Genomic DNA, 57,671 nt, shown 5'->3' on the forward strand with positions numbered 1-57,671 from the left:
CCGGTGGGAAACCGAATAGAATGAGGCCTCGGTTTATGCGTAAGTGCGCTGCACCTCTCTCTCTGCGCAATTTATTTAGCACCTTGCTCGTCTGGGGTCTGCTGCTATTTGTTGTTCCATTTCATGCTCAAAGCCGCGAAAACTTTACGCCGGAGGAGCTACGCGCTGCGTATCTCACGAGTGTGACACAATATGTGACCTGGCCGAATGAAAGTGCTCGAAACACCTTGGTTATTGGAGTCTTGGGTACGTCCGAAGTCTATGAAGAGTTAGCTCGCGCTCCTCTGAGCGAGGTCCGTGACATGCGCTTGGAAGTCCGCTCATTATCGCGCGCTTCACAACTGACCGGCATCGATCTTGTCTACGTGGCCCCGAACGCAAGTAATCAACTAAATGCAGTGTTCAACACAGCACGAATTCGACCCCTTCTGGTGATCACCGAGCACAATCAAGTCCGTGAAGACATGATGATTAACTTGATTGCACCATCACCAAGCCGCCTCGCATTCCAAGTCAACCCCGATCGCATTAACGAATCAGGACTCCGAGCCTCCAATGATCTCCTGGTATTGCGCGGCAGCGAATTAGAGTCAGCGGTCCAACTGCGCCGGACACAAATTGCACTCGCAGAAACGCAACGTGAACGAAATGCCCTGTCGGCCGAACTTGAGAATCTGCGCCAACAAAACAATCAGCTGCTCAATCGCATCGATATTCTGGAGCAAACGGTCCGGGAGCGCGATTCGGTCCTGCGCGCACAACAGGGCACGCTCGAAGACAAACAACAGGTCATGGAATCACAGCAATCCGCCTTACAAGAACTCCTTGCCGAACTGGATGAGCAGCGTCAATTGCTGTTAGAACGAGAAACCCAGCTGCAAGAAATTCAACGGACCCTCTCTCAAAGTGAACGGGCGCTGCTTGAGCAACAACAACAGCTGCGCCAAAAAGAGTTTCAACTTCGGCAAAAGCAAGTGGAGAGTGATGAACTTGCGGAGCGCATTGCAACCAACCGAACGGTGTTAGCGGCGCAACAACAACAACTACGTGATCAACGTGCGGCCTTGGTCGAGCAACAAGAACTCCTAGAATCTCGGGAGCGCACCATTGACCGTCAGCGGGTCTACCTTTGGACCATTGGCGTCGTCTTCCTGTTTGTCTTGGTGTTCCTCCTGACCACTGTGATTTTGTTCTTCCGCAGTCGTCGTCAAGCAGACCAGCTTCGACAAACCCTTGAGGAACTGCATGAAGCCCAGGATAAACTGGTCGAGTCAGAAAAAATGGCAGCCCTCGGGAACCTAGTGGCTGGTGTAGCCCATGAGGTCAATACGCCCCTTGGAGTCGCGATCACCGCGACATCCATGGTGCATGACCGGTTACATGTTCTGGACGAGAACCTTGAACAAGGCAAACTCTCCCGTGAGAGCCTCAAGGGCTTTATCGAACGGGCAAGTGAGTCGCTCTCCTTAACGCAAAAGAATCTGACCCGAGTGGGTGCACTGATCACCAACTTTAAGCAGATCGCCGTCGATCAAATGGTCGCGGAGCAGCGAGAAATCGACTTAAAAGTCTATCTCGAGGAGGTCATGTCGACGCTCTCTATTGAACTTCGACGGGCAGGGATCGAATATGACATCGCGATCCCAGATGAAATAAAGATGACCACCATTCCCGGAGCCATGGCGCAAATCATTACCAATTTAGTGACGAATGCGATTCGTCATGCGTTTACCGAACCGGGCGGCCACCTCAAACTACAAGCGGAGAGTATCGCAGGCCATCAGGTCCGCCTTACTTTCACGGACAACGGGGCCGGGATGGAAGCAGATATCTTAAACCGCATCTTCGACCCATTCTTTACGACAAAACGCAACGCCGGCGGCACGGGGCTTGGGATGCCGATTGTATACAACCTCGTACGACAGAAGTTAAAAGGGGATATTTCAGTCACCTCGACGCCTGGTAAAGGGACAACCTTTACTCTGCTGTTGCCGAAACAGCTGTAGAGCGGCAACGATCGGGAAAGAAACGAAACCCAACACAAAGCGCTTGCAATTTATGGGAGCGCTGTTAAAATCCATACAACTTTTAGGTAGAACCTAGTTTATTAAGGCTCAGATGATGATTTATCTATACAACTTTAACACTGCACCGAATCGCACCTCCGTGCGAGGCGTGTCTGTTGTGCATCATCATCACCATCCCCACTGAGCGGCCTTAGTACGCAGGGAGGTCGCCGTGTTCACCGGTACCTTCCAAAAGCAATCGAAAAAAGCCCCGGAAGCGTACCTTACCGGGGCTTTTTTTATGGTTCATCGCACATCAATCAGATGAACCCAACATTTTGAATCGATAGGATTCGCATAACCAACAGGAATGAACCCAATGCGCAGTGAACGTTTAACCATCGCCGTCCAAAAATCCGGCCGACTCAGCAAGGAGTCGATCAAGCTTCTCGAGGCCTGCGGGGTCAAGTTTAATTTACACGAAGCGCGCTTGATGGCCCACAGCACGAGCCACCCGATCGATTTATTGCGGGTGCGCGATGATGACATTCCGGGATTGGTCATGGATGGCGTCGTCGATTTAGGTTTGGTTGGCGAAAACGTGCTCGAAGAAGAGCAAATTGAACGAACACTGAAGCAACAACCGAACACCTATCAATCCCTCCGTCGCTTGGATTTTGGTTTCTGCCGCTTGAGTGTTGCGGTTCCCAAAGAGGAGACCTACCAGGGGCTCGCAAGTTTGGATGGCAAAAAGATTGCCACCACGTATCCGCGGCTTCTTGAACGCTTTTTGCAGGAGCAAGGCGTAAAAGCCCGAACGGTCATGTTAACCGGCTCCGTCGAAGTCGCCCCCCGCGCGGGGCTTGCCGATGCAATTTGCGATCTCGTGTCGACCGGTGCGACGCTCGAGGCCAATGGACTCGTTGAACAGGAAGTCATCTTCCGCTCGCAAGTTCAGCTGATTCAACGGGGCGAATCGCTCTCCGATGAGAAACAAGCACTGGTGTCAAAGCTGCTCACGCGGCTTGATGGTGTGCAACTGGCCAAAGAAAGTAAGTACATCATGCTGCACGCACCAAAAGACCGCTTGACGGAAGTAGAAGCAATTCTGCCGGGAGCAGAACGTCCAACAATTCTGCCGCTCAGTCACACCGACGAGCAAGTGGCTGTCCACGTGGTGAGTACCGAAAATCTGTTCTGGGAAACCATGGAGAAGCTCAAAGCCTTGGGCTGCAGTTCAATCCTCGTGATGCCAATCGAAAAGATGATGGGGTAACCACATGCAAGCGATTATTCGTTGGTCTGAAATGACGCCAGAAGCGCAGCAGCAAGCGCTCGAACGTCCAGTTCAAGCGGTCAGTGGAACACTGAAGACCCAGGTGGCGAGCATTATTGACGCCATTGCTGAGCAGGGAGACCAAGCCTTCCTCGAGCTCACCGCACGGTTTGATGGCGTTACCCTCACGCGCCCTGAGCTGCCGATGGCACGTGTGCAAGCGCTGGCCGAGCAGACACCGGACGCGGTAAAGCGTGCAATTGATATCGCGTACACGAATATTCGCACGTTTCATACGGCTCAGCAGCCGCAGAATATCCAAGTGACCACCATGCCAGGCGTCATCTGCGAACAGCGTTTTGCACCATTGCAATCGGTCGGTCTATATATTCCCGGAGGCAGCGCGAGTCTTCCCAGCACCGTGCTGATGCTGGGCGTTCCGGCACAACTTGCGAACTGCCCCACCCGGGTTTTGATCAGCCCGCCCAATGCGGAGGGTGAGCTAACCCCAGCCATCTGCTACGCAGCCCTTCGCTGTGGTATCTTAGCGGTCTATCTCGGTGGTGGCGCCCAAGCAATTGCTGCGCTTGCGCTCGGGACCGAAACCATCCCCGCGGTCGATAAAATCTTTGGTCCCGGTAACGCCTACGTCACTGAAGCGAAACAGCAAGTCAGCCAACGGGTCGGGGGCCCTGCCATCGATTTGCCCGCGGGTCCCTCAGAGCTTCTGGTGATCGCAGATGACACCGCGGATCCTGCGTTTGTGGCCGCTGACTTACTGTCGCAAGCGGAACACGGACCAGACTCACAGGTCATTTGCGTCAGTCCATCACAGGCGCTGCTTGAGGGAGTACAACAAGCCCTTGCAATCCAGCTAGCCGCACTTCCTCGGCAGACCATTGCGACCCAAGCCATGGCCGCCAGTAGTTTGATTTTGACCGATTCGATGCAAACAGCGGTCAACATCAGTGAAGCTTACGCGCCCGAGCACTTGAGCGTACAGGTTTCCGAACCTGAACCTTGGCTTGCGCAACTCACCCGAGCCGGTTCCATTTTTGTTGGACACTACACGCCAGAATCCGGCGGTGATTATGCGACGGGAACCAATCACGTGCTGCCAACGTATGGTTTCGCGCGCAACTACAGCAGTCTCGGATTGCTTGATTTCTATCGTCGCTATACGTTGCAAACGGTTACACCCGCAGGATTACAAGATCTCGGTCAGGCCATTATTGATCTTGCTGCGGAAGAATCGCTCGATGCCCACTTGCGCGCGGTATCACTCCGTCTTGAAAGCGAACGCTTTCAGCAGGATCTTGCATTGAATTCGGCCGCCAACGGGCAAAAGGAGCCTTCATGAGCGTCACGTCATCTTCTAAAAATTCGTTTATCCAAAATCTACTGCGGCCGCACCTACGTGATTTTACCCCCTATGCGTCGGCGCGCCGCACCATGTCCGGCGGCAATCTCTGGCTAAACGCCAATGAATCGCCCTATGGGCGGCCGTACCGTGTTGAAACCGAAGAGCTGAATCGCTATCCAGATTTTCAGAATCGTGCGCTCAACCAAGCCTACGCGGAATATGCAGGACTGCACAGGGATCAAGTCATAAGCCACCGAGGCAGTGATGAGAGTATCGAATTGGTGATTCGCACGTTTTGTGAACCGGGCCGCGATAAAATTCTGATTTGCCCACCGACTTATGGCATGTATGGAATTTCCGCTGCGATCAATCACAATGAGACCGTCGCCATTCCTTTACGAGCAGACGATTGGCAATTAGATTTACCCGCGATTGAGGCCGCGCTCGCGCAGTCAGACAACCCCATCAAAGTGGTGTTTTTGTGCAATCCTTCCAATCCGCTAGGCAATGCACTGCGCGAGGAAGATATGTTAAGCGTGATCGAACGCTGTCGCGGCAAAGCCTTGGTCGTGGTAGACGAGGCTTACATTGAGTTTGTTGCAGATCCAGCGCGAACCAGTATGGTTCGTTATTTGGAGCAATTTGAGAACTTACTGGTCATGCGCACGCTGTCAAAAGCATTTGGCCTTGCGGGCATCCGAGTGGGTTTCAGTTTGGCATCACCAAATATGGTACAAGCGCTGCTCCCCGTGTTAGCCCCTTACCCACTTCCTGACGTAAGTGTGCAAATTGCCCGACAGGCCTTGACCCTTGATCAACTCATCGCAACACGACAAAACACCTTTGAAGTGGTCTCCGAACGAACGCGTCTAATGAATTCACTTCAAGAGTTACCTTGGGTGCAGAAGGTCTACCCAAGCGTGACAAACTTTATTTTACTTCAGGTCACGGATGCAAACGCCCTTATGGCGCACTGTCAAGCAGAGGGCGTTTTGATTCGGAATCAATCGTCTCAACTGGGCCTTACCCACTGCGTGCGGATCACCGTCGGCAGCCCTGAAGAAAACGAACGCTTACTTGAGGTCCTCGCGGCCTTTCGTGACAACGCCTAACCCGGAGGTTTTTATGGCACAGCAAAAAATTCTTTTTATTGACCGGGATGGCACGCTCGTGGAAGAGCCACCCATTGATAAACAACTCGACTCCCTCGAAAAGCTCGTCTACGAGCCCTACGTCGTCAATGCCCTGCAAGCGTTGCAAGCGGCTGGCTACCGATTGGTTATGGTGTCCAATCAAGATGGTTTAGGCACGGATAGCTTTCCACAAGCCGATTTTGATGCCCCGCAAGAAGCCATCCTCAACTTACTCAAAGCTCATGACGTTGTGTTCGATGAAATCCTGATTTGCCCACACTTCGAGGAAGATAACTGCAGTTGTCGCAAGCCAAAGCTTGGTTTGGTTCAGCACTTCTTGCAAGAGGGTCGTGTCGATTTTACGCGCTCGGCGGTGATTGGCGATCGCGACACCGACCTGCAACTTGCTGCCAGCATGGGAATTCAAGGCATTCGCTATGATCGCAAAGAGAATAACTGGAAAGCGATTGTCGCGGCGCTCACCCAAGCCCCTCGAGTTGCCGAAGTGACACGCACCACCAAAGAAACCGATATTCACATCAAAGTAAATCTCGATGCACCCGGCCCCATTGCAATTCATACCGGTCTCGGCTTCTTCGATCACATGCTCGAGCAGATCGCCACCCACGGTGGGTTTTCTCTCGAGGTCGGGGTGACCGGCGACTTGCACATTGATGACCACCACACCGTCGAAGATACAGCGTTGGCGCTTGGCGAAGCCTTACACAAAGCGCTCGGCGACAAGCGCGGCATTGGCCGATTTGGCTTCGTCCTGCCCATGGATGAATGTCGAGCAGAATGTGTTTTGGATATTTCCGGACGGCCATTCCTTGTGTTCGATGCCGATTTTACTGCACAACAAGTCGGCCAGCTCGGTACCCAAATGGTGCCGCACTTTTTCCGCAGCCTATGCGACACCATGAAGATCTCCTTGCACTTGAGCACCACCGAGGGCAATGCACACCACCAAGTGGAAAGTCTATTTAAAGTATTTGGTCGTGGACTGCGCCAAGCCATCCGCAAACAAGGCTCTGAAATGCCTTCAAGTAAGGGTGTGTTGGCATGAGTCTGGTGATTGTAAACACGCGAGTGGCGAACCTTGCCTCCGTTGATTTTGCTTTTCAACGATTCGGGGTGCACGCCACCATCAGTGCCGATCCTGCAATCATTCGGGCCGCTGAGCGCGTGGTATTGCCCGGTGTAGGTACAGCTGGAGCGGCGATGCGTTCGTTACAATCCCTCGAGTTGGTGAATGTATTGCGCGAACTCGAGCAACCCGTGTTGGGGATCTGTTTGGGGATGCAAATGCTGGCCGAGTCCTCTCATGAGTCACAAGGCGCACAGGACAAACCGACACCCTGCCTGGGCGTCATTCCAACTCAGATTGAGCGATTACACGACGATGGTCGACACCCCCTACCCCATATGGGTTGGAATCAAACGCAGGTGAGTGAACATCCGCTGTTCCGTGGACTGAATAATCCATGGTTTTACTATGTCCATTCATTCGCAGCACCCGTGAATGATTCAGCCATAGCCGCCTGTGACTACACGCAGCCATTTGCAGCTGCCATCGCCCACAAGAATTTTATGGGCGTCCAGTTTCACCCCGAGCGTTCAGGTCACGATGGCGCTCAGGTACTCAAAAATTTCTTGGAGATCTCATGTTAATTCCTGCGCTTGATCTAATTGATGGCCAAGTGGTCCGCCTCTATCAAGGTGATTTCAAGCAACAAACCACCTACGATGCGGATCCAGTGGCCGTCGCATGCCGCTACCGCGATGCCGGCGCCGAAGTTCTGCACTTGGTTGATCTCGATGGTGCCCGCGATGTAACAAAACGTCAGCTACCGTTGCTCAAGGCCATCACCGAAGCGACCGGTCTGCCGATTCAAACCGGTGGTGGCATTCGAACTCGTGAGGACTTAGTGGATTTATTTGACGCCGGTGTGCAGCGGGCCGTTATTGGCTCAAAAGCCGTGCAAGATCCCGAGACTGTCTACGCGTGGTTAAACGAATTTGGCCCCGAGGCGATTGTCCTCGCCCTCGACATCATGATTGATGCAGAAGGTCAGCGCTGGCTTGCCACCCACGGATGGCAAGAAAAGAGCAGCGTCACGCTCGATGCGCTCATGACCGGCTACCGTCAGCGAGGTCTGAAACACGTGTTGTGCACCGACATCAGCAAAGATGGTACCTTGCAAGGCCCAAATGTCGCGCTCTATCGAGACCTCAAACAAGCCTATCCCGAAATCATCTGGCAAGCCTCCGGTGGCGTAGCTGCGCTTCACGACCTCACCGAGCTGGCCGCGGTGCAATGCGACAGCGTCATCCTTGGAAAAGCATTACTGACCGGACAATTTACGTTGCAGGAGGCGTTACAATGCTGGCAAAACGCATAATCCCCTGCCTTGATGTTCGCGACGGTCAAGTCGTCAAAGGCGTGCAGTTTCGCAATCACGAAGTGGTTGGTGATATCGTGCCATTGGCCACGCGCTATGCTGCTGAGGGTGCGGACGAACTGGTGTTTTACGACATCACTGCGAGCTCAGACAACCGCGTCGTAGATAAATCGTGGGTCAGCCGGGTCGCAAAAGTGATTAACATTCCGTTCGCCGTCGCGGGAGGCATTCAAAGCATTGAGCAAGCACGGGAGATCCTCGCCATGGGTGCGGATAAAATCTCCGTGAACTCCCCGGCCTTGCGGCGCCCGGATTTGATCAATGAATTGGTCGATGAGTTTGGCCAACAATGTGTCGTGATTGGTGTCGATAGCTTCTACAATCAGGAAACACAGACCTATGAGGTCTATCAGTTCACGGGAGATGAAACCCGAACGTTAAAAACTCAGTGGCAAACCGCCGATTGGGTTCAGGAAGTCATCGCCCGCGGAGCCGGTGAAATTGTTCTGAATTGTATGAATCAAGATGGCGTACGAAATGGCTACGACCTGACCCAGCTCAAAGCAATTCGCCAACAGTGTACCGTTCCTCTTATTGCCTCGGGTGGTGCCGGTGCAATTGAGCACTTTATTGATGTGTTTCAACAGGCAGATGTCGATGGCGCGCTCGCCGCATCGGTATTCCACAAGGGCATCATTGAGATGGCTGATTTAAAAACTGCATTGCGCGCGGCGCAGGTCTGCATTCGGCCCTAATCACCCAGCGCCACGGATTTATAAAGGAAACAACCATGAAAATTACGGCATCCAATCTCGATCAGCTCGCATGGGAAAAAATGGACGGACTACTGCCCTGCATGGTTCAAGATGCCAGTAGCGGGCGGCTCCTTATGCAAGGGTATGTGAATCAAGACGCCTTGCAAACTACGCTAAAAAGCGGTCATGTCACGTTCTTTTCCCGCAGCAAGCAACGTTTATGGACCAAGGGCGAAAGCTCAGGCAATACGCTTTCCTTGGTTTCACTGACCGCCGATTGTGATCGAGATGCAGTCCTTGCCCTCGCACATCCTCATGGTCCCACATGTCACTTGGGAACCGAATCATGCTGGGTTCCAGAAACACAACCGGTGGCGAGCGAACTGATTGAACTCGAGCGCACCATTGCCGAACGCAAAATAGCCCTTGCGGCAGGCACGCCAGGAAAAAGTTACACTGCATCGCTCTTGCAAAGTGGTATTCGCCGTTGCGCGCAAAAGGTCGGGGAAGAAGGCGTTGAAGTTGCCCTCGCTGCCGTTGCACAAGATGATGACGCTTTACTCAACGAGAGTGCCGACTTGCTCTACCACCTCTTGGTGGTCCTGCAGGCCCGCAATCTAAGCCTCAGCGACGTCGTCGAGGTCCTCAGAAGCCGCCGCGCCAACCCGTAGCAAACGCAGACTCCCTAACGCGGCGTTGGGTGCCTATTCCGGCACCGGCATTTTGGCCCGGGGTGGGTAATGATCGTAGCCAACGCATTGCGTTGGGCATAAGGCTTACGGCATTTATCAATTTCGGACCCAACGCGATGCGTTGGCTACCCTTGGACCCAGCGGCGGTGGATGATGCGTAAGCGTATGGTGAGGAGCACCGCGGCGACGCTGAGCCCGGAAATAAAGCCAATCCAGAAGCCCGCCGCCCCCATGCGTGGGACAATCCAATCGGTTAAGCCCAAGACGATGCCGATACTCAAGCCAAATGGCCAATAAGCGATGAAGGTTACAATCATCGAGGCGCGGGTATCTTTGTAGCCGCGCAATGCCCCGATCGAAATGGCCTGAAAAGTATCGGATACGGTGAAGATTGCCGCGAGTCCCAGAAGCGTTGCTGCAAGCTGAATGATCTCGGCATTCTCGGTGTATAAACTGGCAAGCCAGCGTCCACCAAGCCACATCCCAAGCCCATTGACGACTGCGAAGCTCACACCCAGCAGCAACGCAACCTTGAATGCATTCATGGCGTCATCTGCTTGCTTTGCGCCCAGCGCAAAACCAACTCGTAGTGTCACCGCCATACTCAAGCTAAGGGGTACCATATACACCAATGATGAAACATTGAGTGCAATTTGGTGGCCAGACACCATGATGGCCCCGAGGGGTGCGATCAAAATAGCGACGGCAGCAAATAAACTGGTCTCAAAAAATAGCGCCATGGAAATGGGAAAACCAAGGCGGACAAAGTGCCAAATATCATCCCAGGCCGGTGGATGCCAGCGTGAAAATATCTTCATTGGCCGGTATCGTTTTGAATACATGACGTATACCAATAAGCTCAGCGCCATCCCCCACAATACAATAGCCGAAGCAACCCCTGCACCCGCGCCACCTAACGCAGGCATACCGAGTTTTCCGTAGATAAATACATAGTTGGCGGGGATATTAATGAGCAGGCCGATCACGCCGATGACGAGCGATGGCATAGTGTGTGAGAGCCCCTCACAGAAATTGCGCAGCACCACATACAATACAAACGCCGGCAATCCCCACATAATATATTGCAGGTAATCTAAGGTCATGGTGCGAAACGCGGGTTCCACATCCATCATGGCAAGAAAATAAGGGGCAAAAAAGAGCAGCGCACCCGTGAGTAAAGCAGCAATAATGCAGGTGTACAGGCTTTGCTGAACATGGCGCCCTACCTCAGTCCGGTCACCTGCACCATCACAGTGAGAAATAACCGGTGCAAGCGCGAGACCCATCCCGAAAATGAGAAGCGTCAACGGAATCCAAATCGAACCGCCGACAGCGACCGCCGCCAAATCGGTTGCGCCGACACGGCCAGCCATGACCGTATCCACGACACCCATCAACATTTGGGTGAGCTGTGCGATCAAAATCGGACCGGTAAGCAACGCAAGCTTTTTCGTTTCAGGCCACAAGTGGCGCATAGATCACTCCGATCGTTCTCAATCGAGACCAGCAAGCAAGGTGTGTAAAGCCTGCACAAGATGTGGGTTGACGCGTTCAGGATGGGTAAGAGGGCCCATATGACCCGCATCCACAGTAATCCTATGACATACAGGTACATGTGCTGCCAAAATATCGGCAACCGTTCGACTCGAGAGCGGTGACTGATTCCCGTGTAAGAGCCACACTGGACAGGCTATTTCAGCATAATCCTCGGCCCGTGCAGGTTCATCGAATAACGCATGAAAATCTGCGGAAACCTTGCGCTGTTGTGTGATCATAGCACGCTGCAAGCGCGGTGGGAGCGCGGCAAAGTAGCCGGGTTGATTCCAGTAATCGACGAACGCCGCACAAGCTTGCGACAAAGAGGATGTATCCATTGTTTTCGCGATGGCGACAATCTCAGACCGCGCAGGATGCGCCGCGGGAAGCACATGGAAGGCGACTGGCTCATAGACAATCACACCGACCACGCGGTCACCGAGCTCTCGTGCTAACCGCAAGGCCAGCGCGCCACCGTATGAGTGCCCAATGAGCACCAGCGGTGTGTCATCGGCAAACGTCCCTGTTGCCTGTAAAGCAGCAATTTCATCATCAAATCGAAAGTCCGCTGCAAGCTTATCCAGCACTGGGCCTTGGCCATATCCAATCAAGTCGAGCCCCTCAAGTGGGCTGTCAGGCCAATGATGATGAATATCCTGTTGCAGTGCTCGCCATTGACCACTGTGACTTTGCGAACTATGGAACGCAAGAATTCTCACATGTTGCATGGAAATACCAATGTCTCTCAATAACGTTAAAGCTGACTGCCCAACACATAACCCAACAGGTAGGCGGCACTAATCAAAAGCATCGTAAACGTACCAAGCACACCAATGGTCCGATAAATCGTCGGCCCCACAGAGCGTGTCAGTCCAATCGCGTGATTGATTCGGGCAACAAATAGCAATCCACCCAGACCATACATCAACATTGGATGCGCCCCAGTGAACTCAATTAAAGCCAGTAATACGAGCGCCAAAGGAACATACTCAATAAAGTTGCCATGAATACGCACCGCGACTTCTAATTCCTCGCTTTTCCCCGTGCCAATACCCACTCGATGGCGCCAGCGCAGGCGAATAATACGAACCGATAGGACCAATAACAGCAACGTCAGCAGCGCTGCAAATAAACTCGTGACTGGAAGTAACATAATCGCCTCTTATTCTTGTGATGTGATTCCCTTTAACTGCATGTGCGCAGATCGCATCAGTATACGAGAAAACGTGCAAAAAAAGTGAATTCCATTAAAGAAAAGGGCCGCCCAAAGGCAGCCCTTCAAACAAACATAACCAAGATTAACCAAGATTAACCAAGAAGGCTCTTCAGTTCCGCGGAAACTTGTTCCACTTTCCGAGTGCCGTCAACTTTGTGATATTTCACAACGCCTTGTTCGGCTAAGTTCTGATAATAGGAAACAAGCGGCTTGGTTTGGTCGTGATAAATCGCCAAACGCTTCCGAACAGTCGCTTCTTTATCATCGTCCCGAATGACGAGATCTTCGCCCGTCACATCATCTTTGCCATCTTGCTTCGGTGGATTGTGTTCAATGTGATACACCCGTCCTGAACCGGGGTGAACGCGGCGACCAGCCATACGCTTTACAATGACATCATCCGCCACATCAAACTCAAGCACATAGTCTACATCAATGCCGGCTTCTTGCATGGCATCGGCTTGTGGAATCGTGCGTGGAAATCCATCCAGTAAAAAACCATTTTCACAGTCGCTTTGCGAGATGCGCTCCTGAACCAAGCCAATCATAATGTCATCTGACACTAGCTGCCCTGCGTCCATGACTTCCTTCGCTTTTTTCCCCAATTCCGTGCCTGCTTTAATGGCAGCACGCAGCATGTCGCCGGTGGAAATCTGCGGAATGCTGTATCGATTCATCAAAAATTGGGCTTGCGTGCCCTTCCCTGCGCCTGGCGCCCCCAGCAGGATGATCCGCATGGTTTTTCCCCTAAATTTTTATCGTCATGAGCCACAAAATTTTATGCGCCCAACTTTACCTTTCAAAGCTCAAAATAACAAGGCCGACCATCGTCGACCTTGCGCTTTCTCGTGGAACTGTGAGAGCCTGTTAGGCTGGCTATTTCAGCGTGAGTAATAGTTTGTTGAGACGGCGAATAAACTGCGCCGGATCCTTCAAACTTCCTCGTTCTGCCAAGGTTGCCTGGTCCAATAAAACCTCCGCCCATTCCGCGAACTGCCCTTCATCTTGCTCATCCGCGATCCGTTGCACCAACGCATGCTCAGGGTTCAGCTCAAAGATATACTTGGTTTCCGGCACTTTCTGCCCAGCCGCTTCCATCAGCTTAGCCATCTGCGTCGACATATCATGATCATCCGTCACAATACACGCGGGGGAGTCAGTCAGGCGATGGGTCACCCGCACCTTCTTCACTTTGTCACCCAATACCTTACTGAAGCGCTCACAGGTCGATTGAAAATCTTTTTCCAGCTTTTCTTGCGCTTCTTTATCTGCCTCATCATCCAATTTGCCGAGATCAAGATCACCACGGGTCACCGACTGGAATTTCTTCTCCTTGTAATCTTCGATATGGCTCATAAACCATTCATCGATACGATCGGAGAGCAATAAGACTTCAACGCCCTTCTTGCGGAATACTTCCAATGCAGGATTGTTCTTCGCGGCATCATGGCTGTCCGCCACGATGTAATAGATGGTCTCCTGACCTTCCTTCATCCGCGCGAGGTAATCATCTAACGAAACTCGTTGCTCCGCTTTGTCATCATGGGTCGACGCAAAGCGCAATAACTCACAAATCTTCTCAATGTTAGCCTGATCTTCAGCTGGGCCTTCCTTCAACACATTGCCGAAGTTGTCCCAGAAGGTGTGATATTTTTCCGCGTCGTCTTGCGCAAGACGGCTTAATGCCTGCAGCACCTTCTTCGTACTCGCACTGCGCATCGCGCGCGTCACTTTGTTATCTTGCAAAATCTCACGGGACACATTGAGAGGCAAATCATTCGAGTCCACCAAGCCGCGCACAAAGCGCAGATAGGTCGGCATAAACTGTTCTGCATCATCCATAATGAACACGCGCTGAACATACAACTTAATGCCTTTTTGATTCTCTCGGTTCCACAAATCCCAGGGCGCGCGCTTTGGAATAAACAGCAAGCTCGTATATTCGTGCTTTCCCTCTACCTTATTGTGGCTCCACAACAACGGCTCATCAAAATCATGTGCCACCGACTTATAGAACTCTTTATACTCATCGTCACTGATATCGCTCTTATCGCGCAACCACAGCGCTTTCCCAGCATTCACCGTTTCCCAGTGAGCAGGCTTCGCCGGGATTTTTTCACCGTCCGGCCCATCACGCTCGGCTTCCTCGTCCTTCCACATTTGCACTGGAATGCTCAGGTGGTCAGAGTAAGTTTTCACGATAGAGCGCAAGCGCCACGCATCAGCAAATTCTTCAGCATCATCACGCAGGAACAAAGTAATCTCCGTCCCGCGATCCGCTTTCTCAATTGGCGTCAGGGTAAATTCACCATCCCCAGCCGATTCCCACTGAACCCCTTGGTCTGCTGGCACGCCCGCAGCACGGGTACGCACCACTACTTTATCGGCCACAATAAATGCTGAGTAGAAACCGACACCGAACTGACCAATCAGCTGTGAATCCTTTGCTTGATCACCCGAAAGCTGACTAAAAAACTCTTTTGTTCCCGACTTTGCAATCGTACCCAAGTTACTCATGACTTCGTCGCGGGTCATGCCAATACCGTTGTCCGCAATCGTCAGCGTCTTCGCATCACCATCGACACTCAATTGAACGCGTAGATCGCCGTCGCCTTCAAACAACGCATTATCCTGCAACGCCTTAAAGCGCAGCTTATCGGCCGCATCCGAGGCATTTGAAATCAGTTCACGAAGGAAAATCTCCTTGTTGGAATACAACGAGTGAATCATCAAATGCAGAAGTTGTTTGACCTCTGTCTGGAATCCATGTTTTTCAGCATGCTGACTCTCAGCCATGGTGAGTAATCTCCCTCAAAGTTAGGTACACACGGGGCCAACCCCCTATCACCCAACAAACATGGGGCCAACCCAGACCCATTTCAACACTTTATCTTCGATTTTTCCGATACCATGGCCGCGTGATGACCGTAGCCAACGCACCGCGTTGGGCATGCGGGTGAAAGCGATGATCGTAGCCAACGCACCGCGTTGGGCATGAGGGGTGAAAGCGATGATCGTAGCCAACGCACCGCGTTGGGGAGAAGGCATGGTTCCTTTCCCCAACGCGCCGTTACCAAATAACCGTTCGTTACGATGTATAACCGAGGATCGCGCGCAGGCCCGGGGCGTGGACATCCACGAGGCGCTTCTGTGTTTCTGGGAGCTCCTTGGGGAATTCAAAATCTAAACCGCGCAAATTGTCACGATAAGTGCCTGATTGCTCGCGATCTGCGCCAACCCGAACCCGTTCACGCCAATCTTCCGGTAGCTTATCGTGCCCTAAAATACTCAATAGATCGCTGAAGTACGCTTCTGCTTCAGGGGTGTCAAGATGCTTCACATGATGAAGTACATCCTCAAACCGAACCAGTTTCGCCCCCGTCCCCAACCACGCAAGCGCGTTATGCGTATAAATTTCCTGCAAGGTCGGTGCTTTTTGATACATCCCGAAAATCATCAGATTGAGAATTTCTTCCATGCTGACCCGGCCGCTTTTGATCACATCCATATTGCCTTCAAAATTATCCGACAACAAAAAGCGAGCGCGTGCAATCACCCAATCATAGGGGTCTCGCACCAAAACAAGCTTGTGCGTTTCATGCAATAAAAAGGCTGAGATATCCGAAAACAATAAGTGTCCCCAACTCAGTTCCGGATTTTTCGGATTGAAGGCTTGCTTGTGCTCATCCAAAATCGGTAACTGAATAAAGGCTTTTTTGTACTGCTGATCCACCGGCACAAACATCCGAAAGATATTGCGCACAAGGTGAGTCCCACATTTCGGAACCGAATTAATAAAGACATTACGCGTGAGACGTTCCTGCGCGTAATTTCCATTCAGATCATCTAGGGTATCGGGCTTAGAAACAATTCGAGGCATGGTGACGTTCCGTTTTTCTCATTATCACTCAAGAGTATCGACTCCCTTTTTCAAGGGCAAATAAAAATGCCGACTTGCGTCGGCATTTTTTCGTCAAGCTCACTTCAATTAGAAGCTGTAAGACAGGTCAATAAAGCCACGACGACCGAGGTTGTCGTATTGGCTATAGAACGCTGAACGGCCTACGCGGCTTGTGAAGTTACTACGGCTCAGAACCGGTGGATCTTGGTCAAACAAGTTCGCAATACCCGCCGTCAGACGAAGACCCGAATTGAAGTCATACGTGCCTGATACGGAGTGGTAGAAAATGCTTGGTGTTGCAAGAACCACACGAACCGGCTCACCCCAGAATGAAGCGTCGTCACGGAATGTACCCTGACCATACCACTCATGGTTCGATGATTTACCAACATAACGCGTGGTCCAGTTTACTGACCAGTTGTCGCGGTCAAAGCCGACCAAAAGCGTACCCACGTGTTCTGGGCGACCCAAACGGCCCGCACGATCTTCCCGCTCACTCGTCTCAAACAACTGACGTGAAGCTTCAATCGTATAGGTGTGGTTGTACCGAACGGATACACGACCGAAGTCGAAATCGTGGAAGTAACTTGCAATCAAGTCATATCCGCGGTTGCGCTCACTCGCGATGTTCTGATAGTTCGCACGGACCGTATCGATACGGAAGTCATCATCCCGATCAAACTGGTTACAGAAAGGTTCGGTCGCGAAGTTTTCCGACATGTAACAGCCCATCACCACTTGTCCTGCAGACAACTGCGTCACTTCTCCTTTGATTTCGATATCGAAGTAATCGATGCTCAAACCAAAGTTAACAGAGTCAGGAGTCCAGACGAAACCAAGTGTACGCGCCAGTGAAGTTTCCGCTTCAAGCTCACCGAAACCACCACCTGAGCGAACCGTCGTGCTAATAGCAGCACCGGCATAATCACCAGGGATACCATCGGCCGCACAGTTTTGTGCCACGATGTCTGGAATGTTGCCGTTTGCCAAGGCATTTTCCCAGTTCACACAAGGGTCGATACCACGCGTGAAGCTCGTTTGATCGTTCAGGTATAGCTCATACAAAGCCGGCGAACGGAACGAGGTTCCCTGTGAACCACGGATGCGGTAACCGCGCGCGATGTCCCAGTTAAATCCAGCTTTATACGTGGTGTCATTGCCTGAAGCAGACACATCCGTATGACGAGCAGATAGCTCAACGTTCAAGCGGTCTGCAAAGCGCGCACCGTAAAGCACTGGAATCTGCAACTCACCAAAGACTGCACGGGTGTTTGACGAACCCGTCGTAATACCCGCAGACGTGCTACCCCAGGTGTTGCTTGCCAGAGTCACTTCTCCAGGAGTATCGGTGATTTCATCCCGCTGATACTGAGCACCAAATGCCGCTTGCATCATCCCCGCAGGCAACTCATAGAGCTCCCCAGAGAAAATAGCTTCCACTGTATGTTGCTTGTACACAGTATTACCTGTTTCTTCACCGAATAAGAAATCACGATACTGCTGTGAAATATTTCCAGCTAAGAACTCAGGATCGAGCCACGGTAAATCAACGCAGGGTACGCCACGAACTGGTGTAGGTTGGCCAGCACATGGTGCGCCAATCCCTTGCTGCGGAGTAATCGCATCGTTAAAGATGATCTTCGTTCGATAGTCACCATCGCTACGGCTGGTTTGAGCATTCACATCCCACGACCAGTCGCCAATGTAACCTTCCGCACCGACCACAAAGCGCGTGTAATCAACGGTAATGGTCTCACCACTCCAGTCAGTGATAGGCGTCGAGCTCAGGATGAACGCACCGGTCCAGCCTTCACTCAACGGGCTGCCAGTACCGAGCCACTGGTCACCATCTTCGGTGTAATGGAACAAGTTCCAGAACTGACGGTAGCCATTTCGAATCGTTTCACGACGGTTCAATAATGCTTCTGCGAATAGCGTCGTGCGATCAGATAACCAATATTCACCATGGGCGAAAACCGTTTGAGTTTCACGCTCAGGGGACAACGTGGTTAAGTCTTGGAATGGATGACTCGCGTTGGTTAAGCCAGCAGATGTGCGGTCATAGTTGACTGGGAACCAGCCTTCTGGCGTCCGCAAGTGCGCTGGGTTGTTTGGATCTGCTTGATAGCCAGGGATCCATTGGGCAAGGTTTCCGTCGTAATCGAACTGGGCAAGACGTGAGCCGCCACCCGCCGGACGTTACTGGTTCCATCTTCGAAGAAACGCGTGTAGTCGTACAACCACACGTGCCCCCACGGAAGATCGCTACAGTGGAATTCACCGGTCCGCGGATCGATCACGTCAGCACGCGCGCCGCTATCTGGGTTAAAGAAATAAGATTCAGCACAGGCGTAGAAATCTCGGTCGCCACGCGCCAATTCACGGTCTTTCCGGTAATCAGCAACCACACGGACCGAACCCCGATCAAATGAACGGCCAATCGAGCCACTCAAGCGCAAGGTCTCGCCACCGCTTTGTTCAGGTTTGCTGTAATTTGCATTGAAGACAGACTCATCACCGGTACGGGTGATGATGTTCACAACCCCGGCAACCGCATCTGAACCGTACAAAGAGGACGCGCCGTCTTTGAGGATTTCAACCCGATCAACCGCTGCAAGCGGCATGATGTTCAAGTCAAATGCTGAGACCTGACCACGCGTTCCCGCAGGTCCGATCCGACGACCATTTAAGAGAACGAGCGTCCGGTTGGCACCTAAACCACGCAATGAAACCGTTTCAACACCCGCACCACCTTCAGTAATTGAAGACGATGTGGCTGCAGTGATTTGGTTTGAGCCGGCAGCAACCGTTGAAGTCCGAAGGAGCTCACCGAGTGAACCTAAACCTTGGCTTAACGCGTCCGCTGCACTAATCACTTCAACAGGTGAAGCTTGATCCAGACCATCGCTACGAATCCGCGAGCCGAGCACTGTAATGCGCTCTGGCCGCTCAGATGCTTGTTGTTCTTGTTGTTCTTCGTTTTCTTGCGCAGTGACGCTAAAGACGGTACCCGCAAGTAAACATCCAATCGCTATGCTGATCGGAGTGCGTTTTTGTTCTAAGAATTCACTCATAATGAATCGTCCCGGTAAATTGTTGTTATTCCCTTGTTCCGGTTAGAAAAACTGACCTACCTGGTCGGAATACTGCTTCACTGCGCTTTGGAACATAATTGGAGGGTTATAGTGGTTTTCCACTATTATTGCCATTGTATGACAAATGAACGTCATGGCAACATTTAATATGACAGATTGCGGATATAATTTGAAATGATGGGGTCAAAAAACGTTTTTTCGACCGGAAAAAGCGTGTCCCAGGGTGGTATGGTCAACGTATTCAAGCTCGCCGCCGACCGGAACCCCATGTGCAATGCGGGATGCACGAATACCATAACGTTTAGCAAGGTCGGCGATAAAATGAGCCGTCGTATCCCCTTCAAGCGTTGGATTGGTTGCCAAGATAACTTCTTGAATCGAGCCTTCGCGAAAACGGGCTTCCAGGACATCAAGGCCAATATCCGCAGGACCTATGCCGTCGAGGGGCGACAGGCGGCCCATCAGAACAAAATATTGGCCTTGAAATTGACCGGTTTGTTCGACCGCAAGAACGTCACTGGGGGATTCAACGATACACAAGGATTGCTCTTGCGCCCGTTCCGAATCGGCACAGATATAACAAATGGGATGTTCACTGAGGGTGCGGCACCGCTCACAACGTCCAACTACGGCAAGTGCGTTCTGTAACGCTTCACCGAGTCGCTGTGCGCCGTCCCGCTGCCGATCAAGGAGCTGAAATGCCATGCGCTGAGCGGTTTTTTGCCCGACACCAGGCAATACCCGAAGGGCATCCATCAGTGCCGTGATCGCAGGACTAAACTTCTTCATCGGCTCCCCTCAGGCGTACGTCAATTTAGAAAGGTAGCTTCATACCGGGTGGTAATCCCATGCCACCGGCGATTTTACTCATTTTTTCTTTGCTGGTTTCTTCCACTCGACGCACCGCATCGTTGGTCGCTGCAGCAATCAGGTCCTCAAGCATTTCACGATCGTCTTCATCACCAAACAAACTCGGGTCAATCGCGACACGTTTCACGTTGTGGTTTCCATACATGGTGACTTTGACCATACCAGCCCCAGCTTCACCTGTGACTTCCATGCTTGCAATCTCTTCTTGCACACGCTGCATTTGCTCTTGCATTTGCTGCGCTTGCTTCATCATATTGCCTAGACCACCTTTAAACATGGGTAAACTCTCTCTTTTGATAAACAACAAAGTGGGCGTAATGCTACCACAAAACCATCCAGATGTTGCCAACGCATGTTCCGTAACGGAGCGTTGGGGGCAGGCCGCGCCCAACATGGTTGGCCACGATTATGTTTGGGTTAAGATGCCGCGATTCACCAACGCTTGAAATACCTGCTCTACACAGTCCTCAATCGAGTCCTTGGCGGGATACAAGTGGACATCCGGTGCAACCGGCGTCTCATAGGGTGAACTGATGCCGGTAAAGTTTGCAATTTCTCCCGCACGGGCTCGCTTATACAGATTCTTTGGGTCTCGCCGTTCACATTCTTCGAGCGGCGTATCAACAAAGACTTCGAGGAAATCCACCGCCTCGCTCAAATGTGCCCGCACCGTTGCGCGATCCTCAGTAAAGGGTGAAATAATTGCAGCGTTCACGATGATTCCTGCATCGGTCAGCAACTTGGCAACCTCGGCGGTACGCCGCACATTTTCAGAGCGGCTTTCCGGGGTAAAACCAAGATCTTTGTTCAAACCATGGCGCAGGTTATCCCCGTCAAGCACAAAACTCTGGCACCCCATATCAAACAAGCGACGGTCTAATGCGTGCGCAAGGGTGCTCTTTCCAGAACCGGATAGCCCAGTAAACCAAACCACGCAGGGGCGATGTCCTCGCACTGCAGCTCGTTCATGGGATGTCACCGAAGGCACATGCCAACGAATGTTCGCATTCGGATTCCCTTCAACGTCTGATTGCCCTGCCGCGGCTGGAGTTGACGCGCTTCCCGCACGAGGCAACGCCCGTTGCACCATCCCGGCGGCCACCGTTTGCCCGGTTGTGTTATCTACCAGAAGAAACGCACCAGTCTCTCGATGGCTCACATAATCATCAAAAGCGACAGACTCGGCACAGCGCAGATCCACGACGCCAATGTCATTACAGGACAGCATCACCGCCGGAACTTCAGCAAACGAATTCACATCAATTTGATGGTGCAGCCGTTCAACGCGCGCACGCGTCTGTTTAGTCAAAAACTGCAGCGTAAACTGAGCGCCGGGTTCCAGGGGTCGAGCAGCAAACCACAATACACGCGCTCGCAACCGATCACTTAGCTGACTCAAATGTTGCTTGTCGACCAGCAAGTCACCGCGGCTCACATCGAGTGCATCAGCGATACACAGGGTGACCGATTGAGGTGCTTGTGCTTGGCTAAGTGACTGCTCGCCAAGCCGGATGTCGGTAATCCGTGAGACCGCTCCAGTACTCATCAAGCGAATCGAGTCACCCACCTGAATCGACCCCGAAGTGATACGCCCTTGATATCCCCGAAACGACGCACTTGGCCGACTGACTCGTTGCACCGGAAAGCGGAAATGCTCACCGGCGCGGGCTTGCTGCACGTCAATCCCGTGCAAATAGTGCAACAGCGGCTGTCCGCGGAACCACGGCATCTGCTCGCTCGGATGAACCACGTTATCCCCCGTCAGCGCACACATCGGGACAAAACGCACGTCGGGAATATCGAGCTGACCAATGAGAGCGAGGTAGTCTTGCTGAATCTGCTTATAAACAGCTTGATCGAACTGCACCGCATCCATCTTATTGACCGCCACAATGACATGTTGAATGCCCATCAGCGCACAAATAAAACTATGCCGACGCGTCTGTGTTTGCACACCAAAGCGCGCATCAATCAAGATCACCGCGACATCACACACCGAGGCAGCAGTGGCCATATTGCGGGTATATTGCTCATGCCCCGGCGCATCGGCGATGATAAATTTGCGGGTATCCGTGCTGAAATAACGATAGGCCACATCAATGGTAATGCCCTGCTCACGTTCCGCCTCGAGGCCATCCACCAGCAACGCAAAATCTAGACCGTCTCGTTGTGTGCCAATCCGTTTGCTGTCTTGGGTTAGGCGGGTGAGTTGGTCGTCGTAGATGGATGCCGTATCGTAGAGTAATCGCCCGATCAGCGTACTTTTTCCGTCGTCAACACTGCCGCAGGTTAAGAAACGCAACAATGCTTTTTCGGTGTTCACTAAAAGTACCCCTCGCGTTTCTTCTGCTCCATCGCATGCGGTGAATCGGAATCAATCAAGCGCCCTTCCCGCTCCGAAACTCGGATATGGGCCATTTCCTCAATAATTTCGGCCACCGTCGTTGCATCCGATTCAATTGCCGCGGTCAACGGATAACAACCGAGCGTCCGAAAACGGACTCGCTTAAGGACAGGTTGTTCGTTTTCGAGCAGTGGAAAGCGATCGTCATCAACCATAAACCACTTCCCATCACGCTGAACACAGGGACGTTCTTTGGCAAAGTAAAGCGAGGGAATGGCGATATTCTCAGCTGCGATGTACTGCCAAATATCCTGCTCCGTCCAATTAGACAGCGGAAAAACTCGGAAGCTCTCACCGGGACCACACGCCCCATTGAAAATACCCCACAATTCTGGACGCTGGTTTTTCGGATCCCAGCGCTGCTCACTGTTGCGGTGTGAAAATACGCGTTCTTTAGCACGCGAGCGCTCCTCATCACGGCGCGCACCACCAAACGCCGCGTCATAAGCGCCGCGTGCGAGCGCTTCCCGCAACGCTTGGGTCTTCATAACGTCGGTATAACGGGCACTGCCATGGCTAAAAGGAGTGAGACCATCCGCTTGACCTTGCGGCTGCGTATACACGTGCAGATCCAAACCAAACTTTTCCGCCGTGGCATCCCGAAAAGCAATCATCTCGCGGAACTTCCAAGTGGTATCAATGTGCAGCAACGGAAATGGCAGTGGCTCTGGAGCAAATGCTTTGCGAGCAAGGTGCAAAAGGACCGAAGAGTCTTTACCGATCGAATAGAGCAAGACAGGGTTCGCCATTTGGGCGACAACTTCCCGAAATATCGCGATGGCCTCACTTTCCAGTTGTGCGAGGTGCGAGAGCGATTGATTTACTGATGTCGAGTCACCCATGATGCCACGCTCACTCAATCGTCGGAGGGCCGCACATCAGAAATCACCGCATCGAGCTGTTTGCGCAGCACGGTAATATCTGGATGTTCGGAAGCACGTTGTTCTGCGCGCTTTTGGCGTTGCGCATCGATTTCCTGTTGAATTTGAGCAGGTGTTTGCTCCGGGGTACCAAACTCAATCACGAGTTCGCGACCCGCGAGTGAGTCCGCAAGTAACGTATGAAATGCGGCGTGCATGCTGTCGTTGAGCAGCATACGTTGTGATTCATCGATCAGTAGAACCCCTTTGTCGGAAGTCCATACTGAATTAAGCAGAACCTGGCGTGACATCCCCGTCAACCCGCTATCATCAATGCGAGCGCTCCATCCATCAATCTCGCGCGCGAACCGCGTCTCAGGCGTCGCCGATGAAGCATCCGATGATGTGGGTTCCGTGGGTGAAATCGGTTCAGAACGCTCGGTCTCGTCGGGAGACGAGGCTGATGGCTGCGCATCAGGTTCTGGAACAGACTCCGCCGGTATGTTCGCAGATTGTGTTTCGACATGTCTCGCACGCGGTGGCGCAGTCGCTGCGGGTTTTTCTTGTTGTTCCGGCGTAGAAGCCCCTCCGATAGAAGGCTTTGCCCGCCGCCGCGCAGCTATTTGTTCACGCGTGGCGAGGAGCGACTTAAGATCCGTTCCTTCATGACTTGGAGGATACCCTTCCTTCGGCAGAGGAGCTGAAGGCGGTTGCGCTTCGCGCTGCTGTGCAGCGTCGGCTTCCAGATCACGCTGCTGCGCATCCAACGATGCAATCTCCGCCTCATCCAAGCCATCGTAGTCCTCATCGGCATCCGAGTCAGCGGCATCAAGCCAAGCAGGAACGTCTTCTGCAATTTCTGAGGGAGGCGTATTTGGCTTTGCGGGCTTTGTGGGCTTTGTGGGCTGTGCGGGCTCTACGGAATTGACCGGCTTGGAACTGTCACTGTTTTTTTTTTCGGTTTCAGCTACGCCGCTTGACTGCGCAAATTGAGGCAATGCAGCCCCCGCAATGTCAGGCCGGAATGCGAGTAAACGCAGGAGGGTCATTTCAACGCAGGATAATGCATCCGGTGCAAACGGCTGTTCTTTGCGCCCTTCGACGACCAGCCGATAGAATAACGACCAAGTGGCAGAAGGCACAGCCTGAAGCAGCTGCTGAATAGCCTCGCGATGCGGCGCAAATTCTGCGTCAAGGTAGTCTGCAGAACTGTGGGCTAACGCTAGCTGATGCAACGCATTCTGCAGTTCGGGGAGGAGCGCACCGATATCCGCCATCTTATCAACAAGACGCCGGGCATGTTCAATGACCTGTGCATCCTCACCGGCTAAAATGTCACGCAGCAATTGCAGTACATTATGTGGATCGATACGGCCCAACATCGCTGCCACTTGGCTCTCATGAACCGCCTGATTTCCCTGGGCAATTGCTTGATCTGTGAGACTTAACGCATCACGCATCGACCCCTGTGCAGAACGCGCAAGTAGCTGCAATGCAGCGGTATCATAGGGAATCTGCTCGGCATTCAGGATATGCGCCAATTGGGTTTCAATCTCATTGCGCGTCAAGGCACGCAGATGGAACTGCAAGCACCGCGACAATACGGTAATCGGCAGCTTGTCCGGATCCGTGGTAGCGAGGAGGAAGATAACGTGGGGTGGCGGCTCTTCTAGCGTCTTCAACAGGGCATTGAAGCTGTGCCGCGATAACATGTGCACCTCATCAATTAGGTACACTTTGTAACGGCCTGAGGTTGGCCGATACTGAACGTTCTCAAGGATTTCACGGGTGTCTTCGACTTTTGTTCGGGACGCCGCGTCAATCTCCATTAAATCAACGAACCGACCTGCTTCAATGTCGACACAGGCGGAACATTCACCACAAGGGGTCGCAGTAATACCGGTCGCGCAATTCAATGAGCGAGACAGAATACGCGCAATGGTGGTTTTACCAACCCCGCGGGTGCCGGTCAGGAGGTACGCGTGATGGAGGCGCTGATGGGTAAGGGCATTACTCAACGCCTCAAGCACATGCTGCTGCCCCACCACTTCGGAAAAGTTACGTGGCCGCCATTTCCTTGCCAGCACCTGATAACTCATGCGTACTCCGGAAGATTAAAATAATTGGAACACAGCTTCGCAGTTATGCGTCAAAAGAGCAAATTGCAAAGCTATTTACACCGATACTATCGAGCGCTTTTCGACCATTCAAATAAAGCAGCTCGCACACGAAGGCGGCTTCATAAATTTGTGCCGGGGTCTTGCGCACCAACTCCACGGCAGCACTCATGGTGCCACCGGTCGCCAGCATGTCATCCATAATAATGACTTTGTCGCGCACCTTCAGACCATCTTTGTGCAACTCGAGGACGTCATCACCGTACTCGAGCATATAACTCGTGGAGAAGACTTCCCGTGGCAATTTGCCGGGTTTACGAATCAGGGTAAGGCCCACGCCAAGCCGGTCCGCGAGCGCGGCGGAAAAAATAAACCCGCGTGCCTCGATTGCGACAATCTGGGTGATTCCGACATTTTCATAGCGCTCAGCAAACAAATCAATGCTGTTCCGGAGCGCACGTGCATCTTGCAGCGCCGGTGTAATGTCACGGAAACGGATCCCTGGCTGGGGGAAATTCTCAACCGGTGTAATCCGGCGAGCGATATAACTGCTGCGCATATCGGCAGCGACATAATGAGTCATTAGGCTACGTCACGTGGTGATAGTTGTTTTAATTTACCCAAGAGTTCGCCTGCATTGAGCGGCTTTCCAAGGACATGATTTGCCCCGAAACGCTGTGCTTTATCGCGGATCTGCTCTGGCTCTGAGGTCGTCATAAACAGAATGGGCGTCTCGCTGTACTGTTCTTCATCGCGAAGATTCTTCACCAGCAACAAGCCATCCATCAGCGGCATTTTATGGTCAATTAAGACCACGTCATAACATGTCCTGCGCGCCTGATTGAGTCCATCAAGTCCATCAACGGCGACGTCGACCTGATAGGGAGTCTGTTCGAGGATCTCCAAAATATGGTCGCGCGTCCGTGCGTTATCTTCAACCAGTAAAAGCGATAATGCCATGTCTTCCTCATATTACAAATAGGTTTGTCGCCACTTAAGGAGAAAGTGTCCGACGAAAGCTTTCGGGCAGAAAGGCCACGATAAGCGGGGTGTGAAACGTTATTACGCGCCAGTAAATAGGCTTATAACCCGCAGAACAACGGGCAGCAACGCGATGCCTACAAAGGCGACGGCTGCAATAATTAAGTGTTTGACGCGTGTTGGTTCTTTAAATTCGCCATGATCGGCCATCTTGGCTGCTCCTCGTACAACGTAATCGGGGGTGGCGATCATATCTGATCCTGAAAAATTTAGAAAGTTCCCAAAAAAAACCGGAGCACGAGGCTCCGGTTTGTTTTTTCAAGGATTTCGTTCGACGTTAGCCGCCAACGCTTTGACCACGGCGCTCTGCCGTATCCTTAATGTACGCCGCCCAGTTTTCTGCATTGCGACGAGTGCTTGACCAACGGGTCGCACGATTCGCAGCATCATAGGCTTGACGGTACTGGTTGCTGTAGAAGTATGCTTCTGCAAGTGACATGTACAGACGACCTGCATCTTCACCTGACGGCAGCAAGCGAATCGCTTCCTGGAACGCCGGTGCTGCTTCGCGATAGCGCTCAGCCAACAACAGTGCATCGCCAATCCGACGGTAGAAGTCCTGATTCGCACTGGTGTCGTCTGACGCTTCAATCGCTTTGCGATAGGCATCAGCTGCACGACGGAACTCTCGAGATGCGTGATACGCACGCGCTGCACTTGAGAAGTTCTGAGGTGTACCTGAAATCTGACCGCGATCGATGTGACGCATCATCACTTCAGCAGCATGGAATGGAATTCCGTTGTTCGAGAACAACTGAACCAACGCACGGAAATCATTCTCACGCTCTAGATACCCAGCATCGTAAGCGATGCGCATGGTCGCAAGAGCACGATCATAATTTTCATCAAGCATGTAGAACATGCCAAGCTGGCCCCACCATTGCTTTTCTTCCGGCAGCGCTGTAATTCCGCGCTCGAGCGCGTCAATAGCGCCTCGCACGTTATTACTTTCGTAATGCGCCGCAATCATCAGCAAATACGGGTTCCGGTTTGGACGGTCCATATGCTGCAGTGCTTTCTCAGCAAAGTTCACCACCATATTGTAGTTACGTAGCTCCATGTGAGCTGATGCCATACGAATCAAGACATCAGGCTCCCATTCACCGACGAACTTCAGGTAGCGCTCAAAATACTCGAGTGCTCTGCGATAATCGTCCTGCGTGAGGTATAGGTTACCCAACAACTGCAAGGACGCACGTTGATCGTTCCAACCAAGTACATCAGGCTCAATGGCGGCACGCAGATTCTCGATCGCCAGTGAAGGCGCACGAGGATCATCTTCCAATGCCGCATACATTGCACCCAAGAAGCGAGCAACGTATGCACGGTCGTAGTCGGTTCGCACAGTCGCGCCTCGAAGCGTCTCAATCGCCCCACGGACGTTGTCTTCTTCGTACTGCTCGAATGCGTCCATAACCCGACGCGCTACACGGTCCCCGAGCGCTTGAGAGCGACGGTTATCCCGTTGACGTTGCACTTCCTCTTGCGACGGGATCGTAAAACCCACGTCTTGAGCAGTGACCGGTGCGGATAGTGTCAAACCCATTGCCACGACCGCAGCACACAAGATCATTGTGATACGTGTTTTCATGAGTTAGTTCCCATCCATTGTGAAGTCTAGCTGAACCGTCAGGCCTTCTTGGCGCTGTGGACGACCGTCCACAACCCGCGGCGCATAACGCCAACGTGCCAAAGCCCGGCGAGCTTCTTGGTCGAAAATACGACGCGGTTGTGACTCAATCACTTCGATGTCTGTCACGCCGCCCGTCTCGTCGATCGTAAAGCGCAAGCGTACCCATCCTTCAATGCCGTCTCGTGCCGCCGCAGGCGGATAGCGAGGCTCAACCCGAACAATCGGTTGTGCATCACCATCTCGGCTTAACGTACCAGGGCCTTCAAGACCCGTGGTCGCTGAACCAAGATCGACACCGCCAAGATCCATACTGAACGACACTGCATCATCTGATGCATCCGGTTCGGCCTGAGGCGTCTCCGGTGGTTGTTCAGGTGGCTCTGGTGGTGGTGGAGGCGTCCGACGACGCGTATCCACATCCTGCTCCGGCGGAGCACCAACAATATCAATCCGAGTTGGGGGCTCAGGCGGATCGTTCCGCTGCGCCCCTCCACTGATTAGATATGCCATAAAGACAAACAGCAGAAAGGTAACAGCAGCGCCTATTAGTATTGATACTAAGATGCGCACCATAATTAATCGTTCTCCGCTGCAATTGAAATTTGGGCAATGCCTGCTTCTTTAATCTGGTCCATCACGCGCACCACGATTCCGTGACGAGCGCCTTCATCAGCCTGAATCACCACCATATCGGTTGGTTGTTCTGCCAATAGACGTTCCAGGTTAGCGGCAACCCGCTCGATATCGACCTGACGGCGATCCATCCATACCTCACCGTTTTCACGGATAGCGATAAAGATGTTGGCCGAAGGTTTCTGCGTCGCTTGTGAAGCCTCAGGACGATTTACATCAATACCTGCTTCTTTCACGAACGAAGTCGTTACGATAAAGAAGATCAACATGATGAAGACGATGTCGAGCATCGGCGTCATGTCTAGTGTTGCCTCTTCTTCTTCGCGTAAACGTTTACGTGCCATAGTATGTCTCTCTTAATGATGTGGCATGCTGTCAATGAGCTGTTCTTTTGCTGCTTTAATCCGCGCGTCAAGGCGCTGAGCAAAGAACATTCCGGACAGTGCTGCCACCATTCCCGCCATAGTCGGAATCGTAGCCATAGAAATACCGCCAGCCATCAGACGTGGGTTACCTGTACCTTGAACCGCCATAATTTCAAATACAGCGATCATACCGGTGACCGTACCAAGCAGTCCGATTAACGGACAGATGGCAATCATCGTCTTCAGCACTAGCATCCGCGCTGAAAGTTTCTCGGACGCTTCGGAAATCCATGCTTCACGGATTCTATGTGCGTACCAGGAGGTGGTGTCTTTGCGAGTGTTCCAGGACTCGAGGATGCGTTTCCGCTCTTGCGGAAACACACCAAAGAGATACCAGGCGCGCTCAATCATAACAATCCACATGATAAGTAGCGCAAAGAACACAAGGTATAAAACGTCACCACCTGTGCCAATAAAATCCCTGACAGTTTCCCATAGTCCCATCAGGTACAATTGCATGGCTTACGCTCCCTTCTTCTCAGCGTGAGAAGCGACAATACCAGCAGCCTGCTCATCCAAGACGTGCAGGATAGATTTGCTCTTCGAAGCCACAATTGAGTGGATAACGATAAGCGGCAGTGCTGCAATCAGACCCATCGCGGTGGTTACGAGTGCCATCGAGATGTCACCTGCCATGATACGCGGGTCACCGGTACCGAACAGAGTGATTGACTGGAAGGTACCGATCATACCAACAACCGTACCTAACAGACCCATCAGAGGCGCAATCGCTGCAAGGATCTTTATAATGTTTACACCAGACTCGATCTTCGGCGTTTCACGCAGAATCGCTTCGTCTAGTTTCAGCTCAAGGTTTTCCGCGTCTGTGCTCGGGTTCTCATGGTAAACCTTCAGGATACGACCCAGTGGGTTGCTACTTGAAGGATTATCCGTGTTCTTCAACTGACGACGGATCGCGCCACCTACAGCAGTCAGAGTGACCAACTTGTAGATTGCGATAATGAAACCAAGAATTAGGACAACCGTGATTGCATAACCAACGGTCTGACCTTGGTGATACCGTTCCATCAGAGTCGCGCGCTGAGTCAACAGGCTCAAGATCTGGCCACGTGATGGGTCAACATACACGCCCGCATAACCTGAAGTTGTATCTTCGAAGTTACGTGCTGCACGCAAAATGTAGCCCGCTGGCTGACGACCGATAGGCTGAACTTGACCTGTTGAGTCATTGAACAGCAAGTATTCACCACTTGAAATCAGGTTAAATGCACCGATACGGATGATATCGCGAACTTCTGAACCGCCGTCTAGCAGAGTCACTTCGCCTTGATAGCGCGCTACTTTGCCTGATTCGGTCATTTCAGTAAGAAGTGCAAGCCACAGTTCTTCAAGTTCGTCGATGCTCGGCAACTCACGCGCCTGAGACAAACTTTCAAGAACTTGGTGACGTCCTGGGAATTGTGCGCTCACGATAGAGGTCGAGATACGACCGATCGTGTCTGACGCAGCACCCCGGATTACACCGAAGATTTCACCAAGCGTTCCAACCATGTTATCGAGTTCGGTTTCTTTGTTACCGATATCGATTTCATTTTGCGCATAACGCTCTTGCAAACGCTGGCTGCGTTGCTCTTCGTTGCGCAGGTCTTGTTGCGCTTGACGCAACAACGCTTGCTTATCTGCACGGTCGTCCATAAAGCGACGCTCGCGCTCTTGGTCAATGCGTTGTGCCGCAGCACGCTGCTGTTGAACCAATTGGAGAAGTTCATCAAGTGAACGTGCTTCCTGTGCTGAAGCAGAGAAAGCAGCTGAAGCCGCGAGGGTTACCCCAGCGACGGCAATCATCAAATTCTTCATTACCTTTTTCATTCTGCACTCTCCGCGGCAAAGATTGGCAGACGCACGACGTCATACGCAGTTTGACGACGAGACATCCGAATGGCCTGAGTCAATGGGCTCAGGAACGAATCTTCGACACGCAACCACTCACGGTTGTCGTTATCCCACAACCATGCGTTACGCATATCCAGTGACTGTGCCATAAAGGCCACACGACCCATATGGAAGTAGTCCACTGCGATATCTTGGCCGCCGTATTGGAGTGTGCCCTGATAGGCAACCAAGCCAACACCGTAGTCCATTTCGATCTGATATGCTTCGACGATCTGACGGAACTTCTCAGAATCCGTTACATCAGAGCGAGTCATAATCTCACGCAGACGCTCAACTCGACGTTCCCGCTGCTCGCGGTGAATCGGAATATCCAGCTGAACGAACTCGTCCAGAGCATCAATCATTTTGTACATCAGAGGAACAACGCCTTGACGTGTTTCTTCGATACCGTCGATCTGACGCTGCAACGACTCGAGCTGTGCGTTTTGATCGTCGATCAGACGCTGCACGTGGTCGTTATAGAGCTTCAGAGCTTCGTATTGAGCAACGACTTGGCGATAGTCCGCCAGCAGCTCACGGCTTTGCTCAAAGAGAGAGTCAATTCGTTCTTGAGAAGCAGCCTGAGCGCGTGCAGTTTGCATATGCTCCGACTGTAACTGAGACAAGGACGTGTTGCTTGCAGCAGCAACGCTAACCCCTGTCAGCGCCATCACACCTACCACGGCGGCAGCGATTTTGCTTCGTTTGATTACTGTGGTCATAGTTCCCAACCAATTTGACTAAACTTCATCCATTGCGGTTAACAGGTAAGAACGCACAGAAGGGCGTCGCCTGGTAATGCTCAGGACCCAGTTGTGTGAGTGATGAAAAAGATTTTCTACACCAAATATACGCTATTTTCTAAAAATAGCATTGCCTGAATACTCCCACGAACCCGCGGAGTGTGTCAACCGGGCATTTTTGACAAATTTGTGACGGCGGTGTCTATGCAGACTTACCATGAGGAAAGTAGCGGTTCTTCCAACCCGAGGGCAGTAGCATAACCAAGAAAGAGCGATTTTTTAATTAGTTTTCGTGAATTTTTATCACTACACACGCTTTAATAGACCGAGGCACCTTCGAGAAGTTCCTTTTGAGGGTTTACCCCCAGAAACTGTTGCAGACTCAAGTAATTGAATTGCATGAAAATTTGCTGATGCATATTTATTTAATTAGCGCTTCCCCTACCCCGCACCAAAGATTGACGGCCAGAATAAAAAAACGGCCCTCAGGAGAGGGCCGTTTGACGATATGACTTATTGGTCATACCTGTACATCACATTTCTTAAGCGCTTGGCTTAGAAGCGTTGCGTGTAACGGAAGTAAGTGATACGTCCGAACGCGTTGTACAGGTTGAAGTTGTAGGCACGTCCACCGAACGAACGCAGTTGCGGCTCTTTCTCAAACACGTTCTGAGCACCAACTGACAGACGCGCATCCCATGGAGCATTCCAAGTCAACTGAACGTCGTTGGTTACCCAAGTTGCGACACGGTCATCAGGATTGGTAGAGCTTTGCTGACGGCCGATGACATTCATGTTCCACGAAATGTCGAAGTCGCTGATGCTGTACACGTTTTGCAACGTTGCACGATACTTCGGATCACCGATTTCACCTACGAAGCTCTGACCACCGTCGATCTTGAATGAACGCGTGTACGCCCACTGCAAGTTTTGACGAAGTGCACCGTACTCACCAAAGTCAAAGTTGGTCCGCGCGTTGAAGTCGAAACCTTCGATATCGATTGAACCGTCGTTACCGTAACCGGCGTTCACGTCGATGATTGGGTTAACTGGTGAACCAGCTGGAACCTGTCCTGCAAAGCTTACGTTCGGGTTCCGGTTTACACCCAGACCTGCTGGGATTGGCTGACCCAGACGCTCACGGTTCAACAACGTGGTTGCACCGAAGAACGCGATACGGTTGGTGATTTCCACTTTCCAGTAATCGACTGAGAAGTTGAACCAATCCAGTGGCTGATACGCAACACCGATTGAGTACTGCTTCGATTGCTCAGACTCAAGGTCAGGGTTCGCTTCAGTCAGCTGACGTACCTGAACAGAACAGGTCGCAGGTGCAGAGAAGTTCAAACAGGTTGCTGGGTCAGAAACCGCAGGGTTACCTGAAGAAGGCTGCTGCGTGATGATATCCAGCGTTGGTGCGCGGAAACCTTCACCGTAAGAACCACGAACCAACAAGTTCTCTAGCGGAGTCCAGCGGAAGCTCACTTTTGGTGAGAAGTCTGAACCGTAGTCAGAGTAATCATCGAAACGTGCTGCGAAGTTCAGTTCGAAGTCATAAGTAACTGGAACCAAGATCTCTGCATACGCTGAAGTCACGTCACGTGAACCACCCGCAGAGTTACCTGCAGAACCACCTACCACGCCTGCTTCTGACAGCGCGTCGTATTGGTCAACGTAAGTTTCTTCACGATACTCAAAACCAACAGCGGCTTGGATCATGCCCGCACCGAATTCCATCACGTCGAATGATGCTGAACCGAACGCTTCGCGCTGCTCGAACTCAGATACACGTGAGATGGTTACGTTCATACCGTTAATCAGAGCTGCATACGCTTGCCGCTGAGCTTCAGACGTGTAACGTGAGCCTAATGGATCGCGTAGGTCATAGTATACACCGCCAGCCGCTTCGCGCTGGTTACGCTGCGACACAGTGATGTTGGTGTTGACGTCAGCTTGCGAACGGAGCAAGTAGTTGTAACCGATGTCAAATACTTTTGAACGGCTAGTACGAGCGCCGAAGTCTAGGTCAACTTCACCCACACGGCCAGATGCACCAAACATCAGGTCAGTTGAGTAGTTGTCAACGTAGCTGTCACGGTTACCGATTGATGCGAAACGGTGCCAGTATTTCAGGTCACGGTTTCCTGTTACCCGTCCGCCGATGACGTTACCGTCTTCGTCAGTCCGCGCAACCACGGTGTTATCACCTGGGAAGGTGGTCTCCCCTGCCAACCATGCATTATATGCATCCAAACCGATATTGCGGCCTTGGTTGAAGTAAGTTTCGTTGAACAACTCACTTTCTGGGTTGGTTGGGTTATTCCAACTATTCGCATTCAGCTGCGATCCTGGATCGTTCAATGAAGGCGCGTAACGACCGAAAGATTTCGCTTTCGAGTAGCTCGCGTTCATGAACACAGTCCAGTCATCGTTTACGTCGTGCTCAGCTTTCAAGAACAGACCTTGGTTACCAGTAGAAGCTTCGTTCGCGTTAGTCGCATTGAAGTTATATTGACAACCTACCAGACTGGGATCCGCTGCCAAAGGAACGGTGCGGAAGTTGACTGTGTCCGCACAGGTTTCTGGGCTCACCGCACGGAAACCACCTGAGTTGTCAGTCTCAGTAATGTTATTACCGTAGATTGAGTTACCCGGCTGTACCCATGGGAAGTGACGCTCAAAAATGATGTCACGGCTGTTGAATGAGATACCACCGATGATCCGGGTCGTGTCGCTTGAAGAACCGAATACGATAGAACCTTCTTCACGGTCGCCGCCCGTCTCTGGGATGCTGACGCGTGATTGACCGTAACGAGCTTCAACGCCGTTGAAGTCGCGACGAGTTACGATGTTGATTACACCACCGATTGCATCAGAACCGTATACCGCAGATGCACCGTCAGACAGGATTTCGATACGCTCAACAGCAGCCATTGGTACAACGTTCAAGTCTTGGCTAGAACCAGTAGAAGGTGAAGTCGGCAGACGACGACCATCTAACAGAACCAAGGTACGTGAAGAACCCAGACCACGTAAGCTTACAGTAGAAGTACCCTGTGCAGCGTTACCTGACTGTGGACGGAATGAACCAGAAGTGTTGAAAGTTGTGTTACGAAGCAAGTCAGAAACAGAAGTTTCACCTGACAGGTCAATCGCCTCACGGTCGATGACGGTAACTGGCAGAGCACCTTCCATATCTGTACGCTGGATACGAGAACCAGTAACCTGGATCCGCTCAACGCGCTCAGCTGTTGCTTCTTCTTCTTGCTGCTGTTCTTGAGCGCTGGCTACGCCAGTCACCGCAGTTGCAGCAGCACCAAACATTAATGCTAAGCGGATAGACTTAGCCAGTTTATTATTGGTGTACATGTATTTTCTCCCTGGATCACTTTTTGTGATTTTTAGGTTTATTGCGCACAAAGTTCTCTTTGTACTTCTGTTAGGAACGCAAATTTACATCCCAATCGTTTCGATACTAATGCAAAAAAAACAGGGGGGCAACACCTTAAACGTACGAATTGTCACAATTTTGTGCATAGCTTTGCGAAGTGCAAAAACGTGCGGAAAACGTGTCAAAAACCCTGCCGAAGCCAGAAAACATGATATTTTTATTGTAATTTCAATGTATTAAAGCAGCCTAATGCCATTTCGGGAGTTTGATCCGAGGATTTTACTCGCTCGAGCTCGCACAGCGCTTTTGTTCCCTGACGACCCGAATATAGCAAAGAGCATACCGGATGCAAGGCATTTTAACAAAATATTGTAACGAATGTAGGATTTTTTCGAAGAGCGGGTCAGAGGTCAGCTGAGTTTCCCGTATTTAGCGGGGTTCATCGCGATAGAGTGCTTGGACAAGAGCCATCAATTGGGCCTCCACGACTTCACGGATAAAATCATACGTCGGTGCACTCTCGGGCGTACGCGCCAGTGTGCGGGCATTGCGCTCTGCCTCCGCAAGATAATCTTCGACATGAAGAGTCCGCGTCTTGAACAAGGTCGCTTCGAACCATTCTTCACGCAGTTCCGGTGAACGCATCCGCGCCCGTTCCCGCAACCGGGCGAAGACAGCGTTCGTTTTTTCAACTGTATCAAGAGATTCCATTAACTTCTCCTTGTGTAACCAACGCAGCGTGACCGTAGCCAACGCACCGCGTTGGGTGTAAGGGTTGAAAGCAAACCCCAACGCGATGCGTTGGCTACGATGCGCTACGACGTAAACTATCCTTTACAGATGCCGGCAACGGAGGCAATGCAGCTTTCGGTAATAGGTACGTCGCTAAATTCATAAAATCCGCAAAAATACGGTTCTTCTCTGTGGTGCGCTTGAGATACTCATGCCCACTGGAACCACCCGTACCAATCTTCGAGCCCAACATCCGCTGCACCATCATCGCATGACGATAGCGCCATATGGTCAGCTTCTCGTCAATATCAACCAGTGCGCTCAAGACCTGGTACGGCAGGTTAAACACCGGCTCCTCGCGATACATTTCTATAAATAAAGCGGCTTGCATCGCTGGCTGCGACAGTCGTACCCGTCCTTCCTCCTGCATGCGCGCATATCGGCTCGCGTCAAACAAACCAGCAAAGTTCTCGGCAGTTGCTTCGAGTTCTTGCAGCTCTTGTGCCCGCTCCGTTTCACTTAATAAGGTGTTTCCTTCGACTATCTCGCGGTCCGCTTCAATCTGAAGATGAATCGCTTGCTGGTAATGTTTCCAAAAACTAAAGTCGTTCGTTTCGAGGAAAGGCATCCGAGCCAACCAGGCGTCGACTCGCTCAAACAGATCAGGCTGATCTTCGAGCGATTCCAAAAACGCGCGGTCTTCATCGTTAATGCGGTTGTAGAAAGAAGCCTGATCAAACGCAATCCGTTTATCTCGCTTCACCCCAAGGCTGATTTCAATTTCTTTGAATTGAATACTCTGAAAGCCTGACGCCGGCACCAAATAGTCCCGAAATTCCAGAAAATCTTGCGCTGTCATGGTCTCCATGACGTCAATCTGGTGATTCAGCAGGTCTTGAATCGTCACGATGCGCTTCAAACGATGCACAACCGTCATCAAGGCCTCATCAGGGATATGTTCTGCACGGAAGATGTGTAAGATGGAGCGCAGTTCATGAATGATCTGCTTGAACCATAATTCATATGCTTGGTGCACGATGATGAATAGCGTTTCATCATGTGCCTCGTCCCCATAGCGTGGACTAACTGGGTGTTGTGAAGACAATAGCTTGTCTAACCCGAGGTACTCTCCATAGTACACCGGTTCTTTATTCTTTTTCATGAGTGCCGATTCTCTGAGTCTGTCGTCTGGTCCGCTGGAAGCAACGACGCCCTGAGACCAGTTTTCCCCCATGCTACGGAAAAATAATCAGAGCGACAATCTTTCTGTGGACCGATCTGCCAAGGATACTCTGACAAACTGTGTATAAAATCAGCAGGCAAATACCTATCCCTTGTAAATGACCGGCCCATCGGGGATAATCCGCCGCGGTGACCCCATTGGTCCCCTCGCGACACGAACCAGCGAACCCGGTCAGGCCCGGAAGGGAGCAGCCGTAGTTGGGGTAGTGTGCGCCGGGGTGTGGCTGGTGGGGTCATCTCTTTTCTTGTGGCCCGACCAGTGCTATGGTGGGCACACGATTCATAGCAAGAAGAGACTTATCATGACTGACGCCTTGGTTCACGTCACAGAGCACGAACGGATTATTCGTATCCATCTTAACCGCCCAGCCAAGAAAAATGCCCTCACACAAGACATGTACCAAACCATGACGGATACGTTGCGTGCGGCGAATGCACGGGATGATATTGCCGCGGTGGTATTTACTGGTGAAGGGGATCTCTTTTGCGCGGGCAACGACCTTGCTGATTTCTTGCGCCACGGTGAGCTCAAATCGGATTCACCGGTCTTCCAGTTCTTAGAAACCATTGCGTCCGTCGACGTTACCTTAGTTGCCGGTGTGCAAGGCGCGGCGATTGGGATTGGAACGACACTCCTCCTCCATTGTGATCTAATCTATGCGGCTGAAGGCACTACCTTTGTGATGCCATTTGTCGATATGGGACTGGTTCCAGAGGCAGGCTCAAGCCAGTTAGTGCCGCTCTTGTGCGGGCATGCGAAGGCAGCCGAGCTACTCCTTCTGGGGGCCCCATTTGATGCCAAAAAAGCGTATGAGCTGAATATCATTAACCAGGTGTTGCCGGCCGCAGGACTCGCCGACCATCTGAATACCGTGGCAGCCGAGTTGGCCAAAAAACCTTTGCAATCGCTACGCCGCTCCAAACGTTTACTCAAAGCCCAACCAGAGCCGATTAACGAGCGCATTCAACGCGAACTGAAAGATTTCCTTCAGGTTCTCGCAAGCCCTGAGACGCAAGCGATTATTGCAGCGAAAGCCAAGCGATAACCGCCTTCGTTCGAGAGCCATAAAAAACCCGCGATTTCGCGGGTTTTTCACGATTGAATACTCGGACTATTTGCCCCGTGCTTCCCACGCTTTCTTTGACCCCTCAAACAGTGGAAGAATCAAATCCAGCGCAGATTGGTCAGCACCCTGCTCCAATTCCATCTGGTTATTTTGCAACGGAGTGACACGGTCGCCCCACACAATCAATCCTGCGCCACAGGTCAAGCCGCCGCCAAACACTGCAGAAATAATACTGTCACCCGGTTTTACCATACCCGTTTCGAGTGCTTCGCAATAAGCAATCGGCAGGGTCGCGGACGATGTATTGCCATATTTCTGGATATTAATCATGGTTTTTTCTTCCGGCACCTTACACATTTTCGCCAGAAAATCGATCAACCGCTTATTGGCTTGATGTGGAATCAGCACGTCAATATCATCGACTGCCAATCCAGTCTCTTTGAAAACACCCTCAACCGCCGCGCTCATTCCTTTCACCGCACGCTTGAAGATTTCCTGCCCCTCAAAATTAAATGGCATGACGCCATCAAACTGGTAGCGATCAAAGCTCATGCCAAAATCCAGTGACAATACATCGCGGGCATCGGCATCACAGGATACTTTTGAACTCAAAAGTCCCACCTCTTTATCAGTAGCTTCGAGGACCATAGCTCCTGCGCCATCGCCAAACAGCACGGCACTCTCGCGTTTAGTCCAATCAAGAATGCGGGTCAAACGCTCAGCACCAATAATGAGAACTTTTTTGTGCATGCCAATGCGGATCGATGAGGTGGCGAAGTGCATGGCATAGAAGAAACTGCTGCAGGCCGCATTCAAATCGAAAGCCGCCGCATTCTTGGCGCCGAGATCTTGCTGAACCTTGGACGCAACATTCGGAATGATCTCATCGGGCGTACAAGTACCCACAATGATAAGATCAATTTCAGCGGGATCTAGATCGGCGGCAGCCAATGCATTGCGCGCCGCAACCGTCGCCATTGCCGAGGTGCCAACCGCGCTTACGCGACGCTCTTCAATTCCGGTGCGTGTGCGAATCCACTCGTCAGACGTTTCCATAAAGGTCGCCAGATCGTGATTCGTCATAATGGCAGGTGGCACACATTTGCCCCACCCGGTTACTTCTGCAAACGCAAGTTTCATGCTTACTACCTTTTCAATTCGTTTTCGCCATTCCACAGCACTGAGGATGACTCGCTGCCCATAATCGTATACCTTATTGCCCGATATCCAAAATATTCTTGGTTGAGCCTTGGTAGGACGTTATCGCAATGTCGAATGCATTCCCCGTCATCCGTACGATAGTTTTTACACTTCCGCTGCTTGCCTTAAGCGCCTGTAGCAGCACCCCGGTCTCCACCCCATCGGCGCTTGCCGTAACGGTGAATACCCCGACGCTCTTGAGCGAAGGACAAGTCGAACTTCGCCCCATTCAGCTCACGGTGCTCGATAGACGAACGCACAATCATATCTTGCGTGTGGAACATAGCCTGGACAATGCGGAGTTTGCCACGTCTCAGACACCGGTGGCTACTCTGATCAGTGAAGAACTCCAGCGCGGTTTATCCGTCGTCGGCCAAGCACAAACACAGCTTACTTTAGTCATTGAGGAAGCATTGATTCGTGCCGTGCGGCGTGGAAATGAGTATGAGGTCAATCACAGCGTGGTATTGAGCGCCCACGGTGTGCGGGGAAATACGCAAGTCGAGGTGGAAATGACGACACGGATGGGTCCGCAAAGCTTCCGTCGACTCGACCATGCTCGGCTTGAGCGCGACTTTAACCGCAATTTGAATGCAACCCTCAATGCACTCATGCAAGAACCCGAACTCAAACAATTTTTACAGGTCGGAACCCCATAACTAGGTTTCGGATTGGCTTCCGAACAGGAGATCATCATGAAAACAATCCTTTCGCTTTCTTTGGCGTTCTGTCTCGCCCTCGTCGCAAGCGCTGCATCGTTCGCCGCGAGCGCGAATACGCAACCGGATAACCTGTATCCAAAAGTACGCTTCGTCACCAGTATGGGTGACATGGTTGTCGAACTGGACCGCTGGCGAGCTCCAAAAACCGTCGAGCATTTCCTTGAGCACGTGGTCAGTGGGAGCTATAACGACACATTATTTAACCGCGTGATTGATGATTTTGTAGTACAAGGCGGAGGGTATAAAAGTAACTGGGATGCCCTGCCCGAAGGTCCAACCGTTATTAACGAGTCGGGAAATGGCTTGCGCAATGAATTTGGCACCATCGCTATGGCGCGTCAACAAGCACCGCATTCAGCCCGACGCCAGTTCTATTTCAATGTCAAAGATAACGACAGTTTGAATCCCAGCCCGCGCCGCTGGGGTTACGCCGTATTCGGTCGGGTAATCGAAAATGCGGAACTCCTTTATGATTTGGCGGCAGTCGAAACCCATACCCACGAAGAAACCGGCTTTCCCGATGTACCGGTCACCCCCATTGTTCTCGAGCGGGTCGAACTCATCCCGGAAGAGAATTAATTCGTGTCGACACCGACAACGCCATCCGGCGTTCCGAAGGGCTGGCTGGATATCATTCAGTTCTACAGCCAGCGCCGTCTGCTGACGATCTTTCTGTTCGGCATTGCCAGCGGCTTTCCTTGGGTCATGATCGGCTCGGCGCTGAGTGCTTGGCTCAACGAACTGGGCTTTACCCGCTCCATGATTGGCTATTTTGGTGCGGTATTTGCGGTCTATTCCGTAAACTTCCTTTGGTCGCCAATCGTTGATCGCGTGCGAGCGCCGTTCCTAAGCGCATGGCTTGGCCACCGCCGAGGATGGATACTTCTCTGCCAACTGGGCATCATCGGAACCTGTATTGCCATTGCCTCGGTCAATTTCCAAACACACCTCACCCTCGCTGCCCTGCTTGCCCTTGGAATCGCGATTTTTTCAGCAACGCAAGATATTGGCATCGATGCGTATCGGATTGATTCGGTTGGCGAAGACGAAGGCAACGTGCAAAGTGCCGGCGCTGCGATGGCCACTGCGGGTTGGTGGACTGGCTTTGCCGGACTCGGAGCGATTCCGTTCTTTCTCTCCGATCTACCCAATTGGGACTGGTCTCATGTGTATTATGTCCTCGCCGGCATCATGGTACTGCTGAGCGCCGGTGTCTGGATAGCCCGTGAGCCGAAAACTCAGCGAGGATTAAAACAACAAGAGGCGGAGCTACATTACCAGCAAATTGCAGCGCGGGAGCCAGGGAAAACCCTTGCGATGACTGGCTTTGCTTTTGCACTGTTAGGCGGCCTTATTTTTGCGATTTCCGGACAAGTAACCGCGTTATCAAGTTGGGTTTCAGATCTAACCGGTGTGCTGATCCCACGCACGCTTTGGGTGCTTTGGTTTATCATCATGCTCGCCTTCTTAACGGGCTTGGTGATGGCCCTGGTGCACCTTCAACGCCAAGCGGAACGTGCTGGGGTTGCTGATTTATTGCCAGTTCATCGGCGCCATCGAATCGCCGCGTGGATCGTTGTGACCATGATTGAACCTCTCGCTGAGTTTTTCCGACGGAGCGGCCCGCGTTTTGCGCTCTCGGTATTACTCTTTGTGCTGCTCTTTAAAATTGGTGAGGCCTTCCTTGGCCGGATGTCGATCGTGTTCTATCAAGAGATTGGTTTTACCAACACGGAGATCGGCATGTACTCCAAGTTGGTCAATTGGTGGGTCACCATCGCGTTTGCTCTGATCGGCAGTTACGTGAATATGCGCTTTGGCATTCTCAAGGGCCTATTTATCGGTGGTTCCGCCATGGCTCTGAGTAACCTGCTGTTTTCAGCACTGGCGTTGACCGGCCCCCACAAAGGGTTATTCCTTGCTGCCGTGATAAGTGATGGGTTTACCTCTGCGTGGTCCACGGTGGCCTTTGTGGCACTGATTAGCTTGCTCTGCAATCGCGCCTTTACCGCAACTCAATATGCACTGATGGCCTCGGTTGGGACGCTTGGACGAACGGTTCTCGCGTCTTACAGTGGCGCTGTCGTGGATTGGTTAGATGGCAACTGGGCGGTGTTCTTTTTCTTAACGACCGTCATGGTTATTCCGAGCTTGCTGTTCCTCTGGAGCATCCGCAAGCCGATTCAACGGCTTGAGGACGAAAGCCGCGCCCAGCAACGCTGACCCCGTAGCCAACGCACCGCGTTGGGTCCCCAGCCCAATCAAGGCTCCCAGCCCGGCGTGGCTCGATACCCCTGCAGAGACGCCGTGAACCCATCCATGGGGGCTTGACTGCCGCATCCATGCGGCAGACACCCTGCAGCGGTATGCAACCCACCCCAGACTTCGCCGATACATCGTAGCCAACGCACCGCGTTGGGTCCCCAGCCCAATCAAGGCTCCCAGCCCGGCGTGGCTCGATACCCCTGCAGGGACGCCGTGAACCCATCCATGGGGGCTTGACTGCCGCATCCATGCGGCAGACACCCTGCAGTGGTATGCAACCCACCCCAGACGTCGCCGATACATCGTAGCCAACGCACCGCGTTGGGTCCCCAGCCCAATCAGCCTGCCAACCTTCAAAACATTGGCTGATATCCTGAATTCCCGTTAGGATATGCAGAGCGAACTAAGGAGAGCACATGGCAAACTGGGTGGTGGTCGGTACAGGTGCATTGGGAACCTTGTGGGCATTAGGACTGCAGCGCGCGCAGCACACCGTACAAATCTATGCGCGCCAAGCAGAGGGAGCGAATATCACTCTCAGCCGCACCTATGACCAAACGACTGAAAGCGCGACCTTTCCTGTCATTCAAAGCGCATCCGAGGCGCCCGCAGACGCCGTTTGGCTCATTATTGTCAAAGCATGGCAACTGGAACCTCTCTTGACCGACCTCCAGCTTCCGCGTCGGCAGCCTGTAATCATCAGTCATAACGGCATGGGTGCGGCGGATGCAATGCTCAGTGAATTCGTATCGGTTTATGATCTGGTCACGACCCACGGTGCCTGGCGACAATCACGCACCCACAGTCTGCATGCGGGGCTTGGGCAAAGTTGGTTCGGTCTGCGACATGCGAAAGAGCAGGAAGACGAAACTCTGCGTACAATACCTGCTCCACCTTGGTTCTCGGATCTTGCAGCAGCGCTTCCGCCACTTCATTGGTGTGATGACATCGAACTGAAACGCTGGGAGAAGCTCGCCATCAACTGTGCAATCAACCCGCTTGCGACTCTGGCAAACGGGGTCAACGGAGTGCTTCGCGATGAAATTTACGCGCCGAAATTGCGCGCGATTTGTGAAGAGATTGCCAACCTGAATCCAAAGCTCGATGCAGATCAACTCCTCACCCAAGTGCGTGAAGTGATTCGGAATACGGCAGGGAATTATTGCAGTATGCTGCAAGACAAGCACGCCAAGCGGCCGACGGAAATTGATTTTCTAAATGGTTTTGTGTGCCGCGAAGGCGAGCGCAAGAACGTCGCCACGCGGACTAATTGCGAACTTGCAGAGCAGATCACTGCGCTTACTTGTCCTCAATAAAATCAATCACTTCTAGTCCAAAGCCAGATAGCGCGGAGTATTTCTTCGGTGAACTCAACAAATGCATTTTGTGGACACCCAAATCCGCAAGGATCTGCGACCCAACCCCGACGTTGCGCGACTGATTGCTCAGGGTAGCCGTCGGGTGCACTTCGCCCTTGTCTTCCTGTTCAAAGAAGCGCACCTGATTAATCAAATCTTTTGGGGTTTGCTGACGGCCTAGCAAAACCAACACGCCCCCTTCATTCGCAATTTTTCGCATGGCCCGATACAGCGGCCAACTGCGTCGGCTTGCCCGTTCGGTAGCCAGTAAGTCATTGAAGGTATCTTGCAAGTGCACACGCACATTGACCGGCTGGGAGCCATCAATTTCACCGCTAATCAGCGCGAAATGCACCTGACCATCCACGGTATCCTGATACGTGACCAGATCAAATTCACCATAGGCCGTTGGCAACTGACATTGTGCCACCCGTTCGATCGTGCGCTCGGTCAATGAACGGTATTCAATCAAGTCCGCAATGGTCCCAATTTTAATGCCGTGCTCTTGCGCAAACTTCTCTAAGTCTGGACGACGCGCCATGCTGCCATCTTCGTTTAGAATCTCAACAATCACCGAGGACGGCTCAAACCCTGCAAGCCGAGCGAGATCGCACCCCGCTTCGGTATGGCCCGCGCGATTCAGCACCCCGCCATCCCGCGCTTTTAACGGAAAAATATGGCCCGGCATTACCAAATCAGTTGGCTTCGCATCTTTTGCAACGGCCGCAAGTACCGTACGCGCGCGATCCGCCGCAGAAATTCCCGTGGTGACCCCTTCGGCCGCTTCAATCGATACGGTAAAGTTGGTCGCATACGGCGAATTATTTTGCCCGACCATGAGCGGTAGACGGAGTTGCTGGCAGCGCTCTTCGGTAAGGGTTAAACAAATCAAACCGCGGCCGTAGCGCGCCATAAAGTTTATAGCCGCTGGCGTCACACACTCGGCGGCCATGATCAGGTCACCCTCATTCTCACGGTCCTCATCGTCCATCAGAATAACCATCTTGCCGCCTTTCATATCTTCAATAATTTCGGCAGTGGTGTTTAAGGTCGACATCGGGACATCCTCGTTTGCGTTCATGTGCATAGAAAAGTTTAGGTTGCAGTCTTCGGGTGCTGCAAGACCAATTTGATATCAGGCCCAACACGTGTGCAGCCCTGAATCTGCCAGGACACCACCGCCTGCATATCAGACACAGTGGGCAAATTCATTCCATTCAAACCATCTGGCCCAAAAAACTTCGGAGCCTGATACAAAATCAAATCATCAACTAAATCGGCTTGGACCAGCGCCCCCGCAAGGCGCGCTCCTGCCTCGACCCACACCGTGTGGATCTGACGCTGCGCCAACTCTGCCATCAATGCATGCAGGTCAATACGCCCATACCCATCGCCTTGGACCACGATCTCTTCAACGTGGTCAGGTAACGTCTGCCCAGATGACTGGGTTCGAATCAACCAGACCGGCGCGCCGTCCTGCAGAAGTTTGGCCGACATCGGAACCTCAACACGGGCGTCCAACACCACCCGGACCGGTTGGCGTACCGGAAAATCGCCGTACACGCTCCCTTCTGGAAACTGTTCGGGACGAACGTTTAACGTTGGGTCATCGAGCAACACGGTCCGTGCACCAGTTAAAATGGCCCCCGCTTCGGCACGTCCAAGTTGCACGTCCGCGCGTGCTTCGGGACTGGTCACCCATTTGCTCTCGCCATTCGCGAGCGCAATCTTCCCATCTAAGGTGGTGGCCAGTTTCAGTAAAACCAAGGGCCGCTGTTTCTCCACCCGTGTGAAAAACCCACGACTCACTGCGTAAGCCTCATCCTCACACAACCCCACATCCACCTGAATTCCGGCATCTTTCAGGCGCTGAATGCCTTGTCCCGCGACCTCTGGAAACGGGTCGCGCATTGCCACCACCACACGCGACACACCCGCTTCAATCAACGCATTGGCACACGGCGGAGTCCGGCCAAAATGACTACATGGTTCCAGCGTGACGTAAGCGGTCGCTCCTTTGACCTTTTCACCTGCCGCTCGCAATGCATGGACTTCGGCATGCGGTTCACCCGCACGAGCATGATAGCCCTCACCCACGATCGCATCGATCCACGCGCTCTCAGTAGCCTCCATGCGACCCTCGGCACTGCGAACGATCACACAGCCAACATTCGGATTTGGATGGGTGGTAAAACGACCATACCGCGCCAGCATGAGCGCGCGGCGCATGTAGAAGAAATCAGCGGGGGAGAAATCGAAATTAGTCGTCAAGACGGGCGATCTCCTCGCCAAAGTCTCGAATGTCTTCAAATGAGCGGTACACCGAAGCGAAACGGATGTAAGCAACCTTGTCGAGTTGCTTGAGCTGTTCCATGACAAGACCACCAATCAACTTGCTGGACACTTCCCGCTCACCGGTTGCACGTAATTTGGATTTGATCCGGTTGATGGTCTTCTCCATCGCCTCAAGGCTCACCGGGCGCTTTTCCAAAGAACGCAGCAAGCCGGCTCGGAGTTTGTCTTCGTTGAACGGCTCGCGGGCCCCATTGCTTTTGATCACACGGGGCATCACGAGCTCAGCACTTTCAAAGGTGGTGAAACGTTCTTTGCATGCATTGCACTCCCGGCGCCGGCGCACAGACAAGCCATCCGCGACCAACCGGGAATCAATGACTTTGGTGTCTTGCTCATTGCAAAACGGACAATGCATACACGTGCCTCAGTTCAGACCCGTTACTTAGCGTAGACTGGGAAGCGAGCACACAGGGCTTTCACTTCCTCACGAACCCGTGCTTCAACCGCAGGGTCACTCTCGCCACCATTTACCGCAAAGCTATCCAACACGTCGCAGATCCAATGCGCTACTTGCGCCGCTTCCGCCTCTTTGAAGCCACGACGCGTTATGGCTGGAGTCCCCAAACGCAGGCCCGAGGTCACAAACGGCGAACGTGGGTCATTTGGGACGGAGTTTTTGTTCACGGTAATATACGAACGACCCAAGGCTGCATCGGCATCTTTGCCAGTGATATCTTTGTTGATCAAATCGACCAAGAATAAGTGGTTCTCCGTGCCGCCAGAAACGATGTCATACCCACGTTCTTGCATCGCCTGCACCATCGCCTTGGCATTCTTGAGAACTTGCTTCTGATATTCTTTAAATTCAGGCTGCAGCGCTTCTTTGAACGCTACGGCTTTCGCAGCGATCACATGCATCAACGGACCACCTTGATTGCCGGGGAAAACTGAGCTGTTCAGTTTTTTGTGCAACTCAGGGTCATCTTTTCCGCTGAGAATCAAACCGGACCGCGGGCCTGCGAGCGTTTTATGCGTGGTGGTGGTTACCACGTCCGCAATTGGCACTGGGTTTGGATACAGTCCTGCCGCAACCAGACCCGCCACATGTGCCATATCGACCAACAAGTAAGCGCCCACTTCGTCGGCAATCTCGCGAAACTTCTGCCAATCAACAATTCCTGAATACGCCGAGAATCCTGCAATAATCATTTTTGGCTTGTGTTCGTGGGCCAAGGCGCGCACTTGGTCGTAATCAATCTCACCGGTCGCTTCGCTCAAACCATACTGCACAGCATTGTAGTTTATGCCCGAGAAATTCACGTGTGAACCATGCGTCAAGTGACCTCCGTGCGCAAGGCTCATGCCCAGTACCGTGTCCCCCGCTTTACAGAGTGCCATAAACACCGCTGTGTTGGCCTGCGATCCAGCATGGGGCTGCACGTTTGCATAAGTCGCACCGAACAATTCTTTGGCACGCTCAATCGCGAGGTTCTCCGCAATATCAACAAACTCGCAGCCACCGTAGTAACGCTTGCCTGGGTACCCTTCCGCATACTTGTTGGTGAGCTGCGAGCCTTGTGCTGCCATCACCCGCGGGCTGGTATAGTTTTCTGAAGCAATCAGTTCGATATGCTCCTCTTGACGCTGCACTTCGGCTTGCATCGCTTCCCACAGCTCGGGATCAAACCCGGCAATCGTCATCTCAGAACCAGACATGCGCACTCCTGAATATATTCAATTTATCGCCAAAAATTCTGCCGTTGATCATACCAAACAACCGTCAGCGCCGCCAACGCAAAAGGTGTTAGCGCCAATGGTACGAGAGTCCAATCCGAAACTGGCGCCGAGGTTCATGAAAGCCCGGACGCTGGACATACTCTTTATCCAGCAAGTTATCCATGCTGACGTAAAAATGCCACTGGGGCAGAAGCACCTGCTCCCACCGCGCATTCAACAGCCAATAGCCCGGTAAGCGCTCCCCGGTTACAGCATCCCCGAGGCGAGAGCTACTCATGTAGACATCGGCAGATAACACCCCTTCGGCAAAGCCATAACTCGCGGTCAGGTTGCCAAAGCGATCAGCTCGATACAGAAGTCCTTGGCCGGTTTCACGGTCGTAGGTGCTTTGCACCGTTCCGTGGGCACGCAAGCGCCAGACACCCAGCTGATGCTCCCAGCGCAAAGTCGCTCCGTGAGCACGGGCCGAGCCGATATTTTGCGGCTCCCACAGCAGCGGATCGGCAGTTGGCGCCCATGCAATCAGGTTGGTAAATTCGTTCCGAAAAAGCTCAACTTCCGCGTGCCCATACCCGGTGTAATAGCGGCTAAACGCCCGCCAGTTACGTGAACGTTCTGTATCTAGATTGGGGTTCCCACCTTGCGGCCAATACAGGTCATTGAAGGTCGGTAAGCGATATCCACTGCCCTGTCCGGCCCCAAACAACCAACCATCGACACCCGTCCAACCAAAATCCACATGATGTGAACCCTGCACCCCAAATCCGGTGACATGCTCGAGGCGCCCGCCAAGATTAACCTGCCAGTTCGGGTAACTCCATTGATGTTGCGCTAGACCGGCAACACTGCGTCGGCGCTCATTGTCCAGTGGCATCGGCTCCAGTTCAGCGGTTTCCTCTTGCCAATCGAGCCCAATGGATAGCTGTTGATTCCCACCGGCGAGGCGCTGGGTTTGCAGCCATGACAGGTGTTGACGCTCGGTCATAAACTCATCGCCAAGACCCAACCAGAATGATTCCGAATCACCCCGATTGACCGTTCGCATCCGCTCGCGCCATTCGCCAAGCTGCCATTCATGACGAAGCCCCGGACGCCACTGGACATCAAAGCGCCCCACTGTCCCTTGCTGCCGCGTTTGCGTTGCGGGAAAACAGGTTACACGCTCAAAGGTTTCAGGATCAAAGCAGGATTGGTCATACTCCGCGAGACTGCGGTTATCCGTGTGACGCAAGCGAATTTGCAAGCGATCCGACACATCAAATCGATTATTCAAGCTGAAGTTGGTCGCTTGTGCTCCATCCATCATTTGATTGCCAAATTCACGATCCACAGTGAGGTCATAGCCTTCAAATAAGCGACGGGAGAACTGGAGCTGATGCTGACTAAAATCGGTCTGATAACTTGCAGAGCCAGCAAGTTCCCGGAAATTATGCGCTCCGTGACGAACCCGCACACTCGCCTCATTGCGCTCGGCTTCCCGCGTGAAAATATGAATGACACCTGTCATGCTGTTGGATCCGTAGAGCGATGACCGTGCACCCCGAACAACTTCAATGCGTTCTACTTCATCAGGGTGTAAGTTTTGCAGTGCTGCACTGCCGAGCGTTGGGCTGGTCAACGGTTGCCCATCTAATAGCACCAGCACTTGGCCGCTCCCACCACCTTGTAAAAAAACTGAGGTTTGCCCACCGAACCCGCCGGTTTGATAGACTTCCGCGCCCGCAATTTGACGCAGCAAAGGCAAGATTGATCCCCCTTGCAGGCGCGCAATTTCATTTCGCGAAATCACTTGCACCGGAACCGGTTGTTCCGCTTGCGATTGCGGAATTCGCGTGCCGGTGACCGTAATTCGTTCCATATCCGACGCAACGACCGACGCTGCCAGAATCACAGATAACAACAAAGGAACCCCCGAAACTCCGAGATCAACATACAAAAACGCCCGGCCCCTTCTTCAAGAGACCGGGCGCATTCGCGCTTTACTTACTAATTTTCTTATATTTAATGCGATGCGGTTCCATTGCATCAGCACCAAAGGTCTTCTTCATGTACTCTTCGTAATCTGAATAGTTTCCTTCATAGAAGGTTACTTTCCCTTCATCACGATAATCGAGAATATGGGTTGCAACTCGGTCGAGGAACCAACGGTCGTGCGAGATAACCATCGCAGCCCCTGGAAACTCAAGCAATGCTTCTTCAAGTGCACGAAGCGTTTCAACGTCCAAATCGTTGGTCGGCTCATCGAGCAGTAATAAGTTGCCACCGGCTTTCAACAGCTTCGCGAGGTGAATCCGATTGCGCTCCCCGCCCGACAACTCACCAATGCGTTTTTGTTGATCATTTCCGCGGAAGTTAAAGCGGCCCACATACGCGCGGCTTGAAACTTCGTAGTTGCCAATTTTCATCATATCCAAACCATCGGATACTTCTTCCCACACGGTCTTCTTGTCGTCCATGTGGTCACGGAACTGTTCAACAGAGGCCAGATGGACGGTTTCGCCAATCTCGATGCTGCCAGCATCCGGCTGCTCTTTGCCGGTAATCATCCGGAACAAGGTCGATTTACCTGCACCGTTCGGACCAATAATCCCAACAATAGCGCCCTTCGGCATGCTAAAGGTCAAATCATCGATCAGTAAGCGATCGCCATAGCTCTTCTTGAGGTTTTTAACCTCCAACACTTTGTCACCCAAACGTGGACCTGGTGGAATAAAGAGCTCATTGGTTTCGTTCCGTGATTGATAATCACTGGATTGCAACTCTTCAAAGCGAGCCATCCGTGCCTTGCTCTTCGCTTGGCGTCCTTTCGGGTTCTGGCGTACCCACTCAAGCTCTTTCTTAATCGATTTCTGACGCGCAGCTTCAGTCCGCTCTTCTTGCGCCAAGCGAGCATCTTTTTGCTCCAACCAGCTCGAGTAGTTGCCTTCCCATGGAATCCCGTATCCACGGTCAAGTTCGAGAATCCAGCCCGCGACGTTATCAAGGAAGTACCGGTCGTGGGTAATCGCAACGACAGTGCCCTCATAATCGTGTAGGAAGCGCTCCAGCCAGGCCACCGATTCGGCGTCCAAGTGGTTGGTCGGTTCATCGAGGAGCAGCATATCTGGCTTTTCTAGCAGCAAGCGACAGATCGCGACTCGGCGACGCTCACCACCCGACAAATGCTCAATTTTGGCATCCCATGGGGGTAAGCGCAGTGCGTTTGCCGCGCGCTCGAGCGCATTCTCGAGATTGTGACCATCTTTGGCCTGCAAAATGGCTTCCATCTCGCCCTGTTCTTTCGCAAGGGCATCGAAATCCGCGCCTTCTTCCGCATAGGCTGCATAAATTTCATCTAGGCGAGTCAGTGCGTTTTTCACATCGGAAACGGCTTCTTCAACAATTTCACGAACCGTCTTGCTGGTATCCAGCTCAGGTTCCTGAGGAAGGTAGCCAATTTTAATGCCTGGTTGCGGCCGTGCTTCGCCGTCGAACTCTTTGTCGACGCCCGCCATAATCCGCAACAACGTTGATTTACCGGCACCATTCAAACCGAGTACACCAATCTTGGCACCCGGGAAAAAACTTAAGGAAATATCTTTGAGAATCGTACGTTTCGGGGGGACAACTTTGCTCACCCGCAGCATACTGTAAATGTATTGCGCCATCGCTATTGGGTTCCTGTATCCAATGTCGAAAAAGTGCCGCGATTGTAGCACAGCCCCTTTTCTGTAACCAACGCAATGCGATAGTAGACGTAGCCAACGCATTGCGTTGGGTCTAAGTTGGTGGACGTAACCAACGCACCGCGTTGGGCCTAAATTGGTGGACGTAACCAACGCATTGCGTTGGGTCTAAGTTGGTGGACGTAACCAACGCATTGCGTTGGCTACATCACATTTTCTTCAATTTGGTTCCCAACGCATGTTCCGGGACGGTGCGTTGGCTACTTGGTGCCGAAGATTTTATCGCCGGCGTCACCCAGGCCGGGCAAAATGTATCCTTTGTCATTCAAGCGCTCATCTTGCGCGGCGGCATAGATATCAACGTCCGGATGAGCGTCTAAAACGCGCTTCACACCTTCTGGGGCTGCGACTAGAACCAACACGCGAATCTCTTTACAACCATGCTCTTTGAGCATATCTAAGGTCGCGACCATCGAACCGCCGGTCGCTAACATGGGATCGATCACCAAAGCCATCCGCTCGTCGATATTGCCAGCAAACTTCTCATAATACGGAACCGGTTCGAGGGTTTCTTCATTGCGATATAACCCAACCACACTGACCTTCGCGCTCGGAATGAGCTGCAACACACCGTCCAACATGCCTAGACCGGCGCGCAAAATGGGAACAACGGTAATTTTCTTACCTTTAATGCGTTTCACAGGAATCTGCGAGCCACTCCAACTCGTGATGGTTTGCGTTTCGAGCTCAAGATCCTTGGTCGCCTCATAGGTAAGAAGGTTTCCCAGTTCATTCGCGAGCTCGCGAAAACCTTTCGTACTGATACCCTCCACCCGCATAAGGCCCAGTTTATGCTGAACCAATGGATGCGAAATCACATGCAATCCCATTTTATTTTTCCTTATACCATCCGAATGTCACCCAACGCGATGCGTTGGCTACGGTTCTGTTTTACCCCAACGCGATGCGTTGGCTACGGTTCTGTTTTGCCCCAACGCGATGCGTTGGCTACGGTTCTGTTTTACCCCAACGCGATGCGTTGGCTACGGTTCTGTTTTACCCCAACGCGATGCGTTGGCTACGGTTCTGTTTTGCCCCAACGCGATGCGTTGGCTACCGTCTTATTTCCCGCAAGGCGTCACGGATCATAACCAAACGCGCAGGCTCGTTCCGCTGCCCCTGATACCCCTGCACCGGCATATCCGGACTATCGGTTTCCAATAACAGCGCCTCAGCCGGCACCCGACGAATCGCATCCCGAGTCTTGCGCGCCCGCTCATAGGTAATCACACCACCAACGCCCAAATAAAAACCTTGGTCAATCCACGCCATAGCTTGTTCATAGCTGCCGCTAAATGCATGAATAACCCCAGCCCGCACATTCGCTGCTTTGACTATTTTTAGCATGACATCCAAGGTTTTTCGATGATGCAAGATCACGGGTAACCCATGGGCCGCAGCCAAATCCACTTGTTTCTTGAAGACCACCTGTTGCCAATCGTGAGCCCCCACCGTGGCATCAAGGCCAATCTCACCAAGCGCGAGCGGCTGCTTGTCAGCAGCGAGTTCCTGCTCAAGCCTCACGAAATCCGCTTCAACATGGGCGTCGATAAAATAAGGATGCAATCCCAGCGCATAAGACCAATCGTCGTAATGGCCTGCCAGCTCACGTAACCGACGCCATTGATCAGCGCGTACACCGGGCACCAAAAATCGCCTTACGCCCGCTGCTCGAGCCCGATCCAGTATGGTGTCGCGGTCGTCATCAAACTCAGGAAAATCGAGATGGCAATGGGAATCCGCCAAGTGATCAAACGATTCTCCCGGCAAAAAACCCGAACACCAAGTCATGACGCCTCCGGTGGCTCAATATGCACCGGAATAGCACGACGACGGCGGAGCATGGCAAAGGCAATCAATGCGCCGGAGAGAAAAGCAAGTACAAGCATGAGCAGCTGATTCTGCCACGAGGCACGATGATACGGGCGCGATTGCGCGGTGATACGATCGTAATCAAAGGTGATACGAACAAAACCGAGCAGTTGGGCTCCCGGTCCGCCATGCTCCAAGACCGGCACGACCATCGGAACCGCCCACATATCGTCGGGCAGACTGAGTAAATATTCGTGGATCGGTAGGTTGTGACCCACGCGCACTACCGGCCGTCCCAGCTCGTCTTGAATACTGACTTCCAGAATTTCTTCTTGCGCTTGGAGATGTGCAGCTAAACTACTCAAACCTTCGTGGTTATCTTCCAAAAACCAAATGCGCGCCTCATGCTCGGCCTGCGAAACAATCAGACGTGCCAGGTTTTCGGTATGGGCCACCAGCACGCGGTCTCCTTCAGAGCGAGACTGCCAAAATGAAATCAAAAGTGCAGTGAGCAGGATGAGCGCAACCAGCATTGTCACGATGCGCCGATACCAACGCTCACCGGGAAGGAGCCATGGACGCTTTGTAGAAGGTTGTTTTACCACTAGGTTTTCAACACCAGCTTGGGGTATATTCATAGCGGCAACTTTAGCGTAGCACGCGAGGTCAGGCAATAAAGTTGATCTGTTTTTACACGGTTTCATGGTGCGCAACCACCGATCGCATGCGGGGTTCACGCTGGATTTTTTCACCGCTCAGGATGAATTGATGAAAAGTTTACCGGATGTTCAAAAGCCCGGAATCGCTATCTTCGATATGGATTCCACGCTGATTCAAATGGAAAGCATTGATGCCATCGCGGCCGCTGCAGGCCATGGCGAAGAAGTTGCACGGGTCACTGAGCAGGCAATGCAGGGTGAACTTGATTTCACCGAAGCGTTGCAACAGCGCGTGAAACTTCTCAAGGGCGTGAAGGAATCGCTCATTTGGGATATGGCGGACAATCTTCCATATTCTGAAGGGGCCGACGAGTTGCTTCGCTTTTTTAAGAAGCACCGCTGGCGGATTGCTATCGTAAGCGGCGGTTTTACCTGGTTTGCCGACACGGCCAGCATGCGCTTCGGAGCGGACTACGTGGCCTGTAATGTACTTGAAGTTCAAAATGGCATGTTAACGGGGCGCTTGCTTGGTTCCATTGTCGATGCACAAGCCAAGGCGGATGCACTCGAAGCCCTGATGCGGCAGTATGGGATTCCACGGGAGCAAACCATTGCCGTGGGAGATGGGGCCAACGACATCCCGATGCTTAAAGCGGCCGGTCTGGGCGTCGCCTACAACGCCAAACCTATTTTGCGCGAAGTCGCCGATGTCAGTATTGAAGACTCGCTCGCCGGCCTCATTGATATCCTCTCGTAATTAACGCGCTGGGTCCCAAGTAGCCAACGCACCGCGTTGGTCACGACATTAAAACCCAACCGACACCACTCCAAATACCGCGTTGGTCACGACATTAAAACCCAACCGACACCACACCAAATACCGCGTGGATGCGCTCGGGGGTTAACACGTCACTGGCCTGACCCTGCGCTACAACGTGTGCTGCATCGGTTTCGGGTCGAGATAAAATCACCACATCATCACACCAGGTCTGGGCCGCATTAAGATCATGCAGCACCACCAACACCGTTGCGCCGGCCCGTGCGCGGTTCTGCAGTAACGTGAATACCTGTTGTTGGTGTCTCGGATCGAGGCCCGTGGTGGGTTCATCGGCTAAAATCAGCGCGGGATCCCCGACGAGCGTGCGCGCCAACATCACCCGCTGCAATTCCCCCGCCGACAACTCAGTCACTTTGCGTTCCGCCAAGTGAGCACAATCGGTCGCTTTCATCGCTTCATTAAGGTTCGTTTCCTGCACCTCGCGCAGTCCCAGCGCCACCACATCACGCACTGGCATCGCCCAAGCTGAACGCATCCCTTGGCCCAGATACCCCATCAACCGAGCACGTTGCTCAGGGGACCAGCCAGCCATTGACTCACTCCCCCAACAAATCATTCCAGCCTGCGGCCGCTCAATGCCGGCGATCATTTTCAATAAAGTGCTTTTGCCACAACCATTCTCACCGAGGATTCCGGTGACTCGACCTGAGCTAAAGGAGCAAGAAAGCCCATCAAATAGCGGGGGCCCATAGGCAAACTGAAGCGCTTTTACATGGACACTCATAACCGATATCCTCGCTTCGCGCGGAGCAACAACAGCAAGAAGAATGGGCCGCCGACCAAAGCGCTGAGCACACCAATTTGCAACTCCCGGGTCGTGGGCAGCACTTGGGCCAACATATCCATCCAGAGCACCAGCAGCGCAGCGGCAAGCATGGAACTCAATAAAAGTGCACGAGGATTGGCTCGGACCAGCGGCCGAATGAGATGAGGAATGATTAAACCGACAAATCCAATCACGCCGGTGACTGCTACGGCTCCGCCCACAACAACCGCCGTGCCAATCAACACAAAGAGTCGCTCACGGGGAACATGAAAGCCCATGGCCGCTGCACTCTCCTCCCCCAATGTCAGGCCCTCGAGGAAGCGTCCACGACCGAGAAGTATCAAAGCGCCCGGAATGACCGTAACGGCGACCAAGCCCACATGGGCCAGGTCTCGATAGGCAAACGAGCCAAGCAACCAAAAGTTGATCTCCTGCAACGCAAAGGGAGACGGCGACAAACTCAGTGCTAACGCAATTAATGCGGAAAAGAAGGCGGATACCGCCACACCAGCTAGAATCAGTGCGGTCATGGAGGCACGCAAACCGGCTATGGTCACAACAATAAACAGCGCTAAGGCGCTGCCGAGCATGGCAGAGATCGGGAGCATCAAGCTGTGCCAACCGGCAATGCCAAAATACAAGACAACCACCGCCGCAAGAGCCGATCCGGAAGATACACCGAGTATCCCAGGTTCTGCGAGCGGATTGCGCAACAACCCCTGCATGGCAGCTCCGGCCAGCCCCAGCCCCGCGCCTACCAAGAGCGCTAGTAAGACACGTGGCAAGCGAATCTCGAGGAGAACCTGGCGCGCGAGCTCATCCTGCCCGAGCAAACCGGGCCAGACCGCAATCGGCATCGCACCAATATGCAGCGCGACAACGATGCTGATGAGGATTCCCACCAGTAAGACCCAACGATGCACATGGGTGTTTTTTGTCATGCGTGATTCCCTATTCATTTACGCTCCCAACGCACCGCGTTGGGCCCACACATCGGACGTAACCAACGCATGTTCCGTAACACCGCGTTGGGCCCCGTGACGGCTAATACAACGCATCAATCACCTCGGGAAGGCGCTGGGCCATACATCCGCTCAGATCCCGCGGTAAATAGATGACGCGTACGTCAGATTCCTCAATATATCGCCGCAACGCACGGTGCTGAAGCGCCAAATACGCCAGCCCCACCTCCGCATCGCCCTGTTCAAACACAAGAATCTCGGGTTGCCAAGCGAGCACTTGTTCAAGGGAAACACTGACCAACCCACCGCCCTGCTGGGCAGCCAAATTTCGCCACCCCATTCGCTCGGCGACCTCATCCCACAAGGTGTCGCTACCAAAACTCCATTGATTCGCCAGATAAAACACCACCCCAGGGGTCGAAACTCCGGAAACCTTCGCTTCAATCTGAAACACCGGCAAGTCCGCGCCGGTGAGCTGCGTTAACTGATGACGAACCGCTGCGACCTCATCAAGACGTTGCGGTTCCGCCACGGTCTCAACCCGCAAACCAGCGGCTTGCAACGAACGAACCGTTAGCGCGGAAGTAAAAGGGGTTGCCAACACAACATCCGGCTGCCATTGGAGTAACGACTCAACTCGCCCACCATGCGCTGCCGCAGGAAAAAAAGCATCCGCGGCAAGGTGCGGCGCCAACTGCTGGTCCAAACAATAATTTAAACTCGCGACACGCAGAGACTCTTGCTCCATGCGCCCGTCCACAAGTTTACCGGCTAGTGAATAAGGCACGCAGAAGAACCCAACCAATACAAGGAATAATGGCGCACAAAAATATCTGGTTCCCCTCACCCCATGCTTCCCTTATTATTCGTGAACAAAAATTATAAACTGCGACATTGGGCATTATT

At 52.5% G+C, this 57,671-nt stretch carries 54 protein-coding genes and 1 other RNA gene; 16 read left to right on the forward strand and 39 right to left on the reverse strand.

Annotation, left to right across the window (positions count from 1 at the left end):
* Positions 1-35: 35 nt before the first annotated feature.
* From CWE11_RS04810 to hisIE, 9 genes are all read left to right on the forward strand, one after another.
* On the forward strand, positions 36-2,006 hold the full coding sequence (locus CWE11_RS04810) for a YfiR/HmsC family protein (protein ID WP_198675595.1): 1,971 nt from the start codon (positions 36-38) through the stop codon (positions 2,004-2,006).
* A 379-nt stretch (positions 2,007-2,385) separates the two neighbouring features.
* Positions 2,386-3,282: an ATP phosphoribosyltransferase gene (gene hisG / locus CWE11_RS04815; protein ID WP_126776458.1), complete on the forward strand. Its 897-nt coding sequence runs from the start codon at positions 2,386-2,388 to the stop codon at positions 3,280-3,282.
* Between the two features lie 4 nt (positions 3,283-3,286).
* Complete coding sequence (gene hisD, locus CWE11_RS04820; protein WP_126776459.1) at positions 3,287-4,642, forward strand: histidinol dehydrogenase; 1,356 nt, start codon at positions 3,287-3,289, stop codon at positions 4,640-4,642.
* Positions 4,639-5,757, forward strand: coding sequence for a histidinol-phosphate transaminase (gene hisC, locus CWE11_RS04825; RefSeq protein WP_126776460.1), 1,119 nt, complete (start codon positions 4,639-4,641; stop codon positions 5,755-5,757). Before hisD ends, hisC begins: the two co-directional genes overlap by 4 nt.
* 13 nt (positions 5,758-5,770) lie before the next feature.
* Positions 5,771-6,844 (forward strand): bifunctional histidinol-phosphatase/imidazoleglycerol-phosphate dehydratase HisB, encoded by a 1,074-nt coding sequence (gene hisB, locus CWE11_RS04830; protein WP_126776461.1) that lies wholly within the window; start codon positions 5,771-5,773, stop codon positions 6,842-6,844.
* On the forward strand, positions 6,841-7,449 hold the full coding sequence (gene hisH / locus CWE11_RS04835; protein WP_126776462.1) for an imidazole glycerol phosphate synthase subunit HisH: 609 nt from the start codon (positions 6,841-6,843) through the stop codon (positions 7,447-7,449). The genes hisB and hisH overlap by 4 nt, the downstream gene beginning before the upstream one ends.
* On the forward strand, positions 7,443-8,180 hold the full coding sequence (gene hisA, locus CWE11_RS04840) for a 1-(5-phosphoribosyl)-5-[(5-phosphoribosylamino)methylideneamino]imidazole-4-carboxamide isomerase (RefSeq protein ID WP_126776463.1): 738 nt from the start codon (positions 7,443-7,445) through the stop codon (positions 8,178-8,180). Before hisH ends, hisA begins: the two co-directional genes overlap by 7 nt.
* On the forward strand, positions 8,162-8,935 hold the full coding sequence (gene hisF, locus CWE11_RS04845; RefSeq protein WP_126776464.1) for an imidazole glycerol phosphate synthase subunit HisF: 774 nt from the start codon (positions 8,162-8,164) through the stop codon (positions 8,933-8,935). Before hisA ends, hisF begins: the two co-directional genes overlap by 19 nt.
* Before the next feature lie 35 nt (positions 8,936-8,970).
* Positions 8,971-9,606, forward strand: coding sequence for a bifunctional phosphoribosyl-AMP cyclohydrolase/phosphoribosyl-ATP diphosphatase HisIE (gene hisIE, locus CWE11_RS04850; protein WP_126776465.1), 636 nt, complete (start codon positions 8,971-8,973; stop codon positions 9,604-9,606).
* A gap of 146 nt (positions 9,607-9,752) precedes the next feature.
* Here hisIE and CWE11_RS04855 read toward each other — a convergent pair whose 3' ends face one another.
* From CWE11_RS04855 to CWE11_RS04970, 26 genes are all read right to left on the reverse strand, one after another.
* Complete coding sequence (locus CWE11_RS04855; RefSeq protein WP_126776466.1) at positions 9,753-11,102, reverse strand: MATE family efflux transporter; 1,350 nt, start codon at positions 11,100-11,102, stop codon at positions 9,753-9,755.
* Between the two features lie 18 nt (positions 11,103-11,120).
* Positions 11,121-11,891 carry an alpha/beta fold hydrolase gene (locus CWE11_RS04860; protein ID WP_126776467.1) on the reverse strand — a complete coding sequence of 257 codons (771 nt, stop codon included), beginning with the start codon at positions 11,889-11,891 and terminating at the stop codon, positions 11,121-11,123.
* Positions 11,892-11,917: 26 nt separating this feature from the next.
* Complete coding sequence (locus tag CWE11_RS04865; RefSeq protein WP_126776468.1) at positions 11,918-12,316, reverse strand: MAPEG family protein; 399 nt, start codon at positions 12,314-12,316, stop codon at positions 11,918-11,920.
* 155 nt (positions 12,317-12,471) lie between these two features.
* Positions 12,472-13,116 (reverse strand): adenylate kinase, encoded by a 645-nt coding sequence (gene adk / locus CWE11_RS04870; RefSeq protein ID WP_126776469.1) that lies wholly within the window; start codon positions 13,114-13,116, stop codon positions 12,472-12,474.
* A 139-nt stretch (positions 13,117-13,255) separates the two neighbouring features.
* On the reverse strand, positions 13,256-15,175 hold the full coding sequence (gene htpG / locus CWE11_RS04875) for a molecular chaperone HtpG (RefSeq protein ID WP_126776470.1): 1,920 nt from the start codon (positions 15,173-15,175) through the stop codon (positions 13,256-13,258).
* A 48-nt stretch (positions 15,176-15,223) separates the two neighbouring features.
* Positions 15,224-15,427, reverse strand: a complete 204-nt coding sequence (locus CWE11_RS04880; RefSeq protein ID WP_126776471.1) for a hypothetical protein — start codon at positions 15,425-15,427, stop codon at positions 15,224-15,226.
* A 40-nt stretch (positions 15,428-15,467) separates the two neighbouring features.
* A complete protein-coding gene (locus CWE11_RS04885; RefSeq protein ID WP_126776472.1) occupies positions 15,468-16,259 on the reverse strand; it encodes a hypothetical protein in 792 nt (263 codons plus the stop codon).
* A 108-nt stretch (positions 16,260-16,367) separates the two neighbouring features.
* Complete coding sequence (locus CWE11_RS04890) at positions 16,368-18,377, reverse strand: TonB-dependent receptor domain-containing protein (RefSeq protein WP_241971727.1); 2,010 nt, start codon at positions 18,375-18,377, stop codon at positions 16,368-16,370.
* A complete protein-coding gene (locus CWE11_RS12135; protein WP_241971728.1) occupies positions 18,320-19,354 on the reverse strand; it encodes a TonB-dependent receptor plug domain-containing protein in 1,035 nt (344 codons plus the stop codon). Before CWE11_RS12135 ends, CWE11_RS04890 begins: the two co-directional genes overlap by 58 nt.
* 204 nt (positions 19,355-19,558) lie before the next feature.
* Entirely contained in the window at positions 19,559-20,164 is a 606-nt protein-coding gene (recR, locus tag CWE11_RS04895) for a recombination mediator RecR (protein WP_126776473.1), read from the reverse strand.
* 25 nt (positions 20,165-20,189) lie between these two features.
* Positions 20,190-20,522: a YbaB/EbfC family nucleoid-associated protein gene (locus CWE11_RS04900; protein ID WP_126776474.1), complete on the reverse strand. Its 333-nt coding sequence runs from the start codon at positions 20,520-20,522 to the stop codon at positions 20,190-20,192.
* 129 nt (positions 20,523-20,651) lie between these two features.
* Positions 20,652-22,568 carry a sulfate adenylyltransferase subunit CysN gene (cysN, locus tag CWE11_RS04905; RefSeq protein ID WP_126776475.1) on the reverse strand — a complete coding sequence of 639 codons (1,917 nt, stop codon included), beginning with the start codon at positions 22,566-22,568 and terminating at the stop codon, positions 20,652-20,654.
* On the reverse strand, positions 22,568-23,491 hold the full coding sequence (gene cysD / locus CWE11_RS04910) for a sulfate adenylyltransferase subunit CysD (protein WP_126776476.1): 924 nt from the start codon (positions 23,489-23,491) through the stop codon (positions 22,568-22,570). Before cysD ends, cysN begins: the two co-directional genes overlap by 1 nt.
* Positions 23,492-23,505: 14 nt before the next feature.
* Positions 23,506-25,608 carry a DNA polymerase III subunit gamma/tau gene (gene dnaX / locus CWE11_RS04915; protein WP_126776477.1) on the reverse strand — a complete coding sequence of 701 codons (2,103 nt, stop codon included), beginning with the start codon at positions 25,606-25,608 and terminating at the stop codon, positions 23,506-23,508.
* 43 nt (positions 25,609-25,651) lie between these two features.
* Entirely contained in the window at positions 25,652-26,209 is a 558-nt protein-coding gene (locus CWE11_RS04920; protein ID WP_126776478.1) for an adenine phosphoribosyltransferase, read from the reverse strand.
* On the reverse strand, positions 26,209-26,586 hold the full coding sequence (locus CWE11_RS04925; protein ID WP_126776479.1) for a response regulator: 378 nt from the start codon (positions 26,584-26,586) through the stop codon (positions 26,209-26,211). Before CWE11_RS04925 ends, CWE11_RS04920 begins: the two co-directional genes overlap by 1 nt.
* A gap of 102 nt (positions 26,587-26,688) precedes the next feature.
* On the reverse strand, positions 26,689-26,859 hold the full coding sequence (locus tag CWE11_RS12035) for a hypothetical protein (protein WP_157981289.1): 171 nt from the start codon (positions 26,857-26,859) through the stop codon (positions 26,689-26,691).
* A gap of 85 nt (positions 26,860-26,944) precedes the next feature.
* A complete protein-coding gene (locus CWE11_RS04930) occupies positions 26,945-28,258 on the reverse strand; it encodes a tetratricopeptide repeat protein (RefSeq protein ID WP_126776480.1) in 1,314 nt (437 codons plus the stop codon).
* Positions 28,259-28,261: 3 nt separating this feature from the next.
* Complete coding sequence (locus CWE11_RS04935) at positions 28,262-28,873, reverse strand: energy transducer TonB (RefSeq protein ID WP_126776481.1); 612 nt, start codon at positions 28,871-28,873, stop codon at positions 28,262-28,264.
* A 2-nt stretch (positions 28,874-28,875) separates the two neighbouring features.
* A complete protein-coding gene (locus CWE11_RS04940) occupies positions 28,876-29,277 on the reverse strand; it encodes an ExbD/TolR family protein (protein WP_126776482.1) in 402 nt (133 codons plus the stop codon).
* A 12-nt stretch (positions 29,278-29,289) separates the two neighbouring features.
* Complete coding sequence (locus CWE11_RS04945) at positions 29,290-29,817, reverse strand: MotA/TolQ/ExbB proton channel family protein (RefSeq protein WP_126776483.1); 528 nt, start codon at positions 29,815-29,817, stop codon at positions 29,290-29,292.
* Positions 29,818-29,820: 3 nt separating this feature from the next.
* Positions 29,821-31,188, reverse strand: a complete 1,368-nt coding sequence (locus CWE11_RS04950) for a MotA/TolQ/ExbB proton channel family protein (RefSeq protein WP_126776484.1) — start codon at positions 31,186-31,188, stop codon at positions 29,821-29,823.
* The gene (locus tag CWE11_RS04955; RefSeq protein WP_126776485.1) at positions 31,185-31,973 is read right to left on the reverse strand and encodes a DUF3450 domain-containing protein; all 789 of its coding nucleotides are present in this window, start codon (positions 31,971-31,973) and stop codon (positions 31,185-31,187) included. The genes CWE11_RS04950 and CWE11_RS04955 overlap by 4 nt, the downstream gene beginning before the upstream one ends.
* Positions 31,974-32,549: 576 nt before the next feature.
* Positions 32,550-35,363, reverse strand: coding sequence for a TonB-dependent receptor (locus CWE11_RS04960; protein WP_126776486.1), 2,814 nt, complete (start codon positions 35,361-35,363; stop codon positions 32,550-32,552).
* 451 nt (positions 35,364-35,814) lie between these two features.
* Positions 35,815-36,096 carry a primosomal replication protein PriC gene (gene priC / locus CWE11_RS04965; protein ID WP_126776487.1) on the reverse strand — a complete coding sequence of 94 codons (282 nt, stop codon included), beginning with the start codon at positions 36,094-36,096 and terminating at the stop codon, positions 35,815-35,817.
* Positions 36,097-36,190: 94 nt separating this feature from the next.
* Positions 36,191-37,279 carry a tryptophan 2,3-dioxygenase family protein gene (locus tag CWE11_RS04970; RefSeq protein WP_126776488.1) on the reverse strand — a complete coding sequence of 363 codons (1,089 nt, stop codon included), beginning with the start codon at positions 37,277-37,279 and terminating at the stop codon, positions 36,191-36,193.
* A gap of 216 nt (positions 37,280-37,495) precedes the next feature.
* Here CWE11_RS04970 and ffs point away from each other — a divergent pair.
* Positions 37,496-37,592: signal recognition particle sRNA small type (gene ffs / locus CWE11_RS04975), an RNA gene on the forward strand.
* 69 nt (positions 37,593-37,661) lie between these two features.
* Entirely contained in the window at positions 37,662-38,405 is a 744-nt protein-coding gene (locus CWE11_RS04980; protein ID WP_126776489.1) for an enoyl-CoA hydratase-related protein, read from the forward strand.
* 66 nt (positions 38,406-38,471) lie between these two features.
* Here CWE11_RS04980 and CWE11_RS04985 read toward each other — a convergent pair whose 3' ends face one another.
* On the reverse strand, positions 38,472-39,566 hold the full coding sequence (locus CWE11_RS04985; protein WP_126776490.1) for a ketoacyl-ACP synthase III: 1,095 nt from the start codon (positions 39,564-39,566) through the stop codon (positions 38,472-38,474).
* Positions 39,567-39,694: 128 nt separating this feature from the next.
* On the opposite strand from CWE11_RS04985, the gene CWE11_RS04990 reads away from it, so the two are divergent.
* The 4 genes from CWE11_RS04990 (at position 39,695) to CWE11_RS05005 (ending at position 43,929) form a co-directional block, all read left to right on the forward strand.
* Entirely contained in the window at positions 39,695-40,285 is a 591-nt protein-coding gene (locus tag CWE11_RS04990) for a YajG family lipoprotein (RefSeq protein WP_126776491.1), read from the forward strand.
* Between the two features lie 36 nt (positions 40,286-40,321).
* A complete protein-coding gene (locus tag CWE11_RS04995) occupies positions 40,322-40,927 on the forward strand; it encodes a peptidylprolyl isomerase (RefSeq protein WP_126776492.1) in 606 nt (201 codons plus the stop codon).
* 3 nt (positions 40,928-40,930) lie between these two features.
* Entirely contained in the window at positions 40,931-42,571 is a 1,641-nt protein-coding gene (locus tag CWE11_RS12140; RefSeq protein ID WP_126776493.1) for an AmpG family muropeptide MFS transporter, read from the forward strand.
* A 458-nt stretch (positions 42,572-43,029) separates the two neighbouring features.
* A complete protein-coding gene (locus CWE11_RS05005; RefSeq protein ID WP_126776494.1) occupies positions 43,030-43,929 on the forward strand; it encodes a ketopantoate reductase family protein in 900 nt (299 codons plus the stop codon).
* On the opposite strand, the gene ribBA is transcribed toward CWE11_RS05005, so the two are convergent.
* The 9 genes from ribBA to CWE11_RS05050 form a co-directional block, all read right to left on the reverse strand.
* Complete coding sequence (ribBA, locus tag CWE11_RS05010; protein ID WP_126776495.1) at positions 43,913-45,028, reverse strand: bifunctional 3,4-dihydroxy-2-butanone-4-phosphate synthase/GTP cyclohydrolase II; 1,116 nt, start codon at positions 45,026-45,028, stop codon at positions 43,913-43,915. The two genes, CWE11_RS05005 and ribBA, sit on opposite strands and share 17 nt — an antisense overlap.
* A 38-nt stretch (positions 45,029-45,066) precedes the next feature.
* Positions 45,067-46,242: a bifunctional diaminohydroxyphosphoribosylaminopyrimidine deaminase/5-amino-6-(5-phosphoribosylamino)uracil reductase RibD gene (gene ribD / locus CWE11_RS05015; protein ID WP_241971729.1), complete on the reverse strand. Its 1,176-nt coding sequence runs from the start codon at positions 46,240-46,242 to the stop codon at positions 45,067-45,069.
* Complete coding sequence (nrdR, locus tag CWE11_RS05020) at positions 46,232-46,681, reverse strand: transcriptional regulator NrdR (protein ID WP_126776496.1); 450 nt, start codon at positions 46,679-46,681, stop codon at positions 46,232-46,234. The genes ribD and nrdR overlap by 11 nt, the downstream gene beginning before the upstream one ends.
* A gap of 23 nt (positions 46,682-46,704) precedes the next feature.
* The gene (gene glyA, locus CWE11_RS05025) at positions 46,705-47,982 is read right to left on the reverse strand and encodes a serine hydroxymethyltransferase (protein WP_126776497.1); all 1,278 of its coding nucleotides are present in this window, start codon (positions 47,980-47,982) and stop codon (positions 46,705-46,707) included.
* 88 nt (positions 47,983-48,070) lie between these two features.
* Positions 48,071-49,939, reverse strand: coding sequence for a TonB-dependent receptor domain-containing protein (locus CWE11_RS05030; RefSeq protein ID WP_206750180.1), 1,869 nt, complete (start codon positions 49,937-49,939; stop codon positions 48,071-48,073).
* Positions 49,940-49,982: 43 nt separating this feature from the next.
* Positions 49,983-51,650, reverse strand: a complete 1,668-nt coding sequence (gene ettA, locus CWE11_RS05035) for an energy-dependent translational throttle protein EttA (RefSeq protein WP_126776499.1) — start codon at positions 51,648-51,650, stop codon at positions 49,983-49,985.
* 278 nt (positions 51,651-51,928) lie between these two features.
* Positions 51,929-52,558 (reverse strand): uracil phosphoribosyltransferase, encoded by a 630-nt coding sequence (gene upp / locus CWE11_RS05040; protein WP_126776500.1) that lies wholly within the window; start codon positions 52,556-52,558, stop codon positions 51,929-51,931.
* Positions 52,559-52,781: 223 nt separating this feature from the next.
* Positions 52,782-53,519: a TatD family hydrolase gene (locus tag CWE11_RS05045; protein ID WP_126776501.1), complete on the reverse strand. Its 738-nt coding sequence runs from the start codon at positions 53,517-53,519 to the stop codon at positions 52,782-52,784.
* Positions 53,516-54,178 carry an AhpA/YtjB family protein gene (locus tag CWE11_RS05050; protein WP_157981290.1) on the reverse strand — a complete coding sequence of 221 codons (663 nt, stop codon included), beginning with the start codon at positions 54,176-54,178 and terminating at the stop codon, positions 53,516-53,518. The genes CWE11_RS05045 and CWE11_RS05050 overlap by 4 nt, the downstream gene beginning before the upstream one ends.
* A 130-nt stretch (positions 54,179-54,308) precedes the next feature.
* Between CWE11_RS05050 and serB the strand changes: the two genes are divergently transcribed.
* Positions 54,309-54,956, forward strand: coding sequence for a phosphoserine phosphatase SerB (gene serB / locus CWE11_RS05055; RefSeq protein WP_157981291.1), 648 nt, complete (start codon positions 54,309-54,311; stop codon positions 54,954-54,956).
* A gap of 94 nt (positions 54,957-55,050) precedes the next feature.
* Here serB and CWE11_RS05060 read toward each other — a convergent pair whose 3' ends face one another.
* From CWE11_RS05060 to CWE11_RS05070, 3 genes are all read right to left on the reverse strand, one after another.
* Entirely contained in the window at positions 55,051-55,761 is a 711-nt protein-coding gene (locus CWE11_RS05060; RefSeq protein WP_126776504.1) for an ABC transporter ATP-binding protein, read from the reverse strand.
* A complete protein-coding gene (locus tag CWE11_RS05065; RefSeq protein WP_126776505.1) occupies positions 55,758-56,744 on the reverse strand; it encodes a FecCD family ABC transporter permease in 987 nt (328 codons plus the stop codon). The genes CWE11_RS05060 and CWE11_RS05065 overlap by 4 nt, the downstream gene beginning before the upstream one ends.
* A gap of 103 nt (positions 56,745-56,847) precedes the next feature.
* Entirely contained in the window at positions 56,848-57,513 is a 666-nt protein-coding gene (locus CWE11_RS05070) for an ABC transporter substrate-binding protein (protein ID WP_126776506.1), read from the reverse strand.
* Positions 57,514-57,671: the final 158 nt, after the last annotated feature.

The organism is Aliidiomarina sanyensis, assembly GCF_003987175.1.
Taxonomy (GTDB): domain Bacteria; phylum Pseudomonadota; class Gammaproteobacteria; order Enterobacterales; family Alteromonadaceae; genus Aliidiomarina; species Aliidiomarina sanyensis.

Bases quoted from the DNA above. Each gene is read 5' to 3' on its own strand.
- CWE11_RS04810 (WP_198675595.1), top strand. From the start codon at position 36: ATGCGTAAGTGCGCTGCACCTCTCTCTCTGCGCAATTTATTTAGCACC.
- hisG (WP_126776458.1), top strand. From the start codon at position 2,386: ATGCGCAGTGAACGTTTAACCATCGCCGTCCAAAAATCCGGCCGACTC.
- hisD (WP_126776459.1), top strand. From the start codon at position 3,287: ATGCAAGCGATTATTCGTTGGTCTGAAATGACGCCAGAAGCGCAGCAG.
- hisC (WP_126776460.1), top strand. From the start codon at position 4,639: ATGAGCGTCACGTCATCTTCTAAAAATTCGTTTATCCAAAATCTACTG.
- hisB (WP_126776461.1), top strand. From the start codon at position 5,771: ATGGCACAGCAAAAAATTCTTTTTATTGACCGGGATGGCACGCTCGTG.
- hisH (WP_126776462.1), top strand. From the start codon at position 6,841: ATGAGTCTGGTGATTGTAAACACGCGAGTGGCGAACCTTGCCTCCGTT.
- hisA (WP_126776463.1), top strand. From the start codon at position 7,443: ATGTTAATTCCTGCGCTTGATCTAATTGATGGCCAAGTGGTCCGCCTC.
- hisF (WP_126776464.1), top strand. From the start codon at position 8,162: ATGCTGGCAAAACGCATAATCCCCTGCCTTGATGTTCGCGACGGTCAA.
- hisIE (WP_126776465.1), top strand. From the start codon at position 8,971: ATGAAAATTACGGCATCCAATCTCGATCAGCTCGCATGGGAAAAAATG.
- CWE11_RS04855 (WP_126776466.1), bottom strand. From the start codon at position 11,102: ATGCGCCACTTGTGGCCTGAAACGAAAAAGCTTGCGTTGCTTACCGGT.
- CWE11_RS04860 (WP_126776467.1), bottom strand. From the start codon at position 11,891: ATGCAACATGTGAGAATTCTTGCGTTCCATAGTTCGCAAAGTCACAGT.
- CWE11_RS04865 (WP_126776468.1), bottom strand. From the start codon at position 12,316: ATGTTACTTCCAGTCACGAGTTTATTTGCAGCGCTGCTGACGTTGCTG.
- adk (WP_126776469.1), bottom strand. From the start codon at position 13,116: ATGCGGATCATCCTGCTGGGGGCGCCAGGCGCAGGGAAGGGCACGCAA.
- htpG (WP_126776470.1), bottom strand. From the start codon at position 15,175: ATGGCTGAGAGTCAGCATGCTGAAAAACATGGATTCCAGACAGAGGTC.
- CWE11_RS04880 (WP_126776471.1), bottom strand. From the start codon at position 15,427: ATGCCTTCTCCCCAACGCGGTGCGTTGGCTACGATCATCGCTTTCACC.
- CWE11_RS04885 (WP_126776472.1), bottom strand. From the start codon at position 16,259: ATGCCTCGAATTGTTTCTAAGCCCGATACCCTAGATGATCTGAATGGA.
- CWE11_RS12135 (WP_241971728.1), bottom strand. From the start codon at position 19,354: ATGAGTGAATTCTTAGAACAAAAACGCACTCCGATCAGCATAGCGATT.
- recR (WP_126776473.1), bottom strand. From the start codon at position 20,164: ATGAAGAAGTTTAGTCCTGCGATCACGGCACTGATGGATGCCCTTCGG.
- CWE11_RS04900 (WP_126776474.1), bottom strand. From the start codon at position 20,522: ATGTTTAAAGGTGGTCTAGGCAATATGATGAAGCAAGCGCAGCAAATG.
- cysD (WP_126776476.1), bottom strand. From the start codon at position 23,491: ATGGGTGACTCGACATCAGTAAATCAATCGCTCTCGCACCTCGCACAA.
- dnaX (WP_126776477.1), bottom strand. From the start codon at position 25,608: ATGAGTTATCAGGTGCTGGCAAGGAAATGGCGGCCACGTAACTTTTCC.
- CWE11_RS04920 (WP_126776478.1), bottom strand. From the start codon at position 26,209: ATGACTCATTATGTCGCTGCCGATATGCGCAGCAGTTATATCGCTCGC.
- CWE11_RS04925 (WP_126776479.1), bottom strand. From the start codon at position 26,586: ATGGCATTATCGCTTTTACTGGTTGAAGATAACGCACGGACGCGCGAC.
- CWE11_RS12035 (WP_157981289.1), bottom strand. From the start codon at position 26,859: ATGATCGCCACCCCCGATTACGTTGTACGAGGAGCAGCCAAGATGGCC.
- CWE11_RS04930 (WP_126776480.1), bottom strand. From the start codon at position 28,258: ATGAAAACACGTATCACAATGATCTTGTGTGCTGCGGTCGTGGCAATG.
- CWE11_RS04935 (WP_126776481.1), bottom strand. From the start codon at position 28,873: ATGGTGCGCATCTTAGTATCAATACTAATAGGCGCTGCTGTTACCTTT.
- CWE11_RS04940 (WP_126776482.1), bottom strand. From the start codon at position 29,277: ATGGCACGTAAACGTTTACGCGAAGAAGAAGAGGCAACACTAGACATG.
- CWE11_RS04945 (WP_126776483.1), bottom strand. From the start codon at position 29,817: ATGCAATTGTACCTGATGGGACTATGGGAAACTGTCAGGGATTTTATT.
- CWE11_RS04950 (WP_126776484.1), bottom strand. From the start codon at position 31,188: ATGAAAAAGGTAATGAAGAATTTGATGATTGCCGTCGCTGGGGTAACC.
- CWE11_RS04955 (WP_126776485.1), bottom strand. From the start codon at position 31,973: ATGACCACAGTAATCAAACGAAGCAAAATCGCTGCCGCCGTGGTAGGT.
- CWE11_RS04960 (WP_126776486.1), bottom strand. From the start codon at position 35,363: ATGTACACCAATAATAAACTGGCTAAGTCTATCCGCTTAGCATTAATG.
- priC (WP_126776487.1), bottom strand. From the start codon at position 36,096: ATGGAATCTCTTGATACAGTTGAAAAAACGAACGCTGTCTTCGCCCGG.
- CWE11_RS04970 (WP_126776488.1), bottom strand. From the start codon at position 37,279: ATGAAAAAGAATAAAGAACCGGTGTACTATGGAGAGTACCTCGGGTTA.
- CWE11_RS04980 (WP_126776489.1), top strand. From the start codon at position 37,662: ATGACTGACGCCTTGGTTCACGTCACAGAGCACGAACGGATTATTCGT.
- CWE11_RS04985 (WP_126776490.1), bottom strand. From the start codon at position 39,566: ATGAAACTTGCGTTTGCAGAAGTAACCGGGTGGGGCAAATGTGTGCCA.
- CWE11_RS04990 (WP_126776491.1), top strand. From the start codon at position 39,695: ATGTCGAATGCATTCCCCGTCATCCGTACGATAGTTTTTACACTTCCG.
- CWE11_RS04995 (WP_126776492.1), top strand. From the start codon at position 40,322: ATGAAAACAATCCTTTCGCTTTCTTTGGCGTTCTGTCTCGCCCTCGTC.
- CWE11_RS05005 (WP_126776494.1), top strand. From the start codon at position 43,030: ATGGCAAACTGGGTGGTGGTCGGTACAGGTGCATTGGGAACCTTGTGG.
- ribBA (WP_126776495.1), bottom strand. From the start codon at position 45,028: ATGTCGACCTTAAACACCACTGCCGAAATTATTGAAGATATGAAAGGC.
- nrdR (WP_126776496.1), bottom strand. From the start codon at position 46,681: ATGCATTGTCCGTTTTGCAATGAGCAAGACACCAAAGTCATTGATTCC.
- glyA (WP_126776497.1), bottom strand. From the start codon at position 47,982: ATGTCTGGTTCTGAGATGACGATTGCCGGGTTTGATCCCGAGCTGTGG.
- ettA (WP_126776499.1), bottom strand. From the start codon at position 51,650: ATGGCGCAATACATTTACAGTATGCTGCGGGTGAGCAAAGTTGTCCCC.
- upp (WP_126776500.1), bottom strand. From the start codon at position 52,558: ATGGGATTGCATGTGATTTCGCATCCATTGGTTCAGCATAAACTGGGC.
- CWE11_RS05045 (WP_126776501.1), bottom strand. From the start codon at position 53,519: ATGACTTGGTGTTCGGGTTTTTTGCCGGGAGAATCGTTTGATCACTTG.
- CWE11_RS05050 (WP_157981290.1), bottom strand. From the start codon at position 54,178: ATGAATATACCCCAAGCTGGTGTTGAAAACCTAGTGGTAAAACAACCT.
- serB (WP_157981291.1), top strand. From the start codon at position 54,309: ATGAAAAGTTTACCGGATGTTCAAAAGCCCGGAATCGCTATCTTCGAT.
- CWE11_RS05060 (WP_126776504.1), bottom strand. From the start codon at position 55,761: ATGAGTGTCCATGTAAAAGCGCTTCAGTTTGCCTATGGGCCCCCGCTA.
- CWE11_RS05065 (WP_126776505.1), bottom strand. From the start codon at position 56,744: ATGACAAAAAACACCCATGTGCATCGTTGGGTCTTACTGGTGGGAATC.
- CWE11_RS05070 (WP_126776506.1), bottom strand. From the start codon at position 57,513: ATGGAGCAAGAGTCTCTGCGTGTCGCGAGTTTAAATTATTGTTTGGAC.